We start from the raw sequence: 56614 nt of genomic DNA, 5'->3' as shown, positions 1-56614 counted from the left end.
AGCTTCAATCGAAGGTTCCCATCTTTCGCAGATCCTCTCTGCGCTCACACTTTCAATGGGACTAACCGGATAAATTTAGTTAAGACTTCGTAGCCTCGTTAACATTGTATTATCCAAATCACCCCCATTAATGGTTGTGAGTAGTTTTTACGTATTAACGACGGATGCATCTGGAATGGTCTTGGCAGCACTCATGGTTCTGTTTCCGCTACTAATGCTGTATGCAGCATTCTCGGACCTGTTCACGATGACTATTCCAAACAAGATCTCACTCTTGTTGCTTGCCGGTTTCGTTGTTCTTGCTTTTGCTATTCCCCTCCCAATCAAGGATGTAGGACTACACCTGCTTATCGGATTCTGCGTTTTGGCAGCGGGCTTTGGCCTGTTCGCTCTGGGCGTGATGGGTGGTGGAGATGCAAAATTTGCAGCCGGTATCGCGCTCTGGCTTGGCTACTCTTCCGTAACTATCGCCTTCCTTCTCCAGATGGCTATTTACGGGGCGATCCTCACTCTCGTTTTGCTCGTGTTTCGCAGTGTTCCAGTCATTCCTGCTTTTGCTCAGCGCTATGATTGGGTTCTCAAACTTCATGATAAGAAAACCGGCATACCCTACGGTATTGCGATAGCTATTGCCGCTCTTCAGGTTTATCCGAAGACTTTCTGGTTCGAGATAGCAGCCTCTGGCTTCTAGACTAAAGTATAGCTACTTCAATTTAATTATTAATGGGCAGTAACCATTCGGGCGTTGGTTGATATATCTTATCCTAACGTCATGAATATTATGCGCTAATTTCCAATTTAATATAAACTGGTCAATATTAACTATGTCTTGACCAATTTCGACGAGCCTTAGGGTTAATGATTTGCCAATGAGGCAGAACGGAAAAGGTTTGTCGAGACATGAGAGTTGGGCGTTTCCTAGTGCTTGCGGTTGCAATTGGCGCCGGTTTGATTGCTTCCCTTCTGGTTCTCCGTATGGGTGATAGACCAGCGCGGTCTGACGTTGCTGCGTCACAGCCAGAAGCGGTAAAAACTGACGAATTGCTGGTTGTCGCTCGCGATATCAAGTTGGGACAGCCGCTCCAGCCCGAAGACCTCAAATGGGTGCAATGGCCTTCAGATGCTCTTTCTGAAGGAGCGATTGTTAAAGCGTCCTACCCACAAGCCCGCAGCGATCTTATCGGACGTATTGCTCGCGCTCCCATGTACCACGGTGAGCCGATCCGCGAGGAACGTTTGATTGCAACCGAGCGCGGGTTTATGGCGGCCATTTTGCCAAAGGGCAAGCGCGCCATTGGCGTTTCCGTAAAGCTGGTGACCATGGCAGGCGGTTTTGTTTTGCCCGGTGACAAGGTTGATGTGATCGTTACGCGCAACAACAACGGCGGCATTTACAGCGAAACAGTTCTAGAGAACGTGCGCGTCTTGGCGATTGACGACAAGACAGCTGGCGAGCAGCAAGACAAGACGCTGACACCGGAAAAAACCGCCACACTGGAACTCACTCCACGCCAAACCGAAATCATGGCCCGTGCACAAAACATGGGAACGATTTCACTTGCCCTTCGCTCCGCTGAAGATTCTGAGGACGGCAATGACGAGCCGGTTGAAGGGCGTGGTTCACTCACTTTCGTTAAGTACGGCATCCCTTCACATGCCGGCTCTAATCAATAGTTTTAAGGTAGGGCAAGAGAGCACATGACTGTTTTTAAAGAAATGTTGGCTCGGGGGTTTAGCGCACGTTTGTCCGCTTGGTCCCTCATTGCTTGTTTCCTCTTGGCGCTACCGGCGTTTGTACCTTTAAGCGCCGCTGCTCAGGGGTTTCCGAGTTCAATTCTTATTGAGAAGAATAGCGCATCTACGCCCAAAGCAATTAGCGTGGGCGCGGGGCGTTCGGTAGTTATCGAAAGCCAGAGCGCGCTGCGCGATGTTTTGGTTTCCGAGCCGACCATTCTTGATGCTGTGGTAACAAGCAAAAACCGGCTTTATGTGGTTGGCAAAAAGGTTGGTCAGGCAAGTGTGGTGCTGTTTGGTGACGGCGGGCAGCAGATAGCCTCGTTGCGTGTAACCGTACAGTCCGATCCGACGGACCTTTCCCAGCTTCTTGACCGCCTACTGCCTAACTCGGCAATCACAACCGAGATGATCAATGACAATGTGATCTTGAGTGGTACGGCTGTCTCTGCCCATGATGCTCAGCTCGCGCTTGATATTGCCCGCAAGTTTACTGGCGATGAAAACAAGGTCTACAGCGCTGTTGCTGTTGCAGAAAAAGATCAGGTTCAGCTTCGTGTTCAGGTGGCGGAAGTAAGCCGCACCATTGTCAAACAGCTAGGTGTGGATCTATCCGGCTCTATTGGATTTGGTAATTTTGGTGTTGGCTTCATCAACGAGAATTCGTTCAAGGTGAACCCGGCCGTTACAAACCAAGCTGTACTTGGCGGAGGTTTCTCAGCTGGCGCGACCCAAATTCAGGCCCGTGTAAAGGCACTGCAGCAAGACGGCGTTATGCGCACACTTGCCGAGCCAACCCTCGTGGCTGTTTCGGGTGAGAACGCTAGCTTCCTTGCCGGTGGTGAATTTCCTATTCCAACCGGCTATGAAGATGGCAAAATCTCGCTTGAGTTCAAACCTTACGGTGTCGGACTGGACTTTACACCGATGGTGTTGAGCAGTGGCCGCATTAAGCTGCGGGTGAAAACCGAGGTTAGTGAGCTTTCTTCAGACGGTGCCATCAATATTGCCAACGGCATTGCGGTCTCCGCGCTTTCTGTTCGCCGTGCAGAGTCCACCGTTGAGGTCCCGTCCGGCGGTACCATCGTTATGGCCGGGTTGTTGCGGGATAACTACCAGCAGCAGATTTCCGGCGTTCCAGGTCTTCGTGATCTGCCTGTTCTGGGGCCGCTCTTCAAAAGTCGCGATTTCATCAACGACCAGACCGAACTCGTGGTGTTCGTAACGCCTTACGTGGTGCGGGCTGTATCGCAAACCCAGATGGCACGCCCAACAGACAACTTGGCACCTCCAAGCGATGTTGGAACCGTATTCTTTAATCAATTGAACCGGATCTACAGCAACAGCGATGCCCCTGTGAAGGGCGAGTATCGCGGCGAGATCGGATACATTTACGAGTAGGGGGCTGAATAAAGATGTTCGTTTCCAACCCCAAAAAAGGCAGCTTTGTTCTTGCTGCCGTGGTGTTGTCTTCCTTGGCTCTGTCTGCCTGCAATAAAGCAGAGCCGCCGGTAGAACCGCTCCCGCTCTCCGCGTTCGATTACCGGAAGAACCATCCGATTGTAATTACTGAGGCTCAAGAGAACATGGATCTGCCGATTGGCGCATCCACACGCGGGTTGAGTCGCCAGATGAAGGGCGCTTTGACCGCCTTTGCCCAGCAAGCGAAAGCGGACGGCAATGGCTTCATCGAAGTGCTAATCCCTTCTGGCGCTGCAAATTCTCGTGCTGCAAAAGCCATTGTTCCTTCAATGCGTTCAGCCTTGAAGCAGGGTGGCGCTGAGCCTTCCAAAGTTGTTGTGAGAACCTATCCGGTCGGTGATGCGCAGGCGTCTGGGCCGGTTCGCGTCTCTTACACACGCATGAAAGCTGTCGTTAAGAAGTGCGGACAGTGGCCGGAGAACCTCATCGGGTCACCCGAAAACACGAACTATCAGAACTTTGGTTGCGCGACCCAAGCCAATCTTGCAGCCATGGTCGATAATCCGTCCGACCTGATCTACCCGAGTGCATCTACTCCGGCAGATGGTGTGCGCCGCGACACGGTATTTAAGAAATATAGGGGTGGACAGACCACATCGTCCCAAGTGGCGGAAGGTGATGGTGCGACTGCTTCAGACGTTAAGTAGGAGGTCGGGATGAGCGAATACGCATATTCTTTGGATCAGCATTCCGGCGAGAACGAGAACAATCTGGCACCTTACAAGTACCTGCCTGTTCCGCGTATCTCAATTCAGGCTTTCTGTTTTTCTGGTGACACGAAAGACATGATCGAGGCGGCCGCGCTGGACCGCCGAATGAACAAGGCCCACACCAAGGTGATGATGGGCGGCGTAAGCGCAGCTATCGCGTTTTATGAAACAGCGCCGACACCGAACCTGCTTGTTCTTGAAAGTGATATGTCCACTCAAGAGCTTATGGAAGCGCTCGATAAGCTTTCAGAAGTTTGCGATTCTGGAACCAAGGTTTTGATCATTGGCCGCATCAATGACGTGAACCTGTACCGTGAGTTGATCTCTTTCGGCATCAGCGAGTACCTCGTTGGTCCGGTTGGAATTCAGGACTTCATTTCCAATATTTCTCACCTGTACTGCGAGCCGAATGCCGACCCGCTTGGTCGTATCATTGCGGTTATCGGTGCGCGTGGCGGCTGCGGTGCATCCACTATTGCTCACAATATTTCCTGGGCGATTTCAAAGGGCATGGATAGCGATGTAGCGCTTGCCGATTTGGACCTGCCGTTCGGAACTGTTGGGCTGGATTTCAATCAGGACCCTTTGCAAGGGGTAGCTGAGGCCATTGCTGTTCCTGAGCGTCTTGATGAAATCCTTTTGGACCGCCTGTACTTCAAGTCCAATGATCGCCTTAGCCTGCTGACGGCACCGGCAAGTTTGGATCGCACCTATGACTTCAATGAGGATCAGTTTGATACCCTTGTAGAAGTCATGCGCAAAGGAACGCCGAACGTTATTCTGGATGTTCCCCATTCATGGAACGGCTGGACGAAGCGTATCTTGGCAACGGTTGATGATGTCATCATTGTTGCCGAGCCAGATCTGGCAAACCTGCGTAACGCGAAGAACATTGTCGATACGCTGCTTCAACTTCGTCCAAACGACAAAAAACCGTTTCTTCTGCTCAATAAAACCGGCCTGCCAAAGCGTCCGGAAATCAAGCCGGAAGAGTTTGTCAGCGCGTTGCAGGTGAATGCCTTGCCGCCAATCCCGTTCGACGGGCAGACCTTCGGAACAGCGGCAAACAACGGGCAGATGATTGGTGAGCACAGTCCAAAGCATCAGATCACACAGTTGTTTGATGAAGTGGCGTCCGTCGTTCTAGGTCGCCGTGAAGGCAAACTGACCAAATTTTCTCTTCTAGGACCACTCCTTGCGAAACTGACACGCAAGAAAGCCGGTTAAACCAGTAAGCGTATAGGGCCTTGGCAATGTTTGGAAAGCGCGGTTCTCCAAAAACTACGGCACAACCGACCGGCGCGGGTTTAGGCGGCGTATCACCTGCTGCCGCACCAGCGCCGACACAGTCACAGCATGCTGAAGTTGTTGTTCAAGAAGACGTGCAAGCCTTCAAGACAGAAGAGCAACTGCCTTCTTCTCGTGGGGGCGCAGCGCCATCCAAGCGCAACGATGACTACTACGAGGTCAAGGCATCAATATTCAATGCATTGGTTGAGGCTATCGACCTTTCGCAGTTGGCACGTCTTGGGCCGGATGATGCGCGTGAGGAAATCCGCGATGTCGTGAACGATATCATCGCCCTTAAAAATGTGATGATGTCGATCTCTGAGCAGGAAGAGCTGCTCGACGACATTTGTAACGATGTGCTTGGTTATGGTCCGCTTGAGCCGCTGCTAGCACGCGATGATATCGCCGATATCATGGTCAACGGCGCAGATACTGTTTACATCGAAACCAGCGGCAAGGTTGAAAAAACCGGCATTCAGTTCCGAGACAACAAGCAGCTGATGAATATCTGTCAGCGTATCGTGTCTCAGGTTGGCCGCCGTGTTGATGAATCCAGCCCGATCTGTGATGCCCGCTTGCCAGATGGTTCTCGTGTGAACGTTATTGGTCCGCCTCTGTCATTGGACGGGCCAGCGCTCACAATTCGTAAGTTTAAAAAAGACAAGCTAACACTCGACCAGTTGGTGCGCTTCGGGTCTATTTCCGAAGAAGGCGCACGCATTCTCGAAATCATTGGTCGTGTTCGCTGTAACGTCATTATTTCAGGCGGTACAGGCTCGGGTAAAACGACCCTTCTTAACTGCCTAACCCGTTACATTGATTCTACTGAGCGCATCATCACTTGTGAGGATAGTGCGGAACTGCAGCTTCAACAGCCACATGTGGTACGCCTGGAAACCCGCCCGCCGAACTTGGAGGGTGAGGGCCAGATTACTATGACGGATTTGGTCAAAAACTGCCTGCGTATGCGCCCGGAGCGGATTATCGTGGGTGAGGTTCGTGGCTCCGAGGTGTTTGACCTTCTTCAGGCAATGAACACAGGCCATGACGGTTCCATGGGTACCATCCACTCCAACTCTCCTCGTGAATGCTTGAAGCGTATGGAATCGATGATTGCCATGGGCGGTTTCAGTCTGCCTTCCCGAACGGTACGCGAAATTATCGCTGGTTCCGTTGATGTGATTGTGCAGGCAGCTCGCTTGCGCGATGGTTCCCGCCGCATCACCCACATTACCGAGGTGGTCGGCATGGAAGGTGATGTCATCACAACGCAGGACATCTTCGTCTATGACATTCAAGGTGAGGATGCCAACGGACGTCTTCTGGGGCGTCACCGTTCAACCGGTATTGGCCGTCCGTTGTTCTGGGAGCGTGCCCGTTACTTTGGTGAAGAGCGCCGCCTAGCTGAAGCTCTTGATGCTGCTGACCAAGGGGAGGCGATGCATGCTTGATGCTCTTGCAAATTTATCTCCAGCAACTGTTGCCATCGTTATAGCAGTGCTTGCCATGTTTAGCGTTGGCGGCCTGCTTTATGCTGTCCTTTACCCGCGCCTGAATACAGACAAGAACCATGACAAGCGCTTGGGAAGTGTCATGAGCGGGCACAATACCGTCAAGCATGAGACTTCCCATCGAGCTGATGGAGATGCTCGCAGAAAGACGGTTCAGAACCAGCTCAAAGCTCTTGAAGAAAAGCAGGAAGCCCGCCGTAAGAAAAGCACTAAGCCAGCATACTCGGACTGGATGAGCCAAGCAGGTCTGGGGTGGTCGAAGCAGAAGTTCTACGCCGTAAGTGCGCTGGTTGCGGTGGTCTTTTTCCTAGTCGCTCATTTCACCGGTCAGCATTTGATCATCAAGATTGGCGCGTTGTTTGTCGGCGGATTTGGCGCGCCGCGTGTCTTCGTATCACATAGGAGAAAGAAGCGTCTTGCTGCGTTCTTGGAAGAATTTCCAAACGCTGTTGATGTGATTGTGCGCGGCGTGAAGGCCGGTTTGCCGCTAAATGACTGCATTAGAATTATTGCCTCGGAAGCTAAAGAGCCTGTTGCAAGTGAGTTTTTCCGCATGAGCGAGGCGCAAGGGTTGGGCATTCATATTTCGGAAGCTGCCCAGAATTTGGCCAGTCGGATACCGCTGCCGGAGGTCAATTTCTTTTCGATCGTGGTGGCAATCCAATCACAGTCTGGCGGCTCGTTGTCTGAGGCATTAGGTAACCTCTCTAAGGTTCTCAGAGACAGAAAAGCGATGAAGGGCAAGATCAAAGCGGTGAGTTCTGAAGCGAAATCATCAGCCGCGATTATCGGCTCACTTCCAGTGATTGTTGGCCTACTCGTTTATTTGTTGAACCCAGAATACATGATGCTGCTTTTCACAGAGACGACGGGCAATATCATTCTGGGTGTTAGCGCAGTCTGGATGTTTATCGGCGTTATGATCATGCGCGGAATGATCAACTTCGAGATCTAGGGAGCTTCTATGTTCAACAGTTTGGCGTCTCTTTTTTCTCAAGAAGCAATTATCGCAGTCCTTACTATGGTCGCTGTCACGGGCACGATTTACACTCTGGTGCAGCCATTTCTGGAGCGCGATAAGATCAAGACCAGAATGAAGGCAGCTGCATTGGAGCGCGATCAAATCCGCGCCCGCGAACGTTCCCGCCTGGCGCTGCAAAAAGAAAGCGACCGTGTAAACATTCGCATGCAGCCCAAAGAGAACATCAAGGCGTTTGTCGAAAAATACAATCTGCGCTCTTTGCTGTCTGACGAGAAGACCATTGAGACCCTAAGGCAAGCGGGTTTCCGTGGCACTGGTCCGCTATATACATTTCTCTTTATGCGTATCGTCGCGCCCATAATTTTGCTAGTCATTGCATCGTTTTACTCCTTCATTGTTTTAAAGGAGATGCTGCCAGGAAGTGTCAGGCTACTCATACCGCTCTTTGTAACTGCAATCGGTTTTTACGGGCCAAACATCTACATCTCGAACAAGATTCAAAATCGGCAGGATTCCATTCGCAAAGCTTGGCCTGATGCACTGGACTTGATGCTGATCTGTGTGGAAGCGGGAATGTCGATTGAGGCGGCCTTTAAAAAGGTTGCTGAAGAGATTGGTCTACAGTCGGCGGAACTTGCCGAGGAGTTGGTATTGGCAAACGCTGAACTCTCCTACCTTGAAGACCGCAAACTGGCCTATCAAAACCTTGCTGACAGAACGGGTCTTGATGGCGTGAAGAACGTTTCGCTCGCACTCATTCAGGCGGAGCGTTACGGTACGCCGCTTGGCTATGCGCTACGCGTTATGGCAGATGAAAACCGCCTGCAACGAATGCAAGCGGCTGAGAAAAAGGCGGCGTCCCTGCCTCCAAAACTTACAGTGCCGATGATCGTGTTTTTCCTGCCTGTTCTCATGGCAGTTATCATCGGCCCCACGATCATGCAGGTTATGTCGCTGTAAAGCTTTTTTAGGTTTTGGAGAGCATTCGTTTGAGGTAGGCGACATTCGCCCTTGCCTGAACCGGATCCATTTCCGCTTCCGCAATCTGAAGCGCTTCTTCGTAGCGCCCTTGCAATCCAAGCGTGAGGGCAAGGTTCTGCCTTACGCGGCTGTTGGCTTGCGGGGAGCGCAGAGCCAGACGAAGGGTTTCCTCGGCCATCTTTAATTCGCCTGCCAAGAGGTAGGACATGCCAAGATTATTGAGAATGGTTGGCTCACCCGGCGCTTGTTTCAACGCTAGTTGATACAGCCGCCGCGCCTCTTGTGTGCGGCCCAACTGATCGAGAATAGCAGCCTTCGCGGACATCATTCGCCACTCAGGTTTCTTCGGATCGATTGCGGCATCAAGAACGCCGAGCGCTTCCTGCAATTTCCCGTTCTCTGCCAAAACCTTACCGTAGGCTGCTGCGATTTGTGTGTCGCCGCGCATGTCAATCATCGCGCGCCGCAAAATGGCTTCGGCCTGCTCGCCTTGATCGTTCATCCGCAGCGCGGCAGCGTAGTTAAGCACCGCGGTTTTGTTGCTTGGATCATTCGCGTAGGATTTGCTCCATGAAGCCAAAGCGCGGCTCAGGTGCGGAGAGCCCGGCTCATAGCTCTTGTTGAGGCCTGTAGTTGTCGGCTTCCCGCTTGAAACACAGCCCGCCAGTGCGAGTGAGCTTAAGAGAACACCGACAAGTGGTCCTCTGGAGAATCTTTGGTACCTGCGCATTTTCATAGTTGCTCGCTCTCCCCCGTGAGCCGGAATGCGAATTTATTCCACTGCAATAATGACAGGTTAATCAATGAAGTATTAACCCTAATAGGTGGTTAATAATGACGATGATCGTTGATGCTGTCGCCTTGATAGTGCTCTTTGCTTGCGTGCTTGGGGCCGTGCAAGTAGTGTGCTTTGACCAAATTTCATGCCCTAGGCTCATGCAGCCCTCATGCACTAGGAGACTTTAAGTGCTGACTTCCCTTGTACCGTTTGATGCGGCGCTGAAACCTGTTCCCGTTTACGCTGTAACTACGCAGACTTTCGCTGAAACAGCCGAAGGGCTGGGGCCGAAAGCGGCGGGCTGGGCGAAGCTCAGTGGCTTCAAGGGCACCTCTGATTCCGTTCTGGTTGTTCCATCGGCAGACGGCTCTGTTGAGTTGGTGCTAGCAGGCCTTGGAGACAGCGAAGGTACTGCGATGCAGGCAGGTGCTGCGCTTTCTCGCGGTGCACCGGAAGGTGTTTATGCACTTGTAAATGGCTGTGAAGACGAAGCAGGCTTCGCGCTTGGATTTGCGCTGGCGTCTTATCGTTTCGATCGCTACGCCAAAGCCAAGCCAGCTAACGCTAAGCTGATGTTGTCAGAAGCTGTTGCTCTGGCGGACCTTTCTCCGGTAATTGGCGGCGCTCAGCTTGCCCGTGATCTCATCAATACGCCTGCAAACGATATGGGCCCTGCAGAGCTTGCTCAGGCAGCGCAGGCACTCTTTGATATGTTCGAAGGTTCCGTTTCCATCACCCTTGGTGAGGACCTTGAACGCGAATTCCCACTCGTCCATGCGGTTGGTAAGGGTAGTGCCCGTGCGCCTCGTTTGATTGATGCTCGTTGGGGTGATGAAAACGCGCCGAAAGTGACTTTGGTCGGTAAGGGCGTTGTGTTCGATACAGGTGGTCTGGATATCAAACCAGCCTCCGGCATGCTGCTGATGAAGAAAGATATGGGCGGTGCTGCCAACGTGCTCGGTCTTGCTGCGATGATCATGGAGGCCCAGCTTCCAATTCGTCTGCGCGTTATTGTTCCTGCTGTTGAGAATGCAGTGTCGGGGACTTCTTTCCGTCCGTCCGATGTGTTCACCAGCCGCAAGGGTCTGTCGGTTGAGATCGGCAATACAGATGCAGAAGGCCGTCTCGTACTGGCCGATGCGCTTGCATTGGCTGACGAAGAAGCGCCGGAAATGCTGCTCGATCTTGCAACGCTCACCGGTGCTGCGCGTGTGGCTCTGGGGCCGGACCTGCCTCCGTTCTACACTGATGACGAAGAGCTGGCAGAAAACATTGCAATCCATGCAGAAGCTGTGTTTGACCCGCTTTGGCGTCTGCCGCTCTGGAAGCCGTACCGCAAGTACATCACTTCCAAGATCGCGGACATTGCCAACGTAAACACCAGCGGCGCAGGCTTTGCAGGCTCTATGACTGCGGCTCTGTTCTTGCAATCCTTCGTTGAAAACGCACAGAGCTGGGCGCATTTCGACATCTACGGCTGGACACCGATTGAAAAGGATATCCGCGTACAGGGCGGCGAATGTCAGGCTGCCCGCGCCCTATTTGACCTGTTGAAAACAAAATACGGCTAAGCAATTTGGGTCGCCTTCCTGTATGGAAGGCGGTCATTCCACTAACTGAACGGAAATTAATTTCTACTAGCCTGCTTTTGGAACAGGGACTTGGGATATTCAGATCATGCCAGTTGACATTCGACCGGCACAGGCACTCAAACTTTGGCACGATGTAACACTGACGTTGGTTCGCGGTGAAGATCAGGACTTGTCTGCTCGCCAGCTGACGATCTTGTTGAGCGTATATCTTGAGCCACCGCCGCATACCGTGCGCGGCCTTGCTGAAAAGCTGGGCGTGACCAAGCCTGCCATTACACGAGCGCTGGATACTCTGGGTTCTCAAAAGCTGCTGTCACGTCGCCGCGATGAAGCTGACCGCCGCAACGTGATCATTACCCGTACCTTGGAAGGTGCCCTGTTTTTGGAAAAACTGGGCGATGTGGTAACTGAGAAGGCCGCAGAGCTTCCGCGCTGATTCCATATTCTCTTGTTGAGTGGGCCTATCATGACAGAGACTTTTGACCGCCGCTTACACCCTGTTCGTCCTGAGTTGGCTGCAGATGAGTATAGGGGGCGCTTTGAGGCCTCATCATATGTTGAAGGAACGCTCAAATCTCTGGTGACCGATAAGGAGCCATTGAGAGCCAAGCCGTCTTTGGATTCTGGCATCGATACAGAAGTGCTCTACGGCGAAACGCTGCGGGTCTTTGAAGAAACTTCTGATGGCAGGTCATGGGCGCAAAGCCTAACAGACAGCTATGTTGGCTGGCTGCCATCTTCTTCGCTGGGAACTGCAATCAACGCTACCCACCGCGTTCTGGCGCTGCGCACCTATCGCTATCCTGAAGCAGAATTAAAACGCCCGCCCGTGGGGATGCTGTCCATGGGAAGCATGGTGCAGGTCGTAGATCAGGCCGAAACACGCGGTCTGGAATACTCCAAACTATCGGATGGAAGCTGGGTCGTAAGCCGCCATCTGGTTGGTCTCGATCATAAAGTCGAGGATTGGGTGAGCGTTGCAGAGAGCATGGTTGGCACACCTTATCTCTGGGGTGGTCGCTCTACGGTTGGCACGGATTGCTCGGGCTTAGTCCAGCTATCGGCCCAAACTGGTGGCTTCAGCCTACCTCGTGATGCGGACATGCAAGAAGCTGGGGCAGGGACAGCGATTCCCTTCGATATTGAGAATCTTGCGCTCCAGAGAGGGGATTTACTCTTCTGGCGTGGTCATGTCGGCATTATGAGTGACCCTGATACACTTCTCCACGCAAATGGCTTTACCATGAGCGTTGCCTATGAGCCGCTACGTGATGCCCTTGCGCGCATTGCCAAAAATGAGTTCGGGGAACTGACTTCTGTCCGCCGACTTGTCAGCGCCTAGCGCCAAATCGCTGCTATTTAAAGTAAGGCGATGAACCCCAATACAATTTATTAGGGCTTCGTTCATTAAATGCCACCAGAATGATGGGGAGTATAAATCCCTAGAGGTGGACCATGGTGAACTGGGTACGTCGCGCAAGCGCTATAACCTGTGCGGCACTCGGAGCGGCTGCATCTTTGATCGGCATCGCGCAGGCCGGTGAGATTGACGTGATTGCTGATCAGGCGAAAGTCTTCCGCATTGATGAGCCAGCCTACACTGTGATTGTCGGTAACCCATCCATTGCCGATGCTATTATGCATGACCGCACAACCGTGGTTGTGACCGGCAAGTCCTTTGGGCGTACCAATCTCATCATCCTCAATCAGGACGCCGAGCCTATTGTCGACGAAACGCTTGTGGTTCGTGCTGACACGGAAAATCTGGTCAGTCTTTATAAGTCGGCAGAGCGCCAGACCTACACCTGTAACCCCGATTGTGAAAACACAGTTCGCATCGGTGATGATAAAGACTTCTTCTCCAATACGGGCAGTCAGGTCAGTGACCGAAATTCTCTGGCATCTTCGGGTGAAGTGGCAGCTTCCTCAATTCTACCGGAGTAATATCTAGCGCGGCGGGCTTGCTATGAATTCGAGTTGCAGAAAATTCTCAGTGTCGGTTCGATTAAGAGAGTTGTGGCGTGACCAGCGGGGTGCTACTGCGGTCGAGTTTGCCATGGTTGGCATTCCATTCTTTATGTTCATCATGGCGATTTTGGAAATCGGCTTGGTATTCTTCGCCGGTACTATTCTTGATCATGCAACCCATGAAAGCGCCCGTCTGGTTCGTACCGGACAAGCGCAGAACAGCGGAATGGATGCCGGCACATTCAAGCAGAAAATCTGCGAGAACATGACCAGCGTCATTTGCAGCGACGCCTCACGATTGCATGTGGAAGTGCTGAACTTCGATAGCTTCAGCGAAGCAGCATCTGGAACCACTTCAGTTATTGATCCCGCCACGGGCGAAGTGAATACCGGCTTCCAGTTCAATACCGGCGCTCGCAACGAGATTGTCGTTGTGCGTGCTGTTTACGAATGGCCGATGATCTCCAACTGGATCCGTGACGCGTTTCAAGATACCGCTGACGGTGACCGCCTTCTGGTCTCGACCTCTGTTTTCAAGAACGAGCCTTTCTAGAGTATGCGGGGAGAGCGGTTATGCTGGCACGCCTAACGAATAAGATTTCTGCCTATATCCGTTCTGTTAGCGGCGTTGCTGCGGTTGAGTTCGGGCTGATCGCTCCCGTTCTGCTGCTTTTATTTGTGGGTAGCGTGGAACTATCCAATGTACTGGTTCAAGACCGAAAAGTGGCGCAGGTCACCAACTCCATTGGAGATCTGGTGGGCCGTGAAGCCGATGTCACGAACGAAATGGGCAATATTCTGGACGTTGTCACACTCATTATGGAGCCATTTACCGATAATGGCCTCGTCCTTGAGGTAGGTCAAATAACCTACGATAGTGATTTGAATCCAAAGGTAGACTGGAGCTGGAGCAAGAGTGCTCAAGGGTCAGGATCATGCGGTTCAGGCCCTTGGACTGTAGGTGAGGCTCCAGCTGGAATATCACTGCCTGAAGGTATTGCCGAAGAAGGAATAAGCATAATCATCGCTAATTCCTCATATATCTACAGTCCTATTTTTTCCCAATTTCTTTCGGATTCTTTGTCACTAGGCCAGTTGACATTGGGCGATACTTACTTTTTACGTCCAAGACAGTCAGCAACTGTTGTGTTTGACCCACAATGTTAAGGTAACTCACTGTTACAATATTGTGCTAAATACAGCTGTGTCATATTTTCGCAGTTGGCCTTGATAGATTGGAAAACGCTGACAAACTGACAAGGATCAATTGCAGAACAGGCGCAAATGGTCAATAAGCCCTCCAGCATGGCGAATTGAATACCTTAGCGTACTGTTTGCTGGTGATAAGAAAGAATTCAAAACTGATATTTCTCTGCGCACGGGGAAATTTCGGAACCAGTCACTGTAGACAGCACATCACACAAAAAGAGGCCCCAATGGCTACCAACAGGACTTACGACCAGATCAAGGTCGGTGATACCGTGACACGTTCCCGTATCTGTACGGCGAACGACCTTTATGTGTATGCCCACGCATCTGGCAATGTGAACCCGCTTCACCTGCCTAACACCCAGTGGGAAGGCATCGCTGCAAAAGACGGCCCTTCCGCTCCTTTCATGTGGGTTGCTTCCCTGATTTCCGCTCTGGTCGGTAACTTCCTTCCAGGCCCAGGCTGCGTTTACCGTGGTCAGAACCTGAAGTTCCACGAAAAAGTTCGTGTTGACCAGGTTCTGGACGTAACCGCAACTGTCGTTGAAAAGCTCCCTGAAAACCTGATCCGTCTGGAAACTTCCGTGAAGCTTTCCGATGGCACTCTGGTTGCAGAAGGTGAAGCGACTGTTCTGGCTCCAACCGAAACCATTAACTACGACCCAGAAGAACTGCCTGGCCTGCTGATGAAGCGCCACCAGCACTTCGACAAGTTGGTAAAGCTGGCTGCTAAGCTTCCTGCTATCCCAACCTCCGTTGTTTGCCCTGATGATGCAAACTCTCTGGGTGGTGCGGTTCTGGCTGCACAGGCTGGCCTGATTGTTCCAATCCTGGTTGGTCCTGCAAAGCGCATTCAGGCAACTGCAGAAAAAATCGGCGCAGACATCTCTGCATACGAACTGATCGACGTACCTACCGAGAACGAAGCAGCTGCTCGCGCTGTTGCTCTGGTTCACGAAGGCCGCGTACGCTCCGTGATGAAGGGTCACCTTCACACTGACGACCTGCTCCGTCACGTTGTAAAGCGTGAAGGCGGTCTGCGCACTAAGCGTCGTATCTCCCACGTATTCGTAATGGACGTTCCTGGTCGCCCAACTCCGCTTCTGGTTTCCGACGCTGCAATCAACATTGCACCGGACCTGAACACCAAAGTTGACATCACCCAGAACTCCATCAACATCGGTCGCTCTATCGGTCTTAACCCACCGAAAGTAGCTATCATGTCTGCTCTGGAAACCGTTAACCCAGCAATTCCTTCCACCATCGACGCTGCAGTTCTGTCCAAAATGGCAGACCGTGGTCAGATCAAGGGCGGTATTGTTGACGGTCCTCTGGCTATGGACAACGCGATCGACATGGAAGCTGCTCAGACCAAGGGTATCGAATCCCCTGTTGCTGGTCAGGCTGAAGTTCTCGTCGTTCCTAACCTCGAAGCTGGTAACATGGTTGTTAAGGAACTTACCTTCCTTGCACATGCAGAAACCGCTGGCCTCGTAGTTGGCGCACGCGTGCCTGTTATCCTGACTTCCCGCGCTGACAACGATCGCGCACGTCTGGTTTCTTGCGCACTGGCAAGCCTCTTCGACTTCTACAGCCGCACTGGCGAAGCTTTCACCGGCGAAAACCTGGCTCAAGCAGCAGAGTAATAGAGTATTAGTATGTCCATCGAAACTATCCTTGTACTGAACGCTGGTTCCTCCTCCATCAAGTTCCAGCTGTTTAAAGGCGAAGAATCCGTACTTTCCGGTCAGATCGACGGTCTGGGCGCAAACGCATGGGTTAAGGGCAAGTCTGCTGAAGGCGAAACCCTTATGGATCGTGCTCTGACTGCTGAAGAAGCTCAGAATCACAACACTGCTCTGCAGGTTATTCTGGCTCTCGTTCACCAGTTCGACCCGAACGTTGAAGTTGATGCTATCGGTCACCGCGTTGTACACGGCGGCACCCAGTTCACTCACCCAGTTCTCGTAACTGAAGAAGTTGAAAAAGAACTGGAAGCAATCAACAACCTTGCTCCTCTGCATAACCCGCACAACCTTGCAGGTATTGCAGGTGCTAAAGCTGCGTTCCCAGGCAAGCCAAACGTTGCTTGCTTCGACACCGCTTTCCACCGCACTCAGGAGTTCAAGAACGAAGCTTACGCTATTCCTCTGAAGTTCTATGAGGAAGGTGTACGTCGTTACGGCATGCACGGTCAGTCCTTCCACTTCATTTCTGAAGAACTGCACAACGTTGCTCCAGAAATCGCAAACGGTAAGATTGTTGTTGCTCACCTTGGTAACGGCGCTTCCATGTGCGCGATTGAAAACGGCAAGTGCGTGACCACCACCATGGGCTTCACCCCACTTGACGGTCTTGCAATGGGTACCCGTTGCGGCCTTATCGATCCAGGCGTCGTTCTGTACCTGATCGGTGAAAAAGGCATGAGCGTTGAAGAAGTTGGTCACCTGCTGAACAAAGAGTCCGGCATGAAGGGTCTTTCCGGCATTTCTCAGGATATGCGCGATCTGGAAAACTCTGACAGCCCAGCTGCTAAAAAAGCTCTTGAGTACTACGACAACCGCGTTAAGCGCGAACTCGGTGCTCTGGTAGCTGTGATGGGCGGTATCGACGCACTGGTATTCACCGGTGGTATCGGCGAAAACTCCTCCCTGACCCGCGCTGGCGTTTGTGAAGGTCTTGAATTCCTCGGCATCGAAATCGATGAAGAAGCAAACAAGGCTCGCGCAAAAGACGCGATCACCATCTCCAAACCTTCTTCCCGCGTAAAGATCATGGCGATCCCTACCAACGAAGAAGGCATGATTGCACGTCAGACCCGCGCAATCTGCGAAGCATAAGTTTCTTCTTCACTAGAAGAATAGCTTGTTTGAAGCCGCTCTCTCCGAAAGGAGAGGGCGGTTTTTTGTTGCATAGACCTCTGTAAACCCCCGGTTAGGCATGTGGGGAAGGCTTCGCTGGTCGCATAGATTAGCAACGGCGAAAATATGGAAGGGGCTGTAACTGGCATGGCGGCGGCGATACGAACTGTGCCTGCTACAGGACCGGTAAGATGGTTGAGCCCTAAAATTTGGCCCAAAAGGCCTTGTTTTCTACGCAATGCAGGTACAAATAATGACGTAAAGTCAAAATGCTGAAAGGTACCTGCAATGTCACGTCCGACTGCCGTTGTTTTTGATATCGGCAATGTTCTGATCCGCTGGGATCCCGAGAACCTCTACAAAAAGCTCATTCCTGATGAGGAAGAGCGTAAGCACTTCTTGGAAAACATCTGCACGTACCCTTGGAATTTGGAGCAGGACCGAGGTCGCCCTTGGGACGAAGCGATTGCACTGCTGGTAGAGCAGCATCCCGAGAAAGAAGCGCTCATCCATGCTTACTGTGACCGCTGGGAAGAAATGCTGGATGGGCACATCGAAGGGACTGTCGCGATCCTTCAGGATCTCAAAGCCCATAATGTGCCGATGTACGCTATCACCAACTTCTCGGTCGATAAGTTCGAGCACGCCAAGCTCATCTTCCCGTTCTTGGCGGATTCCTTCATCGATACAGTGATTTCTGGCGAGGAAAAGCTTCTGAAGCCGGACCGTGCGATCTATGACAAGCTGCTTGAGCGCAACGGTCTGAATGCCGCTGATCTGGTCTTCATTGATGATACAAAAGCGAATATCGAGGCCGCGCAGGCTCTAGGAATGCATGCGGTGCATTTCCAGTCTCCAGAGCAGGTGCGTGAAGAGCTTAAGGCAATGGGCCTGCCTGTTTAACGAACAGGCGTTGTGCCAGCCGAGGCTTGGAAGCTTATAGGAATGTAATTAGGCAGAGCGCCAACAGGGATACGCTTATCCCTTGGCGCTCTTATCGCTAATAAGATTACTTTGAGTTGGCCGCTTCTGCCTGATAGCAGTGGCCCTCTTCAAACTCCCAGATGTTCATGTGGGAGACATCTTCAAGGATGATGATTACTTTTTTTACGTTGACGGTCGGCGGCACGTCCACGCTGAATAGCGGGATATCGCCATCAATGTCTTCGCATGTGCAGCCAAGTGCTGCGAGCTTAAGCCACTGTTCCTGAAACTCTTCAGGCGTTGCTGTTTCTTCCACTAGAATGCGGAATGTCGAGTGGCCGCGATGCTTGAAGATCTCGGAAAACTGTAGGCCGCGTTTGGTTCGTACACCCGTTACCTCGTCATTGAGGCTCACCCCTTTTGCAAGGAACGGCATATTGTCAACGCGGTAGCGATTTCCCCCAAGTGGGGTAACCCAAAGGGTTTCCTTGCCAGCTCCATGCCACTCCTCTGGATCCAGAGGGAAGTCCATCTTCATAACGTTTTGATTATTTGACATAGGCATTCGCGTTCCGGCGCAAGGTTCTTATTTGGCGGCACTATAGCGGTGATCTTGCTGTACGCAATACAGCCAGTGACTCTCCTAAATTTTTTACCAATAAAAACAGAAGGCATTGAGTATGAAGGGCGCTTGTTTTCACGCCCTTTCATTCGCTCCGTCAATGGGTTGTGCCTTAAGTAACCTAATCCGTAAGAGGAGCGAAAATAATGCCAAATATAACCTGCTTTGCTAGTGGAACCAGACGCAACTCGATACAAAAGGCCACGTTGGAGCCTGTCGGTGGTGGTGGCGCAGCATTCACTTGGGAGCGTGGCACCATGCAAGACTTCGGTCTCTATAACCCGAATGTGCCTGCTGGCAACTATACCTTCAAGGCAATAGCGTTGGATCAAAGTGGCCCTCATGGGCTTCAAACAGCAATTGCAATTCCTGTTGCAGGGAATACCAGCTTCAGTGAAGATGATTTGCGAATGACCGCCCAACCGGGATATGGGATCAATGTGACCTATCCGGTGGTCTAACAAAAAAGCCGGAGCAGAGGCTCCGGCTTTGTCGAAACGAATGTGTTTCTAAACTTAGTCGCGCAGAAGTTCGTTCACAGAAGTTTTTGCACGGGTCTGGGCGTCTACGCGCTTCACGATGACCGCACAGGCAAGGTTAGGGCCTGGAGTACCATCTGGCAGCGGCTTGCCTGGCAGAGTGCCTGGAACAACCACAGAGTATGCAGGAACTTCACCAACGAACACTTCGCCGGTGTTGCGGTCAACGATCTTGGTGGTTGCGGAGATGAACACACCCATCGCAAGAACAGCACCTTCACGTACGATAACGCCTTCAACAACTTCAGAACGTGCGCCGATGAAGCAGTTGTCTTCAATGATAACCGGGCCAGCCTGAAGAGGCTCAAGAACGCCGCCGATACCAACGCCGCCGGACAGGTGAACGTTTTTACCAATCTGAGCGCAGGAGCCAACGGTTACCCATGTGTCTACCATGGTGTTTTCGTCAACGTACGCACCAAGGTTCACGAAGGAAGGCATCAGAACTGCGGATTTGCCAACGAATGCAGAGCGGCGAACGATGCAGCCCGGTACAGCGCGGAAGCCGGCCTGCTGGTAATCAAGCGCACTCCAGCCATCAAATTTGGAAGGAACTTTATCCCACCAGCTGGCACCACCAGGAGCACCGGAAATGAGCTCCATTGGGTTCAGGCGGAAGGAAAGCAAAACAGCTTTTTTCGCCCACTGGTTTACGACCCAGTCACCGGAGGATTTGTCAGCAACGCGCAAGATACCCTTATCGAGCAGATCAAGCGTTTTCTCGACAGCGTCACGCACATCGCCGGTGGTTTCGGTGTTGATATTATCGCGGTCATCGAATGCAGCATTGATCACTGCTTCGAGCGCAGCAAGGTCGTTCTGACTCATGGACGGGAGTTCCTTTAAAGTCTTTGTCAGTTTCTCGTAGGAATGAGGTACACGCCCCGCTGGCCTTCCGTCAATATGGAAGCAGCGGGGAGTATTACGACTGTTTAGTCCTGCGATACGTTTCTGGCAGCAGCCTGCTCGATCAGCCAATCGCGGAATGCAGCAACAGGGCGGGTCAGCGGCTTGTTAGCGTTGCGCACAAACCAGTATCCCGTTTCCATAGAAGTCTTCGGCCAGTCTGGAACCATAAGGTGACCAGCTTCTACTTCCTGCTCTACAAAATGGGTATCAATAGAGATCGCGCCCATACCTGCAACAGCGCCCTGAATAGCCATGTTGCGGCTTTCAAACATCGCGCCGGATGTGCGGTCAGAGTGGTTGAGCTTTGCAGCATCAAGCCAGATCGGCCAGTCATCACGGCGGGAGGATGTGTGCAGCAAACGCAGGTTATCCAGCAGCGAGATATCCGGGTTAGAGTTGCCTTTGGCCAATGCAGGAGCAAACGCGACAACAAGGTCCTCATTCCACAGCATGTGGCGTTCTACATGAGGCCATGCGCCGTTTCCGAGGCGAATTGCGCAGTCGTAGGACTCACGGTCCAGATCGACGACGCGCATGCTGGTAGAGATCAGAAGCTCGATATCAGGATGCTTTGCCTGAAAGTCTGGCAGGCGCGGAATAAGCCAGCGCGTTGCAACGGTAGAGAGCGTGGAGATGCGCAGCTCAGTACGGCTGCGGCGTCGGAATGCTTCTACAGCATGCTCGATTTGATCAAAGGAGTTGCCCAGACTGGATGAAAGGCGTTGCCCTTCTTCAGTTAGCGCAAGGCCTCGGCCATCGCGCACAACCAGAGCCGCTCCCAGTTCATTTTCCAAAGAACGCAGCAAGTGCGTCAGCGCTGAAGGAGTTACGCCAAGATCTTCCGCTGCGCGGGCAGCGCGGCCATGTTTGGCCAGAAGGGAGAAGGCGTGAAGAGCGCGCAGAGAAACCATAAGCGACCTACATTGGTAAACATGTTCTTGAACAATTCTCAATATACGAGTGGTCGGTCAAGTTCCAAGGAAAGCTGCGCTATGGGTATTAGTATCTATCGTTCTGGGGATTTTTTCTTAAAATTATGCGGCAATTTCACTCCGACCAGCTCCGCCCCTGTGAATTTAGCGGTCTGGTCAGAGAAAAACGAGGCGTTCAAGTGATTTGATTCGCTTATTAAAGTTCCCTAAGGACCTGCTGTAGGAATGAGCCCAGATTGTCCGTTACATGGTGTACGTAGGGCTGGTTTTCGCCCTCCATTTCCCAAGCTTCACGGAAAACCTCTCTCGTTCCTTGCGGAACGACCAAGACCGTACGCATACCTAGTTTGTCAGGTGCAATGAGGTTTCGTGACAGATCCTCAAACATTGCAGCCTGCTTAGGGTCAATGGAATTCAGCTCCAGAAACTTCGAATAGGTTTCCATGGCAGGTTTTGGAATGAGATCTGCTTCGACAATTCCGAAAATATCGTCAAAGTGATGAGTGATACCCAGCTTGCCGGCTACTGCTTCCGCGTGCTTGCGCGTGCCATTTGTAAGAATGTAGCGCTTGCCCGGAAGGCGCTGGATAGCATCGCTCAACGCATCATCTACCTGCAGGCAGGAATGGTCGATATCGTGCACGTACTCGAGAAAGTCGTCGGGCTCGATCTGGTGTTCCATCATCAGCCCGCGCAGCGTTGTGCCGTAGGTTTTGTAGTAGTCCTTTTGCAGCTTGCGAGCATCAACAGGGTTCTTGCCAGTAAGCTTCTGAACGTAGCTGCTGATCTTCTTGTCGATCTGATCAAACAGGTTCGAATGGGCAGGATAGAGCGTGTTGTCCAGATCAAAGACCCAGTTGGTTACGCCCTTAAAATCCGTAGGTGTCATAGTGCCTCGACAGTTACATTGGGCTCAGCAGCATAGTCTCATAGCCCCTCTTAAGAAAGGGACTATGATCCAGCTTATTGATTTCTTTGTCTGTGATTAAGGAACCAACAGTGTGCCTGCACCGTGATCGGTGAACAGTTCCAGAAGAACCGCGTGGGCTTTTTTGCCGTTCACAATAACAACACCTTCAACGCCCAGTTCCAGCGCATCAATGCAGGTTTCGACCTTCGGGATCATGCCGCCTGAGATGGTTCCATCTTCAATGAGAGCACGAGCTTCGGCCACGGTAAGCTGCTTGATCAACTCGCCGTTCTTATCGAGTACGCCTGGTACGTCGGTAAGGAATAAAAGACGCTTTGCATCCAGCGCGCCAGCAATGGCACCTGCAAAGGTATCTGCATTGATGTTGTAAGTTTCGCCGTCGCGGCCCGGTGCAACCGGAGCGATAACCGGAATGAGGTCCTGTTCAAGGATCATTTCCAGCGTGGTCGCGTTTACTGTGTCCGGTTCACCCACAAAACCGAGGTCGAGAACCTCCTCGATTTTGGAGTCTGGATCACGGTGCTTGCGAACCAGTTTGCGGGCGATAACCATGTCACCGTCTTTACCGCAAAGACCGATCGCGCGGCCACCTTCGGCGTTGATTGCCTGAACAATGCTCTTGTTGATGGAGCCTGCCAGAACCATTTCAACAATCTCGACAGTTTCTCTGTCGGTAACGCGAAGACCGCCTTTAAACTCACTGTGAATGTTGAGACGCTTGAGCATCGCGCCGATCTGCGGGCCGCCGCCGTGCACAATAACAGGGTGAACACCTGACTGACGAAGCAGGGTCACATCACGGGCAAAAGCGATAGCAAGTGAATCGTCTCCCATGGCGTTGCCGCCATATTTAATGACAACACGTCGGTTGTCATAGCGCTGCATATACGGAAGAGCCTGAGCGATTATATGGGCGCGGTTTGTTGCATCAATCGAAGTCATGGGAGCCTATACCTGAACTAAACAGTGTCGATAAGACGGTAAGGGGCGAGCGGAAGAATGCCGCCCGCCTGCATGCGCTTATAACGTGCTTTATCTTATTGCTCAAACCGCTACTGGCATGTTGGCTTGAGTAGATTCACTGCTTTGTTGCGAAAGTTTATTCATTAGCTGGTCAAGCGGCATAGGGCGGTGAAAGTAAAAGCCTTGAATCTCAACAGGGCCATAGCTTTTTAGGCGCGTCAGTTGCTCTTTGGTTTCTACGCCTTCCGCAGTTACTCGTAGGCCCAATGCTTTGGCGCTTGTAATTAAACTTTTACAAATGTGCCAATGAACGGGGCGTTCGGTTTTCACGAGACTACGGTCAATCTTAATTCGGTCGATGGGAAGCGTGCGTAAGGCCGACAAGCGGTTTTTACCTGCACCGAAATCATCAAGCGCGATGGAAAAACCGTAGTCATGCAATCGTTTCAGAACATAGGAGGTGTAGAACGTTGCGTTCGGATTTACATCCTCTAGCACCTCGAACTCCAAAGACTTCGGGCAAAGACCCTGCTGGCGGACCTTGCTCAATACGTGCTTGGGAAACTTCGTGTCTTCCAGCTGAACGGCGTTGATATTCACCGATACCCTAAAGCCATCGGAACAGGTTGATCTGATGGTTTGGAGTGATGAAAGAGCGCTGTCTATGACCTGCTCGCCAAGCCGCTTGTGCAGGTACTTGGGGACCTTAGGAAGAAAGCGATCAGGGCAGAGTAGGCCGAGATATGGGTGTTGCCAGCGAAGCAGTGCTTCGGCGCCTGTTATGTGGCCTGTTTTCGGGTTTACGATTGGCTGATAGTGCTGGACAAATTCTCCATTGTCCATGGCGCGGCGGATATCTTCGGGAAACAGGTGAAGTGGTTGAGCTCTATGTTTCTTGGCTCTGAAGAACTGGTTTTCAAACCCCCTTATCCAGCCGGAATACTGCATGAGCAGCCTTATTTTCCCATCTGGAAAGGTCAGCCTTGAAGGCACTTGTTTTGAACTAGGTGTCATCATGGCGTCCCCTCGAGTATTCAGGATCTGCCGTGATTATTAGTTTGGAAGTGCACAGTTGCTGACCCACGTTTCCCCTCCAGCATTAAGCTAGCGTTTACTATAGTATCTTGAGGAAAGTTACCTATCGTCAAGTAAGGGGCGGCGGTGCTGGGGAAACAGTGGGGAAGGAGCGCGTAAAACGTTCATGCGCTCGAAAAAGTGATCGAGGGTAGAATGTGTGATTCTCCGCTTCTGGGGCAGAACCACACATTCAAAAATTACTCAGCCATTGGAGGTGAGCGTCAGGATCTCAGCGCGAAGCTCATCAAGGCCCCATCCTTTTTCAGAGGAGGTAACAATGATTTCCGGATAAGCTGCTGGCCGTTTGGAAAGTAGCTGAAGCGTATCTGCTTTCACCTTTTCCAGCTCGGATGCCTTGATCTTATCGGCCTTGGTAAGCACCACCTGATAAGGCACAGCCGCCTTGTCAAGAATGGACATAGCTTCGATGTCGTTTTTCTTGATGCCATGGCGCGAGTCAATCAAGGTGAACACGCGGCGCAGGGTGCTGCGGCCACGCAGGTACTGGAAAATCAGTTTCGTCCACGCATCAACCATCCCCTTTGGAGCTTCTGCATAGCCGTAACCCGGCATATCGCAAATCGCGACAGGGGATTCATCTGCGTAGAAGAAGTTCAGCATCTGGGTGCGGCCCGGCGTATTGGAAGTCTTCGCCAAAGCATTGCGGTTCGTAAGCGCATTAATCAGGCTGGACTTACCAACGTTAGAGCGGCCTGCAAAGGCAATCTCAAGCGGCCCCAAAGGTGGCAGCTGACGCATCTCTTTTACACTGGTTACGAAATACCATTCGCGGGCAAACAGAAGGCGCCCAGCTTCAAGTTCTTCTTCGGTTCGTTCTTTCTCTTGTGTCATGGCACGCCTTGTAGCGGCGAAAAGGGCATCAGTCGAGCCCTGTTGCCGCCTGCAGTTAAAATCAGTTGCCCTCTGTTATATTGCCTCGCGCAAAAGCTCAATCTTATTACCGCGGATAGCATCAAGATTGCGCTTCACTTTGTCTGCGGGCCAGTTCCACCACGCAATGTCGAGCAACTCTGCGATGGTGGCTTCATCAAAGCGGCGCCGAACAATACGGCCCGGATTGCCAACGACGATCGCATAGGGAGGCACATCTTTTGCCACCACAGCCTTTGCGCCGATGATAGCGCCATCGCCAATGGTCACACCCGGCATGATGTGGCAGTCGCGTCCGAACCACACATCATTGCCAACGATTGTGTCTCCGCGGTTGGCTTGCGCAAACGTGGCAGGGTCGAAGCCTTCTTCCCAGCCATTGCCGAAGATGCTGAATGGGTAGGTTGAGAAACCATCCATGGGATGATTGCCACCGTTCATCTGAAAGGTTGTACCTGTCGCCAAAGCACAGTAACGGCCAATCACCAAACGTCCTGTCCCGCTCTCGTAATGATAAAGCACGTTGCGCTTTTCAAATTCGGCGGCAAACTCAGGATCATTGAAATAGGTGTAGTCGCCCACTTCGATCATTGGGTGGGTGATGATGTTCTTCAAGAAGACGGTGTGGGGTTCGCCATTAAAGGGATGGCGTGTGTCAGGGCTCGGTCCAAGCATGAAAGCTCCAGTGAGTTTGATCAATACAAATTGGCAGGAATAATTGTGCGCCTAATTGTTCACTGGTCCGGCTCCTTGGCTTTCTCGGTAGCTCGTTTCATATCATCAGCGCGAGCCAATGGCCAAAACAAAAACGGCGCGGGAAGCCCGCGCCGTTTTCAATTCATCAGTCCTGAGAACCACTATTCTTTTTTATCGCCGGATTTGCGATTGAAGGTCGTTTTCAGGTTGTCGAACAGTTCCAGCTTTACGCCCTGACGACGCATGATCACGCCCTGCTGTACGATGGACAGGAAGTTGTTCCATGCCCAGTAGATCACGAGACCTGCAGGGAAGGTTGCCAGCATGAAGGTGAAGATCACAGGCATCCAGTTGAAGATCATCTGCTGTGCAGGTTCTGCTGGAGCCGGGTTCATCTTCATCTGCAAGAACATGGTTACACCCATGATCAGCGGCCAGATACCGATCATCAGAATGCTTGGCGGATCCCAAGGGATGAGGCCGAACAGGTTGAAGATCGTGGTTGGATCTGGAGCGGAAAGGTCCTGAATCCAGCCAAAGAACGGCGCATGGCGCATTTCGATGGTGACGAAGAGAACCTTATAGAGCGAGAAGAACACAGGGATCTGGATCAGGATCGGCAGACAGCCTGCAAGCGGGTTGATCTTCTCCTGCTTGTACAGTTCCATCAGCGCCTGTTGCTGCTTCTGGCGGTCATCCTTGTACTTCTCGCGGATCTCGTTCATCTGCGGCTGCACGAGCTTCATTTTACTCATGGAGACGTAGGACTTGTTCGCCAGCGGGAAGAAGATTGCCTTCACAATGACTGTCACGAGCAGGATAGCAACACCGAAGTTACCGGTGATCGTGTACAGCCAGTCAATGACCCAGAACATAGGCTTGGTGAGGAAGTAGAACCAACCCCAGTCAATCAGCAGTTCGAAGTCTTTGATGTTGTCAGCGCTCTGGTAGCCGTCCAGAAGGTTGGAAACCTTCGCGCCAGCAAACAGCATGGAAGCGGATTCGCCAGTGCCACCAGCAGGGATCTTGACAGCTTCGCCGAGGAAGTCGGACTGATAGTTGTCAGAAACCTGATTGTAGGTGAAGCTAGGCTGGAACTTGTCACCCGGAGTTGGGATGAGAGTTGCTGCCCAGTACTTGTCGGTAAAGCCGAGCCAGCCCTGATCAACGCTCTGCGGACGAACATCGCCGTCTTCGCGAACGGTTTCATAGTCGACTTCGGAAAGACCTTTTTCGCCAAATACACCGATCATGCCTTCGTGAAGCACGAAGTAGCCAGAGGTCTGCGGCTCACCGTGACGAACGATCAGGCCGTATGGGTACAGCTGAACGTCTTTGTCGGTGTTGTTCACAACGCTCTGGTCAACGTCGAACATGTAGTTCTCGTCAACGGAGATGGTGCGCTTGAACACAAGACCTTGACCGTTATCCCAGCTAAGGGTTACCGGAGTATTCGGGGTAAGGGTTGCGTCGCCGTCGATGCTCCAAACGGTGTCTGCCTTAGGCAGAGCAAGGGATGCACCCGGATCAGCTACCCAGCCGTATTCGGCGTAGAATGGGTTAGCAGTGCCTTTAGGAGACAGCAGCTCAACGGTTGGGCTGTCTGGATTATCGGTCTGCTTGTAGTCTTTCAGACGGAGGTCATCGAACTTGCCACCCACCAGATTGATGGAGCCGGAAAGCTTAGGGGTATCGACCTTAACGCGTGTAGACTGCGCCAGAGCTGCATCACGCGGCAGCACAGTTCCTTGAGAGGCACTTGCACCTGGCGCGCTCACGGTTGCGCCGTCAGCACCCACGACAGGGGTCGTGGAACCGGCTGTCTTGGCTTGTTCCGCCTGGATCGCTTGCTGGGCAGCCTGCTGTTGTTCCAGCTGAGGCTGGGCATAAAAATATTGCCAACCCAGTAGTACAGCCAGCGACAAAACAATCGCCAGGATCATATTCCGATTATCGTTCATCGACTAGATCACTCGTATTCATAGGGTGGGTAACGTCAGAGCGTGCCACGGAATCATTAGATTTTCGTTGCGCCGCCTTATGTCCCGAATTTCTGTTTGAAGATTTGTTCTTCTTGAACGCAGTTTTCAAGGCACCGGTAACATCTTTGACGAGTAACTCAAAGGGTTGGGAGAGCGCGCCCCTGCGTCCAATGAGCACGTAGTCTGCTCCTGAAGCACCTGCGGCCACTCCGACATCTCGCACTGCTGCGCGAAGCCGGCGCTTGATCCGGTTACGCTCTGCGGCGTTACCGGTCTTTTTGGTTACGGTGTAACCCATACGTGGAGCGTCATCGACACTCGTTTTTGCTGCTTGAAGCACAAAAGCGCGCCGAGCTGTCCGCCCGCCTTTTGCGACGGTCAGAAACTCGGAGCGCTTTTTAAGTGTTTTCATCGTTTATTCGCGGCGAATATCGCACTTTTATGGGTTAAATTAAGTGGTCTCCGCCGCAAAGCCATTAAGCGCTGAGACGCTTACGGCCTTTTGCACGACGACGTGCGAGAACCTGACGGCCGCTTTTGGTTGCCATGCGAGCGCGGAAGCCGTGGCGACGCTTACGCACGAGGCGGCTTGGTTGGAAAGTACGCTTCATCTTCTTTTACCTAGTATTCAGGGCAGAACCCTGACTGTAAATGTTATCTTGATAGCTACCCCCGAGCCCTTTTCAGGGGAGGCCACGGGCTAAACGCGGCACGGGTCGCTATTCTTCGTCGTCGGCGCTTATATGCGTCCACAGTAGTCAAGTCAATGCGTCGGCTTGATGAAAGTGAAGTGAATCGAGCAAATGGGCCAACTAACTCCTGTCCCAAGCTCCGTCTTTCCGAAATTTGGTTGAATTAATCCAGAGCCAACAAACCTGTGATTACAGGTTTACCGTAAAATTAGGTAGAAATGAGAAAATAGAAAGTCAGAGAGCGATCCGAGAGATTCGCGGTGCTTCCTAGCTTTCGATCTACGTGATTATGCAGGTGTTCTCACTCTGTGAGACTAGGGAATGGCGCTGATGGGAAAAACAAATAACGAGGAAACCAGAGGTTTGGCAGTTCTGCTGAATTGGCGCGTAATTAAACGCTGGCTGCCGCTTGTCGTAATTGGCGGCACGATGGCTTTCGGCTTTTCTATGGGCTGGCACGAGCAGCTGACTTTGAGCGAGTTGATAAAGAACCGGCTGCTGCTTGAAAACGCCGTGGTTGAGTATCCTGTTTTGTCTGTGCTCATCTATATGGGTGTCTATATCCTTGCCGTGTCTCTTTCATTCCCCGGTGCTTCATTCCTGACCATTTTGGGTGGCTTTTTGTTTGGCTGGTGGCTTGCAGGTACGGCAACCGTTATCGCGGCAACAATTGGGGCGGCTCTTTTATTTCTTGCCGCACGAACCTCCCTTGGAACAACTCTCAAGGAGAAAGCTGGACCCTTCCTGAGCAAGATGTCCAACGGCTTTCAGGAGAACGCATTCTCGTACCTTCTGTTCTTGCGTTTGACCCCGGTCTTTCCATTCTGGCTGGTCAATATCGCGCCTGCGCTCTTCCATATGAAGCTATCGCCCTATGTGCTTGCAACGGCAATTGGCATCATTCCCGGCACCTTCGCATACAGTTTCGTAGGGTCTGGTCTGGATAGCATCATCGCAGCACAAGAGGCAGCAGATCCGGGCTGTGCATCAGCGGGGCGTTGCCAGCTGGATATCGCGGCGCTCATCACGCCTCAGCTTCTCCTTGCATTCGCTGCTCTTGGAATTGTGGCCCTAATTCCGGTTGTCGTGAAGAAGCTACGCAAACCTCAAGCCTGACCGCTCATTACGCTAAGCGCCCTTTTTGAATGGGATAGATAACAATGAATATTTCCGAGCATGCTGTGCTGACCGAAACAACCCTTCTTGAGCCGGACATTTGCGTTATTGGTGCTGGGTCGGGCGGCCTAACAGTAGCAGCTGCGGCTGCGGCCTTTGGCGTTGATGTTGTTCTTATCGAAAAAGGCAAGATGGGCGGTGATTGCCTGAACTATGGCTGCGTACCGTCCAAAGCGTTGCTGGCTGCTGGCAAGGCTGCTGCTGCCTATAAAAAGGCGGAGGCGTTTGGCATCCATGAAGGACAGCCGACGACCGCCTTTGAGCAAGTGAATGAGCACGTACATGACGTGATTGCCCAAATCGAGCCGCACGACTCGGTTGAACGCTTTGAGGGGCTAGGGGTAACTGTGTTGCAAGGAGCAGCGCGCTTTGTGAGTGAAAACGAGGTTGTTGTCGGCGCCACCCGCATTAAAGCGCGGCGGTTTGTATTGGCTACAGGATCAAGAGCGGCTGTTCCGCCCATTAAAGGGCTCGCAGATGTGCCTTATCTTACCAATGAAAGCCTCTTTGATCTAAAGGATGCTCCAGAGCACCTTGCGATTATCGGCGCAGGCCCTATCGGCATGGAAATGGCTCAGGCGCACGCCCGTCTTGGCTGCAAGGTAACAATTCTGGAAGCGCAAACGGCATTGGCTGTTTTCGAGAAGGAAGGGTCAGAAATCGTCGTAGACCGATTGCTATCCGATGGCGTGCATTTCCATGAGAATGCGAAGGTGCAGGAAATCAAAAAGTCCGCGAGTGGCATAACCGTTGTCTATGAGGACAGCGTTGGTGCACTTCAAGAGCTTGATGCCTCTCACCTTCTTGTCGCGACTGGCCGTAAACCCAATACGGAAGGGTTGGGTCTGGATGAGGCTGGCATCACCCATAGCCCAAGAGGCATCGAAGTAGATAAGGGCCTTAGAACCAGCAATCGCCACGTCTATGCAATTGGTGATGCTATTGGTGGGCAGCAGTTTACGCATCTGGCAGGCGCTCACGGCTCGCTGGCAATTCGCTCCATTCTCTTCCGCTTGCCTGTAGATCACACAAAGCTGGTTATTCCCCGTGTTGTCTATACAGAGCCTGAACTAGGCGAAGTCGGGCTCACCGAAAAAGAAGCGCGGGAGAAGTTTGGCGATAAGGTTCAGGTTCTTTCCGCCAGCTTTAGCGGCAACGATAGAGCTGTAGCAGAGCGCGATACTGCAGGTGGTGTAAAGCTGATCGTTGGCAAGGGCGGCAAGCTGCTTGGCGCTAATGCGGTTGGAACACAAGCGGGCGAGATCATCTCCATGCTGTCAGTGATGATCAACAAGGGCATGAAAGTTTCTGACCTGCTGTCCGTCATCTTCCCTTATCCGACAAGGGCTGAAATCGTTAAACGCGCGGCCCTGAGCTACTATAGTGAAGCACCGAAAAAGCCTCTGGTGCGCAAACTCATCTCGCTTCTGCAAAGGCTCGGATAGCATGTCGGGGCTGCCTCTCCGGTATTTTAACTAGTTTCCGGTTCTGATATTAATGAGTGAGTGTTTTGGTTGGGGCAAAAGGGCCTTGTTGTAGGTATGCAGGACAGTAACACGCCGCGTAATGCAGAAGGGGTGCCCGCTTCCAGATGGAAACGGTGGCGGCCTTCGCTTGGCTTGTCTAGCAAGCTTCTGCTGCTGACGGTCGCCTTCGTTATGATCAGCGAAGTGCTCATCTTTGTTCCATCAATCGCCAATTTCAGAAACACATGGCTGCGGGACAAGCTCGCCGTTGCAGGTGTGGCAGCAACGGTGATGACCGAGGCGAAGGTGCTCTCGCCTGAACTGAAGCAGGAGCTGCTGCAAACGACGGGCGCGACAGCAATTGCCTACACTGAGGGTAATACCCGCTATCTGATCGCTCGTGATGCTGAGACTGGACCAGTTACCGGCACAATCAATATGTCGTCCGTAACGCCTTGGGAGGCGATCCACTGTAGCTTTGGAACTCTGTTTGGGCTGAAGTCTGGCTCGGTTCGCGTTATCGGCGCTGTTGGAATGGGTGAGGGGCGCACGGTAGATATGATTATCCCCGTTTCTTACATGCGCAAAGACCTGCTCGATTATTCCTTCAACATTTTGCAGCTGTCGCTTGTCATTTCGGTTCTCACCGCAACGCTTGTGTTTCTCGCTCTGCGCTGGCTCTTCCTGCGTCCTATGCAGCAGATCTTCCAATCCATGGGTGCTTTTGCCCGCGAACCGGAAAACGCGCGAACATTCTTAAAGCCGAGTGACCGTTCTGATGAGCTCGGGGAAGCGGAGCGCCAGCTAGCCAACATGCAAAGAAGCCTCAATCAGGCACTGCATCAGCAAAGGCGCATGGCTGATCTTGGCTTGGCTGTTTCCAAGATCAACCACGACATGCGCAACCTGCTTGCATCCGCGCAATTGTTCCTTGAAAGGCTGGAGGGACTGCCGGACCCGACTGTTCAGCGCGTCGCTCCTAAAATTCTCGCAACGCTTGACCGCGCTGCCCGCTACACCAGCGCTGTGCTTTCCTACGGCAAAGCGCAGGAGGCACCACCGCAATTGCGTCTCGTCCGCCTGCATAACCTCGTAAACGATGTTTCCGAGGTTCAGGGGCTTAATGCCAACGATGACGTTCAGCTGGAAAACAAAATCGCAACGGACCTTGAGCTAGAGGTGGACCCGGAACAGTTCTTCCGGGTGCTTCAAAACCTTTGCCGCAATGCGGAGCAGGCCCTTGCTGGCGATAAGGACGCGTCAGTGGTCAAGCGCATTACCTTTGAGGCGCAGACCGGCGGAGAGCAGATAAGGCTCACTGTAACCGACACCGGACCGGGCGTGCCTGAAAAACAGCACGCGAGTTTGTTCAAAGCATTCCAATCCTCTGGCAAGGTTGGCGGAACAGGTCTTGGCCTTGCTATCGCTGCGGAGATCGTTCGTGCCCATGGCGGAGAGATAAAACTCAACACAGAAAACGCTGTTGGCGCGTGTTTTGAGATTTTTTTGCCTTATCGACACATAGAAAAGTCGTCAGAGCAGGTCACTAGGCTCTTTCCAGTGGAACGACGTGAGCGCGGGTAAGAAATTTTTACGATATATTCCGGCAACTTAGCTACTTATGATTGCGGTGTTGTTAGGTATAGATACGTGGATTTGGATAGTTTTTCCTCACTTTCGAGTTTCTTTATCCCCAATTCACAGATGTCCTGATAAAAATCGATGAAAGCGCTTGCCAAGTGCTCAAGAGGTGAGTACATAGGCCCTCGTTCCAAGGGCGCAACGCCCAACGCCAAGAGGCGGCGCGAACAAGTGATGCACCGGTAGCTCAGCTGGATAGAGCACCAGACTACGAATCTGGGGGTCGGGAGTTCGAATCTTCCCCGGTGCGCCATTTTTCCCCAATAATGACTATGTGAAAGCGCCGTAAGGCGTTTTTTTGCGTTTTAGGCCAAGCGTTCCCTATAAACTTGATTTCGCAACAGGCATTTCTGCCGCTCTGGTTTATGTGCGAGGACGAAGCATGGCGCAATCTTTACAAACGCTTCTGGATTTTTTGGAGAGCCGTTACTCCGCTTCCTTGAAAAAAATGAGCGAGCCAGCGCCATCTCGCGAACAAATCATGCAGATGATTGCCGCAGCTGCTACCGCGCCAGATCACGGCCGGCTAAAACCTTTCCGCTTTATCTATATCGCCAAGGACAAAAGGGCAGATCTTGCTGATCTTTTTGAAGAGGCGCTGATTGACCGCTATCCCGATGCCTCGGCAGAGGATGTGGAGCGGGCAAGAGAAAAAGCCCATCGTGGCCCAGAGCTATTGGTGCTAGTCGCATCGATCAAGGATGAGCTGGAAACGGGCATTCCGGCCGATGAGCAGATCACAGCAGCAGGGGCTGCGCTTCAAAACTTCTTGCTTGCCGCGACAGCTATGGGCTTTGCCAGCCGTGTGACCAGCGGCCAGTCTGCTCGCTCTGCGCTTATGCATAGGGGCTTGAGCCTTGCAGCAAATGAGCGGTTTCTCTGCTTTATCTCTTTAGGAACGGATAGCCGGGGCCCTAAACCCCGCCAATTCGATGCCAGCGCTTTGCTCTCCGACTGGTGAGCAAAGCGCCACGTCCATTTATTATGCACCTTTCGGGCGGAACACCTTGATGACTTCCGGGTCAGTCTCGATACGGCCCGCGCCGATCAAATCAAGGCAGTAAGGTACTGCCGGGAACACAGCATCAAGGCACGTTTTAATCGCTGCAGGTTTGCCCGGTAGATTGATAATGAGCGAGCTTCCGCGAATACCAGCAGTCTGACGGGACAAAATAGCGGTTGGCACCTCTTCAAGGCTCACCTTACGCATCAGCTCTCCAAAACCCGGCAGTTCTTTTTCAATCACATCTGCCATTGCTTCCACTGTAAGGTCGCGTGGGGAAGGGCCTGTGCCTCCGGTGGTGAGAATAAGGTCCACTTTCTGATTATCGCACAGGTCCAGCAGCGTATCTCTTACGCTATCGATCCCGTCTGGGATGACGCAGCTCACTTTTTCCCATGGCGTAACAACAGCTTGTTCCATGTACGCCATAATGGCAGGGCCACTTTTATCCTCGTAAATACCTTGGCTTGCTCGATCAGAAATGGTTACCGATGCAATTTTCATGGGTGGGCTCCTGCAAAATACCTAGTCGCCCATTGTTGCTACGCTCTGATTGTCTTCTCAAGCGGCTGTGAACCCTGAGCCTTTCCGGTCCCCAAGTTTGTTGCGTTTCCCTACGCTTGCGTCAGTCGCAGTGAATGCTACTGGTATTTTCGGCAGTGTGTTTTGGGGACCTGACCCTCCTTCTTGAAGCAGTTAGCTTAGCGATGGAAATGGAGGTGCTGTTGGCATGAAAAAGTGCAAGGTTGCCGAGTTCGACCAGCTGGAAGACCGCGTTCCGGCCTATGCGTTGGTTGGAGAAGTTGACCTTGTCGTGGTGCGCTTTGACGACGAGCTTTCGGTTTTTTACGGCCGCTGCCTACATCGGGGGGCTTTGTTGTCAGACGGGTACGTACGCGGAAAAAACCTCATGTGCGGCCTTCACAATTGGGATTACCGTCTCGAAAGCGGTGTAAGTTCCTACAATAACGCCGAAGCTCTTCAAAAGTTCTCCCATTGGGTTGATGGGAACGATGTTCTTGTCGATGAAGACGAGATTGCTGATTGGGCTGCAAAGCACCCTCAGCCTTACCTTCGCAAAGCCTATCTGGGCCTTTATGCCGATATTCACGGTGGGCCGGAGGAACCCTTTAATCGGGACATAACAAGCCTTGCCAAAAGCGGTCTTAAACAAACTGGCCACCACGGGCCCATGGCTGCGATGGGCGTACCGCGTTCGCAGTTGCCTGATTGGGATGACATTCAGGTCCTAACCGCTCAGCTTCATAAACCTCCACTGCTTGACGACCATGAAGTCGGCACCGAAGTTGTAATTGGGCCCAATGCGCAAAAGCCACTTACCTTGAAGATCCCGCTGTTTGTCTCCGATATGAGCTTTGGTGCTTTGTCAGAGGTTGCAAAGGTAGCCCTTGCAAAAGGCGCAGAGGGCGCAGGGACCGGCATCTGCTCTGGCGAGGGCGGTATGCTACCGGAAGAGCAGGAAGCAAACTCCCGTTATTTCTATGAGTTAGCATCTGCACGCTTTGGCTTTTCATGGGACCTCCTCACCAAAGTACAAGCGTTTCATTTTAAGGGCGGGCAAGCTGCTAAAACCGGAACGGGTGGTCATTTGCCTGCAGCCAAGGTTACGGAAAAAATCGCTAAGGTGCGCCATCTCCAAGCGGGAGAGGATGCGATCTCGCCAGCTCGTTTTCCCGATATGACAACGCCAGAACAGTTCAGAGACTTTGCGGAAAAGGTGCGCGATAAAACCGGCGGCATTCCCGTAGGCTTCAAGCTTTCAGCCCAGCACATAGAAAGAGATATAGACACGGCTTTAGAGATCGGCGTGGACTATATCATTCTGGATGGACGAGGCGGCGGGACAGGAGCCGCGCCTCTCATCTTCCGCGATAATATCTCGGTAGCGACCATTCCAGCTCTGGCTCGCGCCCGCAGGCACTTAGACAACTGCAAGGCGAAAGGCGTGTCTCTTGTGGCAACAGGGGGGCTGCGAAAGCCAGAGGACTTTGTGAAGGCTTTGGCGCTAGGGGCAGATGCGGTTGCGCTCGCCAATGCGCCAATGCAGGCGATCGGCTGTATAGCCATGCGGGCGTGCCACACAAACAACTGTCCGGTTGGCGTTGCAACGCAAAAGGATCATCTGGTTGCTCGCCTTGACGTTTTGAAGTCGGCAGCGCGTTTGACGCGCTTCTTTGAAAGCAGTGTGGATCTGATGAAGGTGCTGGCGAGAGCCTGCGGACACAGCCATTTCAATCAGTTCAGCACGGATGATTTGACGACACTCAGCACGGAAATGTCTCGCCTATCCGGCGTTTCTTATGCTGGCGTTGAACAACGGTTATAGGAGGTGACGTGCTAGCTATAGAAGTCATCTACTACTGTCTTGTTGTCTACGGCGTAATGGGGCTGGCCGTTGCCCTTCTCTTCCTTGTGTTTGGCTTGGACAAGGTAGAAGAAGCCGCGCGAGGTGCCTATTTATTCAGGCTTCAGATAATTCCCGGCCTCGTTCTGCTCTGGCCTTTGGTTATCTATCATTGGCGCTCTGCTAGCCGTTCAATATCGGAGGATGCAGATGCAACGTAGGCACCGTCGAGCCCACCGCTATATCTGGCTTTGTCTAGCATTCATCATCCCCTTGCTGCTGCTTTTTTCGCAAATGGAAAGGGTAACGGGAACGATGGAAGAGCCAGCCGTACCGCTCGATGAACGGGCGAAAGCCATAGGGGAGAAGGCTGGATGAGCGTAAAGTACGTTCCCGTAATATGGAACAGAACCAAGTTTGCGTACGATGCCGTAGTGCTTGCCATGATAGGCACCTACCTTGGCCTATATCTCTATATCGCTCCTGCATTTCAAAGCGTAACGAAACCGATTGATGGGCACATCTATTGGGCGCAAGCTTTTGGCAGCTGCGTCTTTCTTCTGCTCACCGTCATACTTTGCGTAGGTCCGTTAGCGCGGCTGGATAAGCGGTTTCTGCCACTGCTTTATAATCGTCGCCATTTGGGCGTGATGACCTGCGTTCTGGCGCTCTTTCATGTGAGCTATGTTATTGATTGGTACTATGCCTTCTCTCCAATCAATAAGTACGCCGCAGTCCTATTCAGCAATACAAGTTACGCCGAGTTTCTTGGTTTTCCCTTTGAGATACTGGGGCTTTTCGCGCTTCTAATCCTTTTGGTTTTGGCCTGTACTAGCCACGATTTCTGGCTTCATTTCCTCGGTCCACCGACATGGAAAACCCTGCATATGGGCATCTACTTTGCCTATGCGCTGGTCGTTGGACATGTTGCCTTGGGGGCGCTGCAAGGAGCTGCAGGACCGCTTATGTCTACCGTTGTTGTTGGTTCAGTCGCTCTCGTTGTCTCTCTTCATCTCGTTGCAGCTCGGAAAGAGAAAGTTACAGACACAGACAGTCCGCCAGAGGATAAGGAGGATACTAAGTGGCTAGACTTGGGTGATCCGCTCTCCATACCGGATAAGCGCGCGCTCATTGTCTCCATCGATGAGAGCGAAAGAGTTGCCGTATTTCGCAACGGAACAAAAGTCTCGGCAATCTCAAATGTATGTGCCCACCAAAATGGCCCTCTAGGCGAGGGTAAAATCGTCTACGGCTGTGTGACCTGTCCTTGGCACGGTTATCAATACCGGTTGGAAGATGGCTGCTCACCACCGCCATTTAAAGAGAAGATTCCAACTTACAGATTGCGTTTGGAAAAGGGTCGCTTGCAGCTGAACCCGGAAGCGCTGCCTGCTGGTACCTATGTAGAACCCGTCCAACTATCAGGCTAGGGAGATCACGCCATGGCATTAAAGAGCGCCCAAGCCTTCTTTATCGGTTGGGCAAAAAAACCTCCCAAAGGGCTTCGTCCGTTTCTTTGGGCGATTTCGGCAGTACTTATCGGTGCGGCGGCTGGTGTGTCTTTCGGCTTGGGTGTCTCGGTGCCCGATCCAGGTAGTGGATCGTTCCAATGGGGTGCGGGCTATCAAGTGCTGGAAGGTGTTGTTGAATCAAAGCCTTACCCGGTTCTAAGGGTGAAGCCCGAGGCAGCTGGAGACACCGCGAAAACCATTTTACTATCCGGTGTAGGTAAGCGCGGTGTTCAAACTCGTGCGGATCCGTTGGATGGTCAGAACGTCAAAGTTGGCGGTGTTATGTTAGAGCGGGGTAGTATTTCGATGCTGCAGGTTGGTGGTAAAGTGCAGATCACGCCATTGGATAAACCGGCGGATAGTTACACGCCGCAAGCCGCTGAAGACCTCGGTAAATGGCGACTAACAGGAGAGATATGCGACGGTAAATGCTACAGCGGAGCTATGCGTCCCGGTATAGGTCTCGCCCATAAAGCCTGCGCAAACCTTTGTATTATAGGCGGTATTCCGCCGGTGTTCGTTACCACAGGAGCAGTTCAAGGCACCAACTTTTTCCTCCTGGCAGATCCCGCTGGTAATCCGGTTCCCGAAGCGATTTATGATGTGGTTGGCAGGCTAGTTACACTGGAAGGTAACGTAGAAAGGCGCGATGATCTGCTCGTATTCAAGGCTGATTTTGCAACGGTTAAATACAATTGGTAACAGCGGTGGCCTGCTGGTGTAACCCGCTCGTTCTTCCTTTAAGATCTCTAAATCGCCGTGCTTAAATCCAATGCTCCGATAAGTAAAAAACAAAGGTGAACTCTGTACACTCTTGATGAAGGCCTTGGATACGGCACGGAGTCGATGAGATGCTCGGGATCGTTTTTACCGAATTTATGGAGATGGTAGAGGATAACTTCTCTCCAGATGTAGCGGACGAAATCATGGAGGCTGTCGAAAGCGAGCTTCCAAGTGGCGGCGTCTATACTGCTGTTGGCGAATATGATCACGGCGAGATGCTCCTCCTTGTCACCAAGCTCAGTGAGCGAACGGACTTGCCCATCCCCGCACTGGTGGAAGCATTCGGAAAGCACTTGTTCCCTCGCTTCGTAGAGCGTTACCCTGTCTTCTTCGGCAGTGTTGATGATACCTTCAAATTCCTCTCCGGCATTGAAAACCACATCCATGTGGAAGTGAAAAAGCTCTATCCGCAGGCGGAGTTGCCGCGATTTGACTGCTATCAGCCGGACGAAAACACCCTTGTGATGGAATACTCGTCTTCCCGCCCTTTTTCTGCGCTAGCTCTGGGGCTTATTCGCGGTGCAATGGAGCACTTCGGTGACGAGATCAAGCTGACATCGGATACGGATGGCGGCACCGGAAACCATGCCAAATTCACTCTTGAGAGGATGTGATCACGGCAGATGGATATCAATCGCCTCGAAAGGCGCCTGGAGCGGGAAAAAAAAGCAAGAAAAGAAGCTGAACGGTTGCTGGAGGATAAGGCGAGAGAGCTTTATTTGGCCAACCAGACGCTTTCGCAAACCCTTGAGGCCCTTGAAGACCAAATTGATGACCGTACCAAAGAACTGCGTTTGGCAATGAACCAAGCGCAGCGGGCGAGTGTGGCGAAATCCGAGTTCCTCGCCACTATGAGCCATGAAATTCGCACGCCCCTTAACGGCGTTATCGGTGTATCGGAACTTATCCTCGAAACCGAGCTTGACACAAAACAGCGCCGTTACGCGCAAATGATCAATGATAGCTCGCAGGCGCTGCTTGAAATCATTAATGATATACTAGACTTCTCCAAGATCGAGGCCGGACAGATGCAGGTGCATGTGTCAACCTTCGACCTTACCGAACTGCTGGGCGCTGTGGTCAATATTAACTGGCACAGAGCCAATAGTAAGGGTGTGGAGCTTAAGGTAATTTACCCTGACGATGGCCCGCGCATGTTTATGAGCGACCAGTCAATGGTGCGCCAAATCCTCTCCAACCTTGTCGGTAACGCGGTTAAATTTACGGAAAAAGGTAGCGTAACCCTTGATGTCTCAATCAAGCCTGCGGGAAAACTTGCCTACGCGACAATTGCCGTGCGCGATACGGGAATTGGGATTCCTGAAGATCGTATCGAGAAAATATTCAAGCGATTTCAACAAATTGACAGCTCTGAAAGCCGTAAGTATGCGGGAACAGGACTTGGGCTGGCAATTACGAAGTCGCTGATCGAGCTTCTGAACGGAACCATTGAGGCGACCTCCAAGGAAGGAGAGGGTTCCTGTTTTACTGTTAAACTGCCGCTGTTCATCGCTGCTGATCAAAGTGCTCCAGCTAAAAAAGACGGCCTTTCTACGCACGAGAATAAGCGAGGGGTTAAGTATGCTGATCTCACGAGCCTCCTACCCGAAACCAGCTCGCTTTTGATTGCAGAGGATACGCCAACAAACCAAGAGGTCATCAAGGCTTTCTTGGATGGTTTGCCTATTGAAACAACCATAGTCGAAGATGGACTTGCCGCGCTGGAAACCTTTAAAAAACAGCGCTTTGACTTGGTGCTGATGGATGTGTCCATGCCGATTATGGGCGGCTATGAAGCCACGCGGGAAATTCGAGGCTTTGAAGCGGAAAGTAATAGCCAGCCGGTTCCGATAATCGCATTAACGGCCAACGCTACAGAGGAGCATAAGCGCCGCTGTCTGGAAGCTGGAATGGACGACTACTTGAGTAAACCCGTTACAAAGGCCAGTGTAACCGGCATGTTGGCGCGGTGGCTTGGCAAGCAGACATAGGCCGCGCAAACGGAGGCTGTATTAGGGAGATTTCGGCGCGCACCCTGCGCGCCACCCACGGGCCCCCCCCGCGCACCTGCGCGTTGTGGCCCAGCAATTTCTTAGGCTTTAGTGCGCAGCAACAGTCGCGCCGTTGTCTTCAAGATCGATCTGAAGCAAGTGGCGAATGGAGTGACGGTTCTCTGCAAGCTCTGCAATGGTGCAATCATCAAGCACAGCAAGAAAGGCCTGAAGGGCTTTGTGCAACACGCTGTTGAAGCCACAGTGATTGACGAGCGGACAATCCTGTCTGCCACTATCAAAGCACTCGGCGAGAATAAAGGCCTCTTCGGTCGCTCGTACTACCTCACCAACCGTAATCTGGTCAGCAGGGCGCGGTAGCATAATACCACCGTTGCGGCCACGAATGGTCTTCATCAAATCAGCATCAACAAGCACCTTCATAATTTTGAAGAGGTGCGTTTCAGACATGCCAAAGGAGGCTGCAACTTCGGCAACCTTGCTTGGTTTGTCAGGGTTCGCAGCACAATACATAAGGGTGCGAACGGCATAGTTTGTCTGTTGTGTCAGGCGCATACCCAAATTTATGCGACGGATAAGAAGCAGCGTCAATTAAAAATATGGCTTCTAAAGTCAGGATTAAATCTTCCCTTAGTTTAGAATGATTTAAAACTGTGCGTGACGTGTGTATGTATGCCGAGCGTTGCCTCCGTTAGGTCATTTTTTGTTCGAATCGACAAATTAGCCCGTTGGCGGTTGGCTTTTGCAAGCCGGTACCAGTGCTTGTGGCGGTGGTAAAGTGCAGCGAGCTGCCTCACAAATAAATGGATTGGTAAGCGGAATTGAAAACGTGATGCCCGCTGTTCTGTCGGGGAGCATGGCAGAGCGGACATCACGTTCTGGGTGACGCGAAAGGAGGTGGAGAGCCTTGCGCGTTATGCTTTCTTCAAGATGACAGCGGTGCCCATGCCGCCGCCGATGCAAAGGGAGGCGAGGCCGTACTGGCAGTTGTCGCGCTCCATGCCATAAAGCAGAGTGGTGAGGATACGTCCGCCGGAAGCCCCAAGAGGATGGCCAAGTGCGATAGCGCCGCCTGTCAGATTGGTCTTATCTTCAAACCAACCCATTGGCACTCCATGCTCTTCGCTAAGGCCTTTCATCACCGCAAGCGCTTGGGCGGCAAAGGCTTCGTTGAGTTCAAGGCGGTTCATCTCGTCAAGGCGAAGTCCAGCCTTTTGAAGGGCATTAGCGATAGCCGGAACAGGACCATAACCCATGATAGACGGGTCAACGCCTGCCTGTCCGTAGCTGACGATCTCGGCAAGAGGGGCAAGGCCGTGTTCGTTCACGTAGGCTTCACTGGCCAGAACCATCGCAACCGCGCCGTCGTTGATACCAGAGGCGTTGCCAGCAGTTACAGTGCCGTCAGGTTTGAATGCGGGGCGCAGCTTGGCCAAACCTTCCAAACTCGCATCTGCTCTTGGGTACTCGTCTCTAGCAAATACGAAGGTCTTGCGACGCACTTCTACCTCAACGGGGCAGATTTCCGCATCGAACATGCCGATGGCAACAGCGCTGGAGGCCCGTTGCTGACTGCGTAAAGCAAACGCGTCCTGCTCTTCTCGGGTAATGGCGAACTTCTGTGCAAGGTTCTCGGCGGTTATGCCCATGTGATAGTTGTTGAAGGCGTCGGTAAGACCGTCGTTGACCATTGTATCGACAAGGGTCTGGTTGCCCATTTTGTGGCCGCTTCGGCTGGTCCCGCTCAGTGTGAAAGGCGCTTGTGACATCGCCTCCATACCTGCAGCCACTACAACGTTGGCATCACCGGCCTTGATGTGGGCAGCCGCCTCCATAACGCTCTTCATACCGCTGCCGCAGATCATGTTCAGCGTGTAAGCGGGCACCTCTTGCGGGATGCCTGCGTAGATCGCAGCCTGACGACCCGGACCCATCCCTTGTGCTGCGCCTAGAACGTTGCCGACAATCACTTCATCAACGTGCTCTGGCACGATTACACTTTGTTCAAGAGCAGCCTTTATGGCCACCGCGCCAAGGCGAGCGGCAGGAACGGTGCTGAGAGAGCCAAGAAAACTACCAAGAGGCGTACGCTTGGCGCCGACGATAAATACTCGTGTCATGTCGCTCTCTCCTTAGATTACCAGTCCACCGTCGATTTTGAGCGTTTGCCCGGTGATGAAGCGTGAACGGTCACTGGCAAGGAAAAGAACGCCTTCTGCGATATCCTCGGCATCTCCCATGCGGCCAAGCGGTGTCTTGCTCTCCATATGAGCAATAACCTTTTCGGGAAGGTTGATTGTCATCGGTGTCTTGATGAAGCCCGGTGCAACGCAATTGGCGCGAACCTGCGCTCCTTTTCGGGAGAACTCCTTGGCCCAGCCCTTGGTCATAGCAATGACGCCGCCTTTTGTAGCTGCATAGTTGCTCTGCCCGATGTTGCCATCAGTGCCAACAACCGACGACATGGTGATGACAGAGCCCGAACCGCCTTCAATCATGGCTGGAGCGACGGCTTGGGTCATATTGAACACGCCCTTGAGGTTCACATTCACCACAGCGTCCCAATCATCTTCGCTCATTCGGTCCAGTAGATTATCGCGGGTAATGCCTGCGTTGTTCACCAGCACATCGATATGGCCGTACTGTTCTTTGATTTCAGCGATGAATGCAGCAACAGCCTTCCGGTCACAGACATTGAGTTCAACAGGCTGAACATTCTGGAACCGCTCGCGATAATCGGCCATGGACTGGGGGTTCATATCGCAGGCAAATACGACAAGCGCTTGCTGTTTGGCGAAGGTCTCTACAATGCACCGACCAATACCCTGTGCGCCACCTGTTACAATGCAGACTTTGTCCCTAAGCATAGTGATACCACCTTTTATTTTACGATCTGGGATCGCCATAGAAAACTGGCAGTAAACTTTGCACGAAACGCCGGTTTTGATTACAGACAGCTTCGCAAAACAGTAATGAGGAAATGGGACAGAGCTTTACTAGACGGTTTTTCTAGCGCTAGGTAAGGCCAATTCTGGCTCACGCGGGCAAAACCTCACGGGCGGTGGGGTGAAATGTAGATTACTTGGCTGAATACGCATAAAAGCGCACTGCTTTCAGCAGGTTAGGAGGGCATACTGTGGCAGTTAACGGGGTTGGTGGGGCCATGCTCGATAAGATTGTCTACTTTCTTTATGTTGTTCGCACGGGGTCATTTTCCGAGGCGGCGCGGGTCTATGGTATCTCCGCCAGTGCAGGCAGCAGATGGATTATCGAGCTTGAAGAGCAGCTAGGTGTCAGCCTCCTGCAACGCTCCACGCGAAAGGTTGTGGTGACAGAAGCAGGTCAGCGCCTCTACGAACGCTTCAACGATGTGAATGCCGAAATTGAAGATATCTTCACCGAGATCAAGAACCTCGGTAAGGAAGAGCGCGGCACCATTCGCATCGCGGCAACGCCATTGTTTGCCAGAAACTTCCTTGCCCAGATCGCAGGGGAATATCTGCTGGACCACCCTCATGTGAACTTCCGCATTCTGCAAACGGCGTATGACGTCGATATGCTGGAAGAGGTGGACTTCTTCGTCCGTGCCAACGCCACCTATCAAGGCTTTCAAGAGAAGGATAGCTTGCTGGTGCGCCGCCCACTGCTGCGCTATCCGCTGGTTGCCTGTTGCTCTCCTGAGTATGCAGAGCGTTACGGCGTGCCCCAATCTCCCGATGAACTGAGAAAGCATAACTGCCTGTTCGCGCATACGCTGGTTGGCGGTAACAAGTGGGTGTTCGAGTATGAAGGGGATTGCAGCGCTGTAGAGATCGCCCGAACCGTTGAAGTGGAAGACAGCGAGATCATCAAGTCCATCGCGCTGACCGGTGGCGGCATTGCCTATCTGCCTATCAGCATCTTGCAGGAAGAGTTGGCGGACGGACGATTGATCGCCATCTTGAGTGATTACATCGACGCGGAGTTCGAGTTTAACCTCTATTTCCGGCGCAGCAGACAAATGCCGCTCATGTGCACTAACTTCAAAGACTATCTTATCAAGAGAACCAGAGAGATCGGCTAACCCCTCTCTCTATTCAGACCTGACCGGCCTTTCTCAAGATACGGGAGAGGTGTGTCCTGTTGGATGCAAAAACCCCTAAATAATGAGGGGCTGAATTGTCCCATTTCTGCAATTCTCTTTTAGAGGATTGACTATTTTTTGCATCAAACAATCAATCTACACTTGCATCACTAAGAAATTCCGAAGCGCAAACGGAGCGGTTATTTGCTGAGGCGCTAACGAGAGGTCATACGATGCAAGTTAAAGTGTTGACTGCACCAGAGGCTGCAAACCTCATTCAAGACGAGGATAAGGTAATCCTTGGCGGGTTTATTGGAGCGGTGGTTCCTGAATCTATTGAAATAGCAATCCGCGATCGTTTTTTGAGCACAGGTCACCCAAAAAATCTGGAACTGTACTTCACCGCTGGGCAAGGTGACGGACAGGACCGCGCCAACAACCACTTGTCACGAGAAGGTTTGGTAAAGCTGGCTCTTGGCGGACACTGGGGTCTCATCCCGCGCCTTCAGGATCTTGCGAACCGTAACCTGATCGAAGCCTATAACTTCCCTCAAGGTGTTATTGCCCAGTTGATGCGTGACAGCGCAGCGGGAAAGCCCGGTACTCTGTCCCATGTCGGCCTTGGTACTTTTGTTGATCCGCGTCTGGAAGGCGGTAAGGTCAATGAAAAGACCCAGCAAGACCGCGTTAGCCTTATGGAAGTGGGCGGTAAGGAATACCTCTTCTACAAGCGTATCGATGCCAATGTAGCGCTGCTGCGCGGCACAACAGCCGACACCAACGGCAACGTAACCATGGAAGACGAATGCCTCTTCCTTGAAAACCTCGCCGCAGCCCAGCTTGTCACCAATATGGGCGGTACGGTCATCGTGCAGGTTAAGAAGCTTGTCGAGGCTGGTACCCTTGATCCGCAGCAGGTCCGCATTCCCGGCATTTTTGTTAATGCAATCGTCGTGGCGGATGAAGAAGGCGAAGAGCATATGCAAACCTTCGCTGAAGCCATGAACCACTCTTACTGCGGCCGCGGTGAGCGCAAATCAAAAGAAGCTGGCCCACGTCCGCTGGACGCCAAGAAGGTCATCGCTCGCCGCGCCGCACTCGAACTACGCAGTGGTGCTGTTTTGAACTACGGCATCGGCGTACCGGAGGTGATTGCAGAGGTTACCGATGAAGAGGGCGTCACCGACCAGATGGTCGCGACAGTGGAACCGGGCGCTATTGGCGGCACGCCAGCGGGCGGCCTCAGCTTTGGCGCATCGGCGTTTCCAGAAGCAATCATCACACAAGATCAGATGTTCGACTTCTACGACGGCGGCGGATTGGATCAGGCGTTCCTTGGTCTTGCCGAGTGTGATGCCAATGGCGATCTGAACGTCTCCCGTTTCGGTCCAAAGATCGCCGGATGCGGTGGCTTCATCAACATCACGCAAAACGCCAAGGAAGTGTTTTTCTGCGGTACGTTCACCGCCGCCGGACTGGATGTGGCAACAGAAAATGGCAAGCTGGTTATCTTGAAAGAGGGCAAGATCAAAAAGTTCCTCGAAAAAGTGCAGCAAGTCACCTTCTCCGCCAATCAAGCTCGCAAGAACGTTAAGCCGGTCAAATACATAACAGAACGTGCCGTCTTTGAACTGGGCGAAGATACGCTTGAACTGGTGGAAATCGCCCCCGGCGTCGATCTGGAGCGGGATGTACTGCAACAGATGGACTTTACTCCGCGCGTTAGCCCGCATTTGGAAGAAATGGACCCCCGCCTGTTTCTTGAGGAGCCAATGGGGCTGGCGCTGCGGGGTGCCGAATAATCCTGCCGGAGGCGCTGTTCTGGCGCCTCAGCAACCTGCCTAGCATTACACGAGTGTTATCATGAGTTATACACTGGACCAGCTCTTCATAGGGCAACAAGCGTCTTTCGAAAAGACAATCTGCGAGGCCGATATCCTGATGTTCTGCGGTATTACCGGAGACGTAAACCCGGTTCACATTAGTGAGGTCGCGGCTAAAGAAAGCATTTTCGGCAAGCGTGTAGCACACGGCATTCTGGTTAGCGGGCTGACTTCGTCGGTCCTTGGAATGCAGCTGCCCGGACCAGGTACTATCTACCTGTCTCAGGAAATGCGCTTCAAAGCCCCTGTCTTTATCGGCGATACAATTCGAGCTGAAGTGGAGGTTATTGAAATCAATAGGGATAAGAAAATAGCCAAACTTCGCACTGTGTCTTTCAACCAGAACGGCGCAGCCGTTATTGAAGGCGTGGCAACCGTAAGACCACCCCTTGCCGCCTAACCAAAAACAAACAAAACCCTCAACGTTCACTGCCAAACCCCAGAGACTGCTATGATTATCCAACCCGTCATCAAAGGGCAGGTTGCCAAGACCTGTCATCCCGTCGGCTGCCGTGAGGCTGTTCTCGACCAGATCAACTATGTGCGTAACGCGCAGCAAATCAAAGAAGGCCCAAAGAAGGTTCTCGTGCTTGGTTCCTCCTCTGGCTTTGGTCTTGCCTCGCGCGTCTCGCTCGCCTTTGGCGGTGCACGCGCAGATACCATCGGCGTTGCCTTCGAGCGAGGACCAAACGAGAAGGGTATTGGCTCTGCGGGCTGGTATAACTCCCTTACGTTCCGCGAAGAGGCAGAAAAAGAAGGCTTGATCGCCAAGAACTTTATTGGCGATGCCTTCTCTCCTGACATGCGCCGTCAGGTTGTCGAGTACATCAAAAACGAATTCGGTGGCTCGGTTGATCTCGTTATCTACTCGCTGGCAACTGGTGTTCGCCCAGATCCGAAAACCGGCGAGATGATCCGTTCATCTCTCAAGACAGTCGGCTCTCCGCTTACCGGCTACACCGTGAATCTGGAAACTGATGCGTTGGAAGAAGGCGTTCTGGATTGCGCATCGGAGCAGGAAATTGAAGACACCGTTCGCGTTATGGGTGGTGAAGACTGGGCTGAATGGATAGAGTTTCTGAGCGATAATGGCGTTCTTGCCAATGGCTGCCAGACTTTCGCCTATTCCTATATCGGTTCTGACATCACCTACCGCATCTATCATGAGGGCACGCTTGGGCGCGCCAAAAAGCATCTGCACAGCACCGCCGATGTTTTGAATGAGAAGATGGCGGAGATCGGCGGCACAGCCCATGTGGCAGTGTGTAAAGCGCTGGTGACCAAGGCCAGTGTGTTCATTCCGGCAATGTCGCCATACATCCTCGCTCTGTTCCGTGTGATGAAAGAGATGGGCATTCACGAAGGCTGTATTGAGCAGATGCAAAGGCTCTTCTCGCACTGCGTCTATTCCGGTTCTGGACACATCTGTACAGATGAAGACCGCCTCATCCGTGTCGATGACTGGGAGCTGCGCGCCGACGTTCAGGAGAAGGTACGAAAACTGCTGGATGGCATGGATGGAGCCAACTTCATGCAGGTCGGTGACTACGAGGGGTACAAGAAGGACTTCCTCAATCTGAATGGGTTCTCTCTTGAGAAAGTGAACTATTCAGAGCCGGTTGATATGAATAGGTATGTAAGTATAAATCCGTAAATAGTGCGTATAAAGTAAAATGTGGGCCTCGCTATAGTAGCGGGGCCTTTTTTTAGGTTTTGCTGTAGATCAATTCATGTCCTTTATTCGTTTTCAACAATAAACCTTCCTGAAATCGGGAAAATGGAATCTTAAAAATCGATATATGCTTCTTCCCATGCTTGATTAACCAACTGGGAACAGGGAGGTTGCCCAATGAAAAAGAACATAATCGAGTTCGTGATCTTTACGACGTATGCGCTCTTCGCAATGTCGTGGGTTGCTGGCAACATGATGACAAAGGACATCATGGCCTTCTATCAAATCGAAGGCGTTGCCGCAGCTACCTGGATGACCAACGCAATCACTATTGCAAAAATCATCGGTAACCTGATCGCTGCATGGTTCCTCACAAAACTTGGCCCTAAAAAAGCTTTTGCATTTGCCTCTGCTTTGATCGTGGCCGGCGCGTTAGGCGCTTTCGCTTCTACCTACCCAATGTACGTCTTCACCCGCCTTGTTCTCGGTTTTGGTGGTGCATTCGTCATCGTGTACTTCAACCCAATCGTGGTGAACTACTTCACTCCAGAAGAACGCCCGCTTGTTAACGGCCTTAACGCTGCGGCTTTCAACACTGGTAACCTGCTTGCTATCCTGTTCACCGGTTCCCTTATTTCCTATTTCGAAACCTGGCAGAACGTTGTTCTAGCAATCTCTATCGTCAGCTTCATCGTCCTCATTGTTTGGTGGATGATTTCTGAAGACTTCGAGCTGTCCGGCGCGAAGTCCGGTCAGGCCCCACAAAAAGCCTACACCTTCTCTGATGGTGTGAAGGAATCCGTAAACTGGTGGCTCCCTATCGCATACTCCGGCGTTCTGTTCTGCTACATCGCAGTGTTCGCTCTCTTCCCGATGATCCCGACCTTCGCAGTTGAAGCCAAGTACCTGTCTTCCATCATGATCGGTGCAGGTATGGTTGGTACGATCGTAGGTATCATGGTCGCCAAGAAGTACCCGATGCGCGTTCCTGTGATCCGTTGGTGTGGCGTTGCAATGACTGCTTTCGCAGCGATCATGATCACCACCCAGAACCCGATGCTGGCAACTGTCTCTGCATTCCTCGCTGGCTTCTTCATGTTCGTTCCAATGACCGCACTGGTAACCCTGCCTCAGGAACTGCCAGGCATGAACCCGGGCCGCGTGACCGTTGTATTCGCGATGTTCTGGTCCGTTTCCTACATCATCGAGACCATCCTTATGTACTTCGCTGGCGTGCTGGCTGACCAGACGGGTAACATTGCAATTGCTGCAACTTTTGCGGTAGCTTGCTCTTCCACACTGTTCATCGCTTCGTTCTTCCTGCCAGAAACCGGCAAACCAAAAATTGTAGCTGCAGAACCTGCTAAAGCTTAAGGAACAAGAAAATGCGTCAAGTAAGTCCAAAACTCGTCCCGTTCCTCGAACAGTTCAACGCCACAGTCGCAAAGATGCTTGAAGCCGGGTTCGCGCCAAACGCTACCAACGCCCGCGAAGGCCTCGCAAATCTCACCAAAGGCTTTGTGACAGAGCCAAGAGAAGTCGCGATTGTGCAGGATGATCTGGCTTTTGCAGAAGGCTACAATGTACCGGTTCGCATCTATAACCCGGCACCGGAAAAAGAATTGCCAGTACTGATCTACTATCACGGTGGTGGTCACATGGCAGGCAGCGTAACAGTGTACGATCCGATTTGCCGCCGCATGGCTCTGGCAACCCAGCACATTGTTGTTGCACCGGAATATCGCCTTGCACCTGAAAATCCGTATCCTGCGGGTGAAGAAGACGCCTACGCTGTTCTTCTGGGTGTATGGGATACGCTGAACCGCCGCGAAATGAAGTACAAGAAAGAGCTTTCTATCGCAGGCGACTCTGCCGGTGGCGCTCTGTGTACGGCAGTTGCCTCTCGCGCTCAGTATGACTTCAACCTGCATATCAAAAAGCAGGCGATCATCTATCCATGCGTGGACTACACCATGACAGTGAGCGAGAAGTCCTATCACGAAAACGCGGTTGGCTACCTGCTGCACACGGCAAAATGCGCTTGGTACTTTGACAATTACATCAAGCGCGGTGCGTGCCGCAAAGATGCATCGCCTTACTTCAAAGACTTCACCGACGGTCTACCGGAAACGCTGGTGATTACAGCAGAGTTCTGCCCACTGCGTGACGAAGGCAAACTCTACTACGAGAAGGTCAAGGAAGCGGGCGTTCGTGCAGAGCATATGCACTTTGATGACATGCCGCATACCTTCATGAACCTTGAAAACCTTGTGAAAGAGGAATGCGAGCAGGTCTACGCCCGCTTTGCAGAGTTCTTGAATAGCTAATCTACTGCAAATTGAGAGAACCAATAGCGGGGCTTCGGTCCCGCTTTTTTGTGCCCAAACTCACGCTTAGCAGCCACTGCATTAGCCCCAACGAGACGGTGCCTCTCCTTCGCACCGCAGCCATCACAGAAAAATGTGTACCCCTAGGGAATAAACCTAGCCTCCCGTTCGTTATTCAAAGTCAGATTGACTTGGGAGGAGATAAGTTTGGCTCAAGACGACAAGCAAAAGACGCTATCCAGCTTCTTTTCTGAGGATCCAGAAAAGGCTGATCGCCAGTTTTTTGGCCGTGTTACACACACGGACAGAAGGGGCTTCCTGAAAGGAGCTGGCCTGACAACCATGGGCGCAATGGTTGGCATGAGCATTCCATTCCACCGCAATATGCCTCAGGGCTTTATTCCAGCAGCGATGGCGAGTGAAGATGTATTGGTCGGTAAGGACGGACTGACCCTGCTCAACGACCGGCCTATCAACGCAGAGACGCCAGCTCACTTGCTGGATGATCCGATTACTCCGGTAAGCCGTCACTTCATTCGCAACAATGGCATTCCGCCAGAAGAAGTTGATGTTGCCAACTGGACGCTGACCGTTGACGGATTGGTCGACAATCCGATGACCCTTTCCATCGCCGACCTCAAAGACCAGTTCGAGGTGGTGACAATGGCGCTGGTAATTGAATGCGGCGGTAACGGCCGTGCCTTCTTTAATCCGCCAGCAAAGGGTAACCAGTGGACCAACGGTGCAGTAGCCTGTTCTAACTGGACCGGTGTTCGTCTGAAAGACGTTCTGGAAAAAGCAGGCGTTCAGGCCAACGCTATCTACACCGCACATGAAGGCGCAGATGCGCACCTTTCCGGTGATCCGGAAAAGATGCCGATTTCCCGCGGTATGCCGATTGAAAAAGCAATGACCGATAACGTGCTCATCGCTTTTGAAATGAACGGCGAGCCGATCCATAAGCAGAACGGTGCTCCGCTTCGTCTTGTTGTTCCGGGTTGGCCGGGGTCGCTCTCCCACAAGTGGCTCAAGCGCATCTACCTGCGCGACATCGTCCATGACGGTCCAAAGATGACCGGTAAAGCCTATCGTGTACCTAACCGTCCGGTAGAGCCGGGTGAGAAGGTTGAGACGAAGGACTTTGAGATCATCGAACGTATGCCGGTTAAGTCCATCATCACGTTCCCTGAAAACGGTGCTGCATCGGGCGAAACCGTCGAAGTGCGCGGGCATGCATGGTCTGGCGATCGCTCCATCGAGGATCTGGAAGTTTCCATCGACTTTGGCGCGACATGGCAAAAGGCAGAGCTGGACGCTCCGGTGAACTCCGGTGCTTGGCAGAACTGGCGCACAAACGTGACCTTCCCTCAGAAGGGCTACTATGAAGTTTGGGCGCGTGCCACCGACAGCGCAGGCGAAATGCAGCCATTCGCTATCGACTGGAACCCGAAAGGCTACCTCAACAACACCATGCACCGCGTTGCGGTTCGGGTTAGCTAATCAATTAAAGAGAGGCGGTCTCCTCCGCCTCTTCTTTCCCCAAAATTGACGGAGAACTTTATGGGTAGGTGGTTTGATACCAGTTCCTACAGACGGACATTTTTTGCTTGCGTGACGGTTTTGACCGGTGCCGGCGTACTCATGGCTGGCGGCAACGGGTTTAACCGTGCACAAGCCGACACCTCTTCAACAGATGCTGAGGAAGAGGAATACGAATTTGGACTACTGGTTGATGCACCGGGCGTTGAAGACACCTTTTATGCTTGCTCTTCCTGCCATTCCGAGCGGATCATCGCACAGCAGGGCCTTACAAGGTCAGATTGGGATGAGCTGATCGACTGGATGATCGAAGATCAAGGCATGTATGAGCTGGACGACGAGGAACGCACAATCATCCTCGACTATCTGGCGGCGAACTATAATACCGACAGGCCAAACTTCCCGAACTAAATCAAGATCAAGCGCACGGACCACCAGCGTTCGTGCGCTGCTTCATAGCAACGCGGTACGGATCAGTTCCGCCAAGCAAGCGGGACTGTACCAGAGCAAAGTCCGCAATCGCTGCAAAACGTAGCCCATCCATACCCTTAGAAACCAACGTAAAATGAATGTCGTTGGTGGTCCATTGGCGGATCATATAGTCCCGCTGTTCAAGCGGTTCTTCGTTGGTCTGCGCGATGAGCGTTAAACGGCATCCACGCTCCCCCCGATAATGCAATGCCACTTGGCCGTAGGCTTCGCCTCGTGGAAAGACCACATCAACAAGTGTAAGCCGCGCAGGCGTCAGGTCTGGCACACTAAGAAAGCCAGCGGAAACAGCCGTTGCCGTTGGTGTGCCGCCTTGCTGCAAAACATACTCTTCTTTCGAAAGGCTGTCGTGCAAGGCGATGGTGCTAAGCGGATGGCTCTTCTGGGAGAAGGTTAGAACGCCGTAGAGAGCAATAACCGCAACACAAAGCGCAGCTGCAATTGGCGCGATAAACCCTAGTCCACTGTCTGCATGTACGCCGTTGTCGTTGTCCGCACTCGCCTCTGCCTCCGGCAAAGGGGCAGGGCGCAGGGCTTTCATGGCCGTTTTGTATTGCTGCATACTCGCCAGCTCCGCCTGTAATTCAGGGGAGTTCGCAACGCGGGCTTCAAAGCGTTTGATTTCGTCGAGGGTCAGTTCGCCGTCCACATACGCGCACAGCTCCATCCAGTCTTGTTCAGTCACAGGTAGAGTTTTTCCTTGCCGGTTTTTGCTTCTTCTTCGGTCGCTTGTAATGGGTTGACCAGCTCAAGCAAAGCTTTGCGGGCGCGGCTGATCCGGCTCATAATCGTGCCGGTGGGTACTTCAATAATCGCTGCCGCTTCTGCGTATTTCATTCCCATTATGTCCACCAGAAACAAGACTTCCCGTTCTTGAGAGGAAAGCTGCTCGAAAGCGGTTCTTAGCAGCACCGTCTCTTCGGCCTTGCTTCCCGTTTCAACCAGTCCCTCTGATAAACGTACGGCGGTTGCGGAATATTCCAGCCGGACCTTCTGTTTCCGCTTTTCATCGATGTAAAGGTTGCGAATGACGCGAAAAAGCCAAGGGCGCAGTTCATCAAGGGCTTGCGGGCATTGGGCTGCATTTGCCGAGCGCTCGATAGCATCGCTGACGAGATCCTCCGCCTCCTCTGGATTGGAGGCGACAGAGCGCGCATAGGCCCGCAGCTCCGGCATCAATTTGACGACGCCTCGCCAATAACTCATGGATGCAATCCCTCCCAACGCAACCACCTTTACCGTAATATGTGAAACTGCGTAATTGCAAGGTGTTAGAAGGGAGAAAATGGCAAATAGCCTGCTACTTCATGATTATTTGAAGGCGCGTTTTCCATATCCAGAACTTGCCTTAGTTTCCCTTTAGGGAACCTGTTAGACTTAAAATGAGTTGAACCGTGATCTGCGAATAAAAACAATAAATAGAACAGGGGACCAACCCATGTTGGATAGTTTGGCTGTACTAACCATTTTACTCGGCGTAGCCAGCAGCTTGTACATTCTCATCGACCAGCGAGACCGCCCGCCGCCAATGATGGCGATTATGAAGTGGGTTTGGCCAATCAATGCCTTATGGGCAGGGCCTCTGGTTATTTGGGCCTACAAGACCCTTGGCACCGGAGGGATGCCGAAAATTGATCGCCACGCACCTCATCAGGACCATTCATCCATGCAGGGAATGGATATGTCCTCCATGGACATGGATGATGACTGCAAAATGAGCGGTATGGAGGGCATGAAACCCGGTCAGTCCATGGACGACATGGAAGGCATGGGTGACATGAAGGGTATGTCTGGCATGAAGGGCATGGAAGGCATGCACATGTCAGGGCACAAAAGGCCCTTCTGGCAGAGCATTGTCGCCGGAACTATGCATTGTGGCGCTGGCTGCTCGCTGGCGGATATGATCGGCCCTTGGCTGTTCTTTCTCTTCATCCCGTTCACATTCCTCGGCAGTTACGTGTTTGGTGAATGGGTGCTCGATTATGTTCTGGCGCTTGCAATTGGTGTTTGGTTCCAGCGTGGCGGCTTGCTGGGAATGGTGCCTGAAACCGGCGTTGCCCTTCTTTGGCGTGCGCTCAAGATCGACTTCTTCTCGCTCACCGCATGGCAGGTTGGTATGTACGGCTGGATGGCTATCGCAATTTTCGGCCTTGTTGGTCCTATGACACCTCTTGAGCCGCGCTTCTGGCTGATGATGCAGATCGCGATGTTCTGCGGTTTCCTGACCGCCTATCCGATGAACTGGTTCCTCGTCAAAAAAGGCGTCAAAAAAGCCATGTAGCCACTTCGATCGAAGGGGAGACGGCAGCGAGAAGTTGTCTCCCTTCCGTGCAGTTTTGCACTCTTTCCAGTATTATCATCTACAAAATATGGCTGAAAACTGCGGGTTTAGCTAGGGATAGTACTTAAATATGAGTATAAGCGTCATATTTAAGTTGCGAATGAATGGCGTTTGCATATAGCGTTCGGGCATAGTGCTGTTCATACAACCCGAGCCGAAATTGTTATGCCCGCGGAAATCGTCAATACCGAGCTGCTAAACCACGTATCTTTGATTTTGAAGCCACTCGCCGAGTTCGTCGAGATGGGCGGAGCTGTGGTTGCCATCCTGTTGGGACTGAGCGTCATTTCACTCACGCTTATTCTCGCAAAGGCGATGGAGTTTATGCTGAGCGGTGTTGGGCGCGGGCGCAAAAGTGCGATGGCAGCAGATCTATGGACCGCCGGAAAAGCCAAAGCCGCTATTTCGTTTGCCGCCCATCATCGTTCACCGGTTTCCAAAGTGCTTTCATTTACCTTGCAGGAATTGGCAGATGGTGAGCGCGAGTTGGAAACGCTTAAAGAAGATATCGAACGCGTTGCCAGCGAGCATATTTCAAAGCTGCGCCGTAACCTGCGCGGGCTGGAGGTGATTGCACAGATCGCCCCGCTTCTTGGGCTTTTCGGCACTGTTCTGGGTATGATTACTGCGTTTCAGGCGATGGCTGATGCAGGGGCGCAGGTAAACCCCGCAGACCTTGCAAACGGCATTTGGGTCGCGCTGCTCACAACCGCCGCAGGTCTGGCTGTCGCAATTCCGACGTCGATCACTTTGGCCTTCTTCGAAAGCCGCGTGGAGCGTGAACAGGTCGCGATGGAGCAGCTCGTGACGCGCGTCGTTACTGCAAATCCGCAGCGTAGTCCTCTTCCAGCCTAGCCATTGATGATGAAGCTAAACCGCAGGCATAGAAGAGGAGCAGTTGTTTCTCTCACGTCGTTGATCGACGTGATTTTCTTGCTGCTGATGTTTTTCATGCTGAGTTCTTCTTTTGCCAAGTATCAGCGTATCGACCTTGCTGGCGCGGCTCCTTCCCAAACTGCCGCTCAGCGTGAGGCGCTTCTTATTGCTGTAGCGCCAACGGGCGATCTCCTCATCGACGGGAGTTTAATGTCCCTCGCGGTTCTGCCTGCATACCTCCATGCATTGCCTAAAGATCCTCTGCCTATCTTGGCCGTAAAGCCGCAAGCAGGGGCATCTGTGCAGCAGCTTGTTGATGTTCTTGAGGCGATTGAAAGCGTGGGGCTGGACGCGACGCTAGTGGCGTCTGGAGATGCAGGAGCAATGTCACGATGAAGTTTCAACGTCGCTCCAACAAGAACCAGATCGACAGCACTATTGCGCTGATTAATATCGTGTTTTTGATGTTGGTCTTCTTCATGGTTGCAGGCACCATCGAGACCACGAGTCTTCGCGATATTGCATTGCCGGAGAGCCCTGCGACTAGGGAGAAGCAAGCACTAGAAAACGCGCTGCTGATCAAAGATAGCGGCGACATCTTCAAGGGAAAACAGCTCTACAACGAACACACTGTTCCGCTGGAAACCCAAGACGATCTGCCGATTTACCTGGTGGTTGATAAAGCTCTGTCTGGAGTGCGGCTTACCGAGATCCTTCAGGTACTGAAAGAACGCGGCGCAGAAGAGATCAAGCTTCTGGTTCAGCGGAGGGCGAGCTGATGCGGCGCCAATATCTTTATGATATCGCCCCCGTTTTCATCGGCCTTGCATTGTCGATGGGGCTTCACGGTGCGCTCTTCGCTTCATGGCCGGAGCCGGAAGATAAGCCGATGACAGTTGGCGCTGATGCTATGACTGTAGCCGTGGCTGGTTCACTAGAAGACTTGATCGCTGGCGACACCGAGACCGTTCTGCCAGAGCCTCAGGAACAGCCGCGAGAAGATAAGCTGGTTGAGGACGAACCCGTCGTAAAAGTGGAGCCAGAACCCTTCGATGAGCCAGTTCAGAAAGAGGTAGTCGATAAACTGGAAACTCCAATAACGGAACTCCCAGTGGTGCCAGTAGCAGTCCCACCGGAAACTCCGCCTCCCCTTGAATTCCTGACAGATCTGCAATCAGAATTGGAAGTGCAAAAGGCTCCAGAAACACCTG

Annotated in this window: 59 protein-coding genes, 1 tRNA gene and 1 pseudogene (1 of these 61 only partly in view); 43 read left to right on the top strand and 18 right to left on the bottom strand. The window is 52.4% G+C overall.

Annotation, left to right across the window (positions count from 1 at the left end; all coding sequences use genetic code 11):
- The 9 genes from E1162_RS07985 to E1162_RS07945 all read left to right on the top strand — a co-directional run.
- Positions 1–73: the final stretch of a Flp family type IVb pilin gene (locus E1162_RS07985; RefSeq protein WP_257098834.1), read on the top strand. It extends 107 nt beyond the left edge of the window; the window shows 73 of its 180 coding nt (coding positions 108–180); its start codon lies beyond the left edge, outside the window; its stop codon occupies positions 71–73.
- 102 nt (positions 74–175) lie between these two features.
- Positions 176–691 carry an A24 family peptidase gene (locus E1162_RS07980; RefSeq protein ID WP_155129112.1) on the top strand — a complete coding sequence of 172 codons (516 nt, stop codon included), beginning with the start codon at positions 176–178 and terminating at the stop codon, positions 689–691.
- A gap of 209 nt (positions 692–900) precedes the next feature.
- Entirely contained in the window at positions 901–1674 is a 774-nt protein-coding gene (cpaB, locus tag E1162_RS07975; RefSeq protein ID WP_155129108.1) for a Flp pilus assembly protein CpaB, read from the top strand.
- Between the two features lie 24 nt (positions 1675–1698).
- Entirely contained in the window at positions 1699–3135 is a 1437-nt protein-coding gene (locus E1162_RS07970) for a type II and III secretion system protein family protein (protein WP_257098828.1), read from the top strand.
- Between the two features lie 14 nt (positions 3136–3149).
- On the top strand, positions 3150–3863 hold the full coding sequence (locus E1162_RS07965) for a CpaD family pilus assembly protein (RefSeq protein ID WP_155129105.1): 714 nt from the start codon (positions 3150–3152) through the stop codon (positions 3861–3863).
- A 9-nt stretch (positions 3864–3872) separates the two neighbouring features.
- Positions 3873–5153, top strand: coding sequence for a CpaE/TadZ family protein (locus E1162_RS07960; RefSeq protein WP_155129102.1), 1281 nt, complete (start codon positions 3873–3875; stop codon positions 5151–5153).
- A 26-nt stretch (positions 5154–5179) separates the two neighbouring features.
- Entirely contained in the window at positions 5180–6667 is a 1488-nt protein-coding gene (locus E1162_RS07955) for a TadA family conjugal transfer-associated ATPase (RefSeq protein WP_257098827.1), read from the top strand.
- On the top strand, positions 6660–7682 hold the full coding sequence (locus E1162_RS07950; RefSeq protein WP_257098826.1) for a type II secretion system F family protein: 1023 nt from the start codon (positions 6660–6662) through the stop codon (positions 7680–7682). Before E1162_RS07955 ends, E1162_RS07950 begins: the two co-directional genes overlap by 8 nt.
- Before the next feature lie 9 nt (positions 7683–7691).
- A complete protein-coding gene (locus E1162_RS07945) occupies positions 7692–8669 on the top strand; it encodes a type II secretion system F family protein (RefSeq protein WP_155129099.1) in 978 nt (325 codons plus the stop codon).
- A gap of 7 nt (positions 8670–8676) precedes the next feature.
- Here the strand turns inward: E1162_RS07945 and E1162_RS07940 are convergent, their stop codons facing one another.
- Positions 8677–9426: a tetratricopeptide repeat protein gene (locus E1162_RS07940; protein WP_257098821.1), complete on the bottom strand. Its 750-nt coding sequence runs from the start codon at positions 9424–9426 to the stop codon at positions 8677–8679.
- Positions 9427–9656: 230 nt separating this feature from the next.
- Here E1162_RS07940 and E1162_RS07935 point away from each other — a divergent pair, with 230 nt between their 5' ends.
- From E1162_RS07935 to E1162_RS07895, 9 genes are all read left to right on the top strand, one after another.
- Positions 9657–11039: a leucyl aminopeptidase family protein gene (locus E1162_RS07935; RefSeq protein WP_371311854.1), complete on the top strand. Its 1383-nt coding sequence runs from the start codon at positions 9657–9659 to the stop codon at positions 11037–11039.
- Between the two features lie 106 nt (positions 11040–11145).
- Positions 11146–11496, top strand: coding sequence for a MarR family transcriptional regulator (locus tag E1162_RS07930; protein ID WP_155129096.1), 351 nt, complete (start codon positions 11146–11148; stop codon positions 11494–11496).
- 30 nt (positions 11497–11526) lie between these two features.
- Positions 11527–12402, top strand: coding sequence for a C40 family peptidase (locus E1162_RS07925; RefSeq protein WP_155129093.1), 876 nt, complete (start codon positions 11527–11529; stop codon positions 12400–12402).
- A gap of 113 nt (positions 12403–12515) precedes the next feature.
- Positions 12516–13004, top strand: coding sequence for a pilus assembly protein N-terminal domain-containing protein (locus E1162_RS07920; protein WP_155129090.1), 489 nt, complete (start codon positions 12516–12518; stop codon positions 13002–13004).
- Between the two features lie 49 nt (positions 13005–13053).
- Entirely contained in the window at positions 13054–13581 is a 528-nt protein-coding gene (locus E1162_RS07915) for a TadE/TadG family type IV pilus assembly protein (RefSeq protein ID WP_371311853.1), read from the top strand.
- Positions 13582–13601: 20 nt separating this feature from the next.
- Positions 13602–14195 carry a TadE/TadG family type IV pilus assembly protein gene (locus E1162_RS07910; protein WP_155129084.1) on the top strand — a complete coding sequence of 198 codons (594 nt, stop codon included), beginning with the start codon at positions 13602–13604 and terminating at the stop codon, positions 14193–14195.
- A 269-nt stretch (positions 14196–14464) separates the two neighbouring features.
- The gene (locus E1162_RS07905; RefSeq protein ID WP_155129081.1) at positions 14465–15883 is read left to right on the top strand and encodes a bifunctional enoyl-CoA hydratase/phosphate acetyltransferase; all 1419 of its coding nucleotides are present in this window, start codon (positions 14465–14467) and stop codon (positions 15881–15883) included.
- 12 nt (positions 15884–15895) lie between these two features.
- The gene (locus E1162_RS07900) at positions 15896–17077 is read left to right on the top strand and encodes an acetate/propionate family kinase (protein WP_155129078.1); all 1182 of its coding nucleotides are present in this window, start codon (positions 15896–15898) and stop codon (positions 17075–17077) included.
- Positions 17078–17386: 309 nt separating this feature from the next.
- Complete coding sequence (locus E1162_RS07895) at positions 17387–18001, top strand: HAD family hydrolase (RefSeq protein ID WP_155129075.1); 615 nt, start codon at positions 17387–17389, stop codon at positions 17999–18001.
- A 106-nt stretch (positions 18002–18107) separates the two neighbouring features.
- Here the strand turns inward: E1162_RS07895 and E1162_RS07890 are convergent, their stop codons facing one another.
- Positions 18108–18581, bottom strand: coding sequence for a DUF4265 domain-containing protein (locus E1162_RS07890; protein ID WP_155129072.1), 474 nt, complete (start codon positions 18579–18581; stop codon positions 18108–18110).
- A gap of 209 nt (positions 18582–18790) precedes the next feature.
- Here E1162_RS07890 and E1162_RS07885 point away from each other — a divergent pair, with 209 nt between their 5' ends.
- Positions 18791–19105 (top strand): hypothetical protein, encoded by a 315-nt coding sequence (locus E1162_RS07885; RefSeq protein ID WP_155129069.1) that lies wholly within the window; start codon positions 18791–18793, stop codon positions 19103–19105.
- Between the two features lie 54 nt (positions 19106–19159).
- Here the strand turns inward: E1162_RS07885 and dapD are convergent, their stop codons facing one another.
- From dapD to rpmH, 10 genes are all read right to left on the bottom strand, one after another.
- Positions 19160–20011 (bottom strand): 2,3,4,5-tetrahydropyridine-2,6-dicarboxylate N-succinyltransferase, encoded by an 852-nt coding sequence (dapD, locus tag E1162_RS07880; protein WP_155129066.1) that lies wholly within the window; start codon positions 20009–20011, stop codon positions 19160–19162.
- Positions 20012–20115: 104 nt separating this feature from the next.
- Positions 20116–21003 (bottom strand): LysR substrate-binding domain-containing protein, encoded by an 888-nt coding sequence (locus E1162_RS07875; RefSeq protein ID WP_155129063.1) that lies wholly within the window; start codon positions 21001–21003, stop codon positions 20116–20118.
- Between the two features lie 217 nt (positions 21004–21220).
- Positions 21221–21913, bottom strand: coding sequence for a pyrimidine 5'-nucleotidase (locus E1162_RS07870; RefSeq protein ID WP_155129060.1), 693 nt, complete (start codon positions 21911–21913; stop codon positions 21221–21223).
- Positions 21914–22009: 96 nt separating this feature from the next.
- Positions 22010–22897: an acetylglutamate kinase gene (gene argB, locus E1162_RS07865; RefSeq protein ID WP_257098800.1), complete on the bottom strand. Its 888-nt coding sequence runs from the start codon at positions 22895–22897 to the stop codon at positions 22010–22012.
- 102 nt (positions 22898–22999) lie between these two features.
- Entirely contained in the window at positions 23000–23935 is a 936-nt protein-coding gene (locus tag E1162_RS07860) for an EAL domain-containing protein (RefSeq protein WP_155129057.1), read from the bottom strand.
- Between the two features lie 261 nt (positions 23936–24196).
- Positions 24197–24847: a ribosome biogenesis GTP-binding protein YihA/YsxC gene (yihA, locus tag E1162_RS07855; protein ID WP_155129054.1), complete on the bottom strand. Its 651-nt coding sequence runs from the start codon at positions 24845–24847 to the stop codon at positions 24197–24199.
- A gap of 75 nt (positions 24848–24922) precedes the next feature.
- Positions 24923–25561 carry a CatB-related O-acetyltransferase gene (locus E1162_RS07850; protein ID WP_155129051.1) on the bottom strand — a complete coding sequence of 213 codons (639 nt, stop codon included), beginning with the start codon at positions 25559–25561 and terminating at the stop codon, positions 24923–24925.
- Positions 25562–25743: 182 nt separating this feature from the next.
- A complete protein-coding gene (gene yidC / locus E1162_RS07845; protein ID WP_155129048.1) occupies positions 25744–27543 on the bottom strand; it encodes a membrane protein insertase YidC in 1800 nt (599 codons plus the stop codon).
- A complete protein-coding gene (rnpA, locus tag E1162_RS07840; RefSeq protein WP_155129045.1) occupies positions 27533–27976 on the bottom strand; it encodes a ribonuclease P protein component in 444 nt (147 codons plus the stop codon). The genes yidC and rnpA overlap by 11 nt, the downstream gene beginning before the upstream one ends.
- A gap of 64 nt (positions 27977–28040) precedes the next feature.
- On the bottom strand, positions 28041–28175 hold the full coding sequence (gene rpmH / locus E1162_RS07835) for a 50S ribosomal protein L34 (RefSeq protein WP_155129042.1): 135 nt from the start codon (positions 28173–28175) through the stop codon (positions 28041–28043).
- Between the two features lie 411 nt (positions 28176–28586).
- Here rpmH and E1162_RS07830 point away from each other — a divergent pair, with 411 nt between their 5' ends.
- From E1162_RS07830 to E1162_RS07810, 5 genes are all read left to right on the top strand, one after another.
- Positions 28587–29372, top strand: coding sequence for a TVP38/TMEM64 family protein (locus E1162_RS07830; protein ID WP_155129039.1), 786 nt, complete (start codon positions 28587–28589; stop codon positions 29370–29372).
- Between the two features lie 44 nt (positions 29373–29416).
- The gene (locus E1162_RS07825; protein ID WP_155129036.1) at positions 29417–30877 is read left to right on the top strand and encodes a dihydrolipoyl dehydrogenase family protein; all 1461 of its coding nucleotides are present in this window, start codon (positions 29417–29419) and stop codon (positions 30875–30877) included.
- Between the two features lie 174 nt (positions 30878–31051).
- Positions 31052–32482: an ATP-binding protein gene (locus E1162_RS07820; protein ID WP_257098785.1), complete on the top strand. Its 1431-nt coding sequence runs from the start codon at positions 31052–31054 to the stop codon at positions 32480–32482.
- A 233-nt stretch (positions 32483–32715) separates the two neighbouring features.
- Positions 32716–32792, top strand: a tRNA-Arg gene (locus E1162_RS07815).
- 129 nt (positions 32793–32921) lie between these two features.
- On the top strand, positions 32922–33500 hold the full coding sequence (locus E1162_RS07810) for a nitroreductase family protein (RefSeq protein WP_155129030.1): 579 nt from the start codon (positions 32922–32924) through the stop codon (positions 33498–33500).
- A gap of 21 nt (positions 33501–33521) precedes the next feature.
- Here the strand turns inward: E1162_RS07810 and mog are convergent, their stop codons facing one another.
- Positions 33522–34046, bottom strand: a complete 525-nt coding sequence (gene mog / locus E1162_RS07805) for a molybdopterin adenylyltransferase (RefSeq protein WP_155129027.1) — start codon at positions 34044–34046, stop codon at positions 33522–33524.
- A 226-nt stretch (positions 34047–34272) separates the two neighbouring features.
- Between mog and E1162_RS07800 the strand changes: the two genes are divergently transcribed.
- From E1162_RS07800 to E1162_RS07775, 6 genes are all read left to right on the top strand, one after another.
- A complete protein-coding gene (locus E1162_RS07800; RefSeq protein ID WP_155129024.1) occupies positions 34273–35889 on the top strand; it encodes a glutamate synthase-related protein in 1617 nt (538 codons plus the stop codon).
- 8 nt (positions 35890–35897) lie between these two features.
- Positions 35898–36128: a hypothetical protein gene (locus E1162_RS07795; RefSeq protein WP_371311852.1), complete on the top strand. Its 231-nt coding sequence runs from the start codon at positions 35898–35900 to the stop codon at positions 36126–36128.
- Between the two features lie 153 nt (positions 36129–36281).
- On the top strand, positions 36282–37337 hold the full coding sequence (locus tag E1162_RS07790) for a Rieske (2Fe-2S) protein (RefSeq protein WP_155129021.1): 1056 nt from the start codon (positions 36282–36284) through the stop codon (positions 37335–37337).
- Positions 37338–37349: 12 nt separating this feature from the next.
- Positions 37350–38120: a hypothetical protein gene (locus E1162_RS07785; RefSeq protein WP_155129018.1), complete on the top strand. Its 771-nt coding sequence runs from the start codon at positions 37350–37352 to the stop codon at positions 38118–38120.
- A gap of 149 nt (positions 38121–38269) precedes the next feature.
- Positions 38270–38815, top strand: a complete 546-nt coding sequence (locus E1162_RS07780; RefSeq protein WP_155129015.1) for a heme NO-binding domain-containing protein — start codon at positions 38270–38272, stop codon at positions 38813–38815.
- Positions 38816–38824: 9 nt separating this feature from the next.
- Positions 38825–40192, top strand: coding sequence for an ATP-binding protein (locus tag E1162_RS07775; protein WP_155129012.1), 1368 nt, complete (start codon positions 38825–38827; stop codon positions 40190–40192).
- Between the two features lie 108 nt (positions 40193–40300).
- On the opposite strand, the gene rirA is transcribed toward E1162_RS07775, so the two are convergent.
- From rirA to fabG, 3 genes are all read right to left on the bottom strand, one after another.
- On the bottom strand, positions 40301–40768 hold the full coding sequence (rirA, locus tag E1162_RS07770) for an iron-responsive transcriptional regulator RirA (RefSeq protein ID WP_155129344.1): 468 nt from the start codon (positions 40766–40768) through the stop codon (positions 40301–40303).
- Positions 40769–41127: 359 nt separating this feature from the next.
- On the bottom strand, positions 41128–42333 hold the full coding sequence (locus tag E1162_RS07765) for an acetyl-CoA C-acetyltransferase (RefSeq protein ID WP_155129009.1): 1206 nt from the start codon (positions 42331–42333) through the stop codon (positions 41128–41130).
- A gap of 12 nt (positions 42334–42345) precedes the next feature.
- A complete protein-coding gene (fabG, locus tag E1162_RS07760) occupies positions 42346–43080 on the bottom strand; it encodes a 3-oxoacyl-ACP reductase FabG (protein WP_155129006.1) in 735 nt (244 codons plus the stop codon).
- Positions 43081–43349: 269 nt separating this feature from the next.
- Here fabG and E1162_RS07755 point away from each other — a divergent pair, with 269 nt between their 5' ends.
- The 8 genes from E1162_RS07755 (at position 43350) to E1162_RS07720 (ending at position 52108) form a co-directional block, all read left to right on the top strand.
- Complete coding sequence (locus E1162_RS07755) at positions 43350–44276, top strand: LysR family transcriptional regulator (RefSeq protein ID WP_371311851.1); 927 nt, start codon at positions 43350–43352, stop codon at positions 44274–44276.
- A gap of 233 nt (positions 44277–44509) precedes the next feature.
- Complete coding sequence (locus E1162_RS07750) at positions 44510–46078, top strand: acyl CoA:acetate/3-ketoacid CoA transferase (RefSeq protein WP_155129003.1); 1569 nt, start codon at positions 44510–44512, stop codon at positions 46076–46078.
- A gap of 61 nt (positions 46079–46139) precedes the next feature.
- Complete coding sequence (locus E1162_RS07745; RefSeq protein WP_155129000.1) at positions 46140–46559, top strand: MaoC family dehydratase; 420 nt, start codon at positions 46140–46142, stop codon at positions 46557–46559.
- A gap of 51 nt (positions 46560–46610) precedes the next feature.
- A complete protein-coding gene (gene fabV / locus E1162_RS07740) occupies positions 46611–47813 on the top strand; it encodes an enoyl-ACP reductase FabV (RefSeq protein WP_155128997.1) in 1203 nt (400 codons plus the stop codon).
- Positions 47814–48008: 195 nt separating this feature from the next.
- A complete protein-coding gene (locus E1162_RS07735) occupies positions 48009–49205 on the top strand; it encodes an MFS transporter (RefSeq protein ID WP_155128994.1) in 1197 nt (398 codons plus the stop codon).
- Positions 49206–49216: 11 nt separating this feature from the next.
- Positions 49217–50158 (top strand): alpha/beta hydrolase, encoded by a 942-nt coding sequence (locus tag E1162_RS07730; protein ID WP_155128991.1) that lies wholly within the window; start codon positions 49217–49219, stop codon positions 50156–50158.
- Positions 50159–50365: 207 nt separating this feature from the next.
- Positions 50366–51658, top strand: coding sequence for a sulfite oxidase (locus tag E1162_RS07725; RefSeq protein ID WP_155128988.1), 1293 nt, complete (start codon positions 50366–50368; stop codon positions 51656–51658).
- 60 nt (positions 51659–51718) lie between these two features.
- Complete coding sequence (locus E1162_RS07720; RefSeq protein ID WP_155128985.1) at positions 51719–52108, top strand: aldehyde dehydrogenase; 390 nt, start codon at positions 51719–51721, stop codon at positions 52106–52108.
- A gap of 7 nt (positions 52109–52115) precedes the next feature.
- On the opposite strand, the gene E1162_RS07715 is transcribed toward E1162_RS07720, so the two are convergent.
- Both E1162_RS07715 and E1162_RS07710 read right to left on the bottom strand, forming a co-directional pair.
- Positions 52116–52871 (bottom strand): anti-sigma factor family protein, encoded by a 756-nt coding sequence (locus E1162_RS07715; RefSeq protein ID WP_155128983.1) that lies wholly within the window; start codon positions 52869–52871, stop codon positions 52116–52118.
- Positions 52868–53410: a sigma-70 family RNA polymerase sigma factor gene (locus E1162_RS07710; protein WP_257098760.1), complete on the bottom strand. Its 543-nt coding sequence runs from the start codon at positions 53408–53410 to the stop codon at positions 52868–52870. The genes E1162_RS07715 and E1162_RS07710 overlap by 4 nt, the downstream gene beginning before the upstream one ends.
- 214 nt (positions 53411–53624) lie before the next feature.
- Between E1162_RS07710 and E1162_RS07705 the strand changes: the two genes are divergently transcribed.
- The 5 genes and pseudogenes from E1162_RS07705 to E1162_RS19520 all read left to right on the top strand — a co-directional run.
- Complete coding sequence (locus tag E1162_RS07705; protein WP_155128981.1) at positions 53625–54467, top strand: DUF4396 domain-containing protein; 843 nt, start codon at positions 53625–53627, stop codon at positions 54465–54467.
- 225 nt (positions 54468–54692) lie between these two features.
- Positions 54693–55382 (top strand): MotA/TolQ/ExbB proton channel family protein, encoded by a 690-nt coding sequence (locus tag E1162_RS07700; protein ID WP_155128979.1) that lies wholly within the window; start codon positions 54693–54695, stop codon positions 55380–55382.
- A 6-nt stretch (positions 55383–55388) separates the two neighbouring features.
- Positions 55389–55799, top strand: a complete 411-nt coding sequence (locus tag E1162_RS07695; RefSeq protein ID WP_155128977.1) for an ExbD/TolR family protein — start codon at positions 55389–55391, stop codon at positions 55797–55799.
- Positions 55796–56182, top strand: coding sequence for an ExbD/TolR family protein (locus E1162_RS07690; RefSeq protein WP_155128975.1), 387 nt, complete (start codon positions 55796–55798; stop codon positions 56180–56182). Before E1162_RS07695 ends, E1162_RS07690 begins: the two co-directional genes overlap by 4 nt.
- Positions 56182–56614: pseudogene (locus tag E1162_RS19520) on the top strand (hypothetical protein); the annotation flags it as partial. The gene E1162_RS07690 and the pseudogene E1162_RS19520, both read left to right, overlap by 1 nt.

Source organism: Pseudovibrio flavus, from assembly GCF_009711345.1.
GTDB lineage: Bacteria > Pseudomonadota > Alphaproteobacteria > Rhizobiales > Stappiaceae > Pseudovibrio > Pseudovibrio flavus.
This window is presented reverse-complemented; position numbering and strand designations above follow the sequence as displayed.

Bases quoted from the DNA above. Each gene is read 5' to 3' on its own strand.
- E1162_RS07980 (WP_155129112.1), top strand. From the start codon at position 176: ATGGTCTTGGCAGCACTCATGGTTCTGTTTCCGCTACTAATGCTGTAT.
- cpaB (WP_155129108.1), top strand. From the start codon at position 901: ATGAGAGTTGGGCGTTTCCTAGTGCTTGCGGTTGCAATTGGCGCCGGT.
- E1162_RS07970 (WP_257098828.1), top strand. From the start codon at position 1,699: ATGACTGTTTTTAAAGAAATGTTGGCTCGGGGGTTTAGCGCACGTTTG.
- E1162_RS07965 (WP_155129105.1), top strand. From the start codon at position 3,150: ATGTTCGTTTCCAACCCCAAAAAAGGCAGCTTTGTTCTTGCTGCCGTG.
- E1162_RS07960 (WP_155129102.1), top strand. From the start codon at position 3,873: ATGAGCGAATACGCATATTCTTTGGATCAGCATTCCGGCGAGAACGAG.
- E1162_RS07955 (WP_257098827.1), top strand. From the start codon at position 5,180: ATGTTTGGAAAGCGCGGTTCTCCAAAAACTACGGCACAACCGACCGGC.
- E1162_RS07950 (WP_257098826.1), top strand. From the start codon at position 6,660: ATGCTTGATGCTCTTGCAAATTTATCTCCAGCAACTGTTGCCATCGTT.
- E1162_RS07945 (WP_155129099.1), top strand. From the start codon at position 7,692: ATGTTCAACAGTTTGGCGTCTCTTTTTTCTCAAGAAGCAATTATCGCA.
- E1162_RS07940 (WP_257098821.1), bottom strand. From the start codon at position 9,426: ATGAAAATGCGCAGGTACCAAAGATTCTCCAGAGGACCACTTGTCGGT.
- E1162_RS07930 (WP_155129096.1), top strand. From the start codon at position 11,146: ATGCCAGTTGACATTCGACCGGCACAGGCACTCAAACTTTGGCACGAT.
- E1162_RS07925 (WP_155129093.1), top strand. From the start codon at position 11,527: ATGACAGAGACTTTTGACCGCCGCTTACACCCTGTTCGTCCTGAGTTG.
- E1162_RS07920 (WP_155129090.1), top strand. From the start codon at position 12,516: ATGGTGAACTGGGTACGTCGCGCAAGCGCTATAACCTGTGCGGCACTC.
- E1162_RS07910 (WP_155129084.1), top strand. From the start codon at position 13,602: ATGCTGGCACGCCTAACGAATAAGATTTCTGCCTATATCCGTTCTGTT.
- E1162_RS07905 (WP_155129081.1), top strand. From the start codon at position 14,465: ATGGCTACCAACAGGACTTACGACCAGATCAAGGTCGGTGATACCGTG.
- E1162_RS07900 (WP_155129078.1), top strand. From the start codon at position 15,896: ATGTCCATCGAAACTATCCTTGTACTGAACGCTGGTTCCTCCTCCATC.
- E1162_RS07895 (WP_155129075.1), top strand. From the start codon at position 17,387: ATGTCACGTCCGACTGCCGTTGTTTTTGATATCGGCAATGTTCTGATC.
- E1162_RS07890 (WP_155129072.1), bottom strand. From the start codon at position 18,581: ATGTCAAATAATCAAAACGTTATGAAGATGGACTTCCCTCTGGATCCA.
- E1162_RS07885 (WP_155129069.1), top strand. From the start codon at position 18,791: ATGCCAAATATAACCTGCTTTGCTAGTGGAACCAGACGCAACTCGATA.
- dapD (WP_155129066.1), bottom strand. From the start codon at position 20,011: ATGAGTCAGAACGACCTTGCTGCGCTCGAAGCAGTGATCAATGCTGCA.
- E1162_RS07875 (WP_155129063.1), bottom strand. From the start codon at position 21,003: ATGGTTTCTCTGCGCGCTCTTCACGCCTTCTCCCTTCTGGCCAAACAT.
- E1162_RS07870 (WP_155129060.1), bottom strand. From the start codon at position 21,913: ATGACACCTACGGATTTTAAGGGCGTAACCAACTGGGTCTTTGATCTG.
- argB (WP_257098800.1), bottom strand. From the start codon at position 22,897: ATGACTTCGATTGATGCAACAAACCGCGCCCATATAATCGCTCAGGCT.
- E1162_RS07860 (WP_155129057.1), bottom strand. From the start codon at position 23,935: ATGATGACACCTAGTTCAAAACAAGTGCCTTCAAGGCTGACCTTTCCA.
- yihA (WP_155129054.1), bottom strand. From the start codon at position 24,847: ATGACACAAGAGAAAGAACGAACCGAAGAAGAACTTGAAGCTGGGCGC.
- E1162_RS07850 (WP_155129051.1), bottom strand. From the start codon at position 25,561: ATGCTTGGACCGAGCCCTGACACACGCCATCCCTTTAATGGCGAACCC.
- yidC (WP_155129048.1), bottom strand. From the start codon at position 27,543: ATGAACGATAATCGGAATATGATCCTGGCGATTGTTTTGTCGCTGGCT.
- rnpA (WP_155129045.1), bottom strand. From the start codon at position 27,976: ATGAAAACACTTAAAAAGCGCTCCGAGTTTCTGACCGTCGCAAAAGGC.
- rpmH (WP_155129042.1), bottom strand. From the start codon at position 28,175: ATGAAGCGTACTTTCCAACCAAGCCGCCTCGTGCGTAAGCGTCGCCAC.
- E1162_RS07830 (WP_155129039.1), top strand. From the start codon at position 28,587: ATGGGAAAAACAAATAACGAGGAAACCAGAGGTTTGGCAGTTCTGCTG.
- E1162_RS07825 (WP_155129036.1), top strand. From the start codon at position 29,417: ATGAATATTTCCGAGCATGCTGTGCTGACCGAAACAACCCTTCTTGAG.
- E1162_RS07810 (WP_155129030.1), top strand. From the start codon at position 32,922: ATGGCGCAATCTTTACAAACGCTTCTGGATTTTTTGGAGAGCCGTTAC.
- mog (WP_155129027.1), bottom strand. From the start codon at position 34,046: ATGAAAATTGCATCGGTAACCATTTCTGATCGAGCAAGCCAAGGTATT.
- E1162_RS07800 (WP_155129024.1), top strand. From the start codon at position 34,273: ATGAAAAAGTGCAAGGTTGCCGAGTTCGACCAGCTGGAAGACCGCGTT.
- E1162_RS07790 (WP_155129021.1), top strand. From the start codon at position 36,282: ATGAGCGTAAAGTACGTTCCCGTAATATGGAACAGAACCAAGTTTGCG.
- E1162_RS07785 (WP_155129018.1), top strand. From the start codon at position 37,350: ATGGCATTAAAGAGCGCCCAAGCCTTCTTTATCGGTTGGGCAAAAAAA.
- E1162_RS07780 (WP_155129015.1), top strand. From the start codon at position 38,270: ATGCTCGGGATCGTTTTTACCGAATTTATGGAGATGGTAGAGGATAAC.
- E1162_RS07775 (WP_155129012.1), top strand. From the start codon at position 38,825: ATGGATATCAATCGCCTCGAAAGGCGCCTGGAGCGGGAAAAAAAAGCA.
- rirA (WP_155129344.1), bottom strand. From the start codon at position 40,768: ATGCGCCTGACACAACAGACAAACTATGCCGTTCGCACCCTTATGTAT.
- E1162_RS07765 (WP_155129009.1), bottom strand. From the start codon at position 42,333: ATGACACGAGTATTTATCGTCGGCGCCAAGCGTACGCCTCTTGGTAGT.
- fabG (WP_155129006.1), bottom strand. From the start codon at position 43,080: ATGCTTAGGGACAAAGTCTGCATTGTAACAGGTGGCGCACAGGGTATT.
- E1162_RS07750 (WP_155129003.1), top strand. From the start codon at position 44,510: ATGCAAGTTAAAGTGTTGACTGCACCAGAGGCTGCAAACCTCATTCAA.
- E1162_RS07745 (WP_155129000.1), top strand. From the start codon at position 46,140: ATGAGTTATACACTGGACCAGCTCTTCATAGGGCAACAAGCGTCTTTC.
- fabV (WP_155128997.1), top strand. From the start codon at position 46,611: ATGATTATCCAACCCGTCATCAAAGGGCAGGTTGCCAAGACCTGTCAT.
- E1162_RS07735 (WP_155128994.1), top strand. From the start codon at position 48,009: ATGAAAAAGAACATAATCGAGTTCGTGATCTTTACGACGTATGCGCTC.
- E1162_RS07730 (WP_155128991.1), top strand. From the start codon at position 49,217: ATGCGTCAAGTAAGTCCAAAACTCGTCCCGTTCCTCGAACAGTTCAAC.
- E1162_RS07720 (WP_155128985.1), top strand. From the start codon at position 51,719: ATGGGTAGGTGGTTTGATACCAGTTCCTACAGACGGACATTTTTTGCT.
- E1162_RS07705 (WP_155128981.1), top strand. From the start codon at position 53,625: ATGTTGGATAGTTTGGCTGTACTAACCATTTTACTCGGCGTAGCCAGC.
- E1162_RS07700 (WP_155128979.1), top strand. From the start codon at position 54,693: ATGCCCGCGGAAATCGTCAATACCGAGCTGCTAAACCACGTATCTTTG.
- E1162_RS07695 (WP_155128977.1), top strand. From the start codon at position 55,389: ATGATGAAGCTAAACCGCAGGCATAGAAGAGGAGCAGTTGTTTCTCTC.
- E1162_RS07690 (WP_155128975.1), top strand. From the start codon at position 55,796: ATGAAGTTTCAACGTCGCTCCAACAAGAACCAGATCGACAGCACTATT.